At 68.4% G+C, this 50,475-nt stretch carries 40 protein-coding genes, 1 tRNA gene and 1 pseudogene; 17 read left to right on the top strand and 25 right to left on the bottom strand.

All coding sequences use genetic code 11. The features are described from left to right. The 5 genes and pseudogenes from LRP66_RS15445 to pelF all read left to right on the top strand — a co-directional run. Window positions 1–189: pseudogene (locus LRP66_RS15445) on the top strand (hypothetical protein); the annotation flags it as partial. Beyond that, a complete protein-coding gene (locus tag LRP66_RS15450; protein ID WP_230483497.1) occupies window positions 189–1,679 on the top strand; it encodes a hypothetical protein in 1,491 nt (496 codons plus the stop codon). The pseudogene LRP66_RS15445 and the gene LRP66_RS15450, both read left to right, overlap by 1 nt. Continuing rightward, window positions 1,679–2,680 carry a hypothetical protein gene (locus LRP66_RS15455; RefSeq protein WP_230483498.1) on the top strand — a complete coding sequence of 334 codons (1,002 nt, stop codon included), beginning with the start codon at window positions 1,679–1,681 and terminating at the stop codon, window positions 2,678–2,680. The genes LRP66_RS15450 and LRP66_RS15455 overlap by 1 nt, the downstream gene beginning before the upstream one ends. Continuing rightward, window positions 2,677–3,534 carry a hypothetical protein gene (locus LRP66_RS15460; RefSeq protein ID WP_230483499.1) on the top strand — a complete coding sequence of 286 codons (858 nt, stop codon included), beginning with the start codon at window positions 2,677–2,679 and terminating at the stop codon, window positions 3,532–3,534. The genes LRP66_RS15455 and LRP66_RS15460 overlap by 4 nt, the downstream gene beginning before the upstream one ends. Then, complete coding sequence (gene pelF, locus LRP66_RS15465) at window positions 3,531–5,015, top strand: GT4 family glycosyltransferase PelF (RefSeq protein ID WP_230483500.1); 1,485 nt, start codon at window positions 3,531–3,533, stop codon at window positions 5,013–5,015. The genes LRP66_RS15460 and pelF overlap by 4 nt, the downstream gene beginning before the upstream one ends. Window positions 5,016–5,062: 47 nt before the next feature. Here pelF and LRP66_RS15470 read toward each other — a convergent pair whose 3' ends face one another. From LRP66_RS15470 to LRP66_RS15485, 4 genes are all read right to left on the bottom strand, one after another. Beyond that, window positions 5,063–6,661 (bottom strand): TolC family outer membrane protein, encoded by a 1,599-nt coding sequence (locus LRP66_RS15470; protein ID WP_230483501.1) that lies wholly within the window; start codon window positions 6,659–6,661, stop codon window positions 5,063–5,065. Further along, window positions 6,651–7,997 (bottom strand): HlyD family type I secretion periplasmic adaptor subunit, encoded by a 1,347-nt coding sequence (locus LRP66_RS15475; protein WP_230483502.1) that lies wholly within the window; start codon window positions 7,995–7,997, stop codon window positions 6,651–6,653. Before LRP66_RS15475 ends, LRP66_RS15470 begins: the two co-directional genes overlap by 11 nt. Further along, on the bottom strand, window positions 7,994–9,748 hold the full coding sequence (locus LRP66_RS15480; protein ID WP_230483503.1) for a type I secretion system permease/ATPase: 1,755 nt from the start codon (window positions 9,746–9,748) through the stop codon (window positions 7,994–7,996). The genes LRP66_RS15475 and LRP66_RS15480 overlap by 4 nt, the downstream gene beginning before the upstream one ends. A gap of 309 nt (window positions 9,749–10,057) precedes the next feature. Further along, on the bottom strand, window positions 10,058–11,290 hold the full coding sequence (locus LRP66_RS15485) for a histidine-type phosphatase (protein ID WP_230483504.1): 1,233 nt from the start codon (window positions 11,288–11,290) through the stop codon (window positions 10,058–10,060). Window positions 11,291–11,492: 202 nt separating this feature from the next. Between LRP66_RS15485 and LRP66_RS15490 the strand changes: the two genes are divergently transcribed. Together LRP66_RS15490 and LRP66_RS15495 are read left to right on the top strand one after the other, a co-directional pair. Next, window positions 11,493–14,291, top strand: a complete 2,799-nt coding sequence (locus tag LRP66_RS15490; RefSeq protein ID WP_230483505.1) for a TonB-dependent receptor — start codon at window positions 11,493–11,495, stop codon at window positions 14,289–14,291. A 152-nt stretch (window positions 14,292–14,443) separates the two neighbouring features. Next, a complete protein-coding gene (locus LRP66_RS15495; RefSeq protein ID WP_230483506.1) occupies window positions 14,444–15,199 on the top strand; it encodes a DeoR/GlpR family DNA-binding transcription regulator in 756 nt (251 codons plus the stop codon). Here the strand turns inward: LRP66_RS15495 and LRP66_RS15500 are convergent. Continuing rightward, a complete protein-coding gene (locus LRP66_RS15500; protein ID WP_230483507.1) occupies window positions 15,157–16,461 on the bottom strand; it encodes a POT-type proton-dependent oligopeptide transporter in 1,305 nt (434 codons plus the stop codon). The two genes, LRP66_RS15495 and LRP66_RS15500, sit on opposite strands and share 43 nt — an antisense overlap. Before the next feature lie 116 nt (window positions 16,462–16,577). On the opposite strand from LRP66_RS15500, the gene LRP66_RS15505 reads away from it, so the two are divergent. After that, window positions 16,578–17,513: a glutaminase gene (locus tag LRP66_RS15505; RefSeq protein ID WP_230483508.1), complete on the top strand. Its 936-nt coding sequence runs from the start codon at window positions 16,578–16,580 to the stop codon at window positions 17,511–17,513. Here the strand turns inward: LRP66_RS15505 and LRP66_RS15510 are convergent. From LRP66_RS15510 to LRP66_RS15520, 3 genes are read right to left on the bottom strand one after another with little or no spacing between them, the layout of a single operon-like run. After that, window positions 17,419–17,793, bottom strand: coding sequence for a DUF3325 family protein (locus LRP66_RS15510; RefSeq protein WP_230483509.1), 375 nt, complete (start codon window positions 17,791–17,793; stop codon window positions 17,419–17,421). The genes LRP66_RS15505 and LRP66_RS15510 overlap by 95 nt on opposite strands. Next, window positions 17,786–19,348, bottom strand: a complete 1,563-nt coding sequence (locus tag LRP66_RS15515; RefSeq protein WP_230483510.1) for a PepSY-associated TM helix domain-containing protein — start codon at window positions 19,346–19,348, stop codon at window positions 17,786–17,788. Before LRP66_RS15515 ends, LRP66_RS15510 begins: the two co-directional genes overlap by 8 nt. Beyond that, complete coding sequence (locus LRP66_RS15520; RefSeq protein WP_230483511.1) at window positions 19,345–19,677, bottom strand: hypothetical protein; 333 nt, start codon at window positions 19,675–19,677, stop codon at window positions 19,345–19,347. The genes LRP66_RS15515 and LRP66_RS15520 overlap by 4 nt, the downstream gene beginning before the upstream one ends. Window positions 19,678–19,750: 73 nt before the next feature. Between LRP66_RS15520 and LRP66_RS15525 the strand changes: the two genes are divergently transcribed. The 5 genes from LRP66_RS15525 (at window position 19,751) to LRP66_RS15545 (ending at window position 26,770) form a co-directional block, all read left to right on the top strand. Next, window positions 19,751–20,176: a TonB-dependent receptor plug domain-containing protein gene (locus LRP66_RS15525; RefSeq protein ID WP_230483512.1), complete on the top strand. Its 426-nt coding sequence runs from the start codon at window positions 19,751–19,753 to the stop codon at window positions 20,174–20,176. 540 nt (window positions 20,177–20,716) lie between these two features. Then, window positions 20,717–22,033: a TonB-dependent siderophore receptor gene (locus LRP66_RS15530; RefSeq protein WP_230483513.1), complete on the top strand. Its 1,317-nt coding sequence runs from the start codon at window positions 20,717–20,719 to the stop codon at window positions 22,031–22,033. A gap of 85 nt (window positions 22,034–22,118) precedes the next feature. Next, window positions 22,119–22,931, top strand: a complete 813-nt coding sequence (locus LRP66_RS15535) for a ferredoxin--NADP reductase (protein ID WP_230483514.1) — start codon at window positions 22,119–22,121, stop codon at window positions 22,929–22,931. 196 nt (window positions 22,932–23,127) lie between these two features. Next, window positions 23,128–26,055, top strand: a complete 2,928-nt coding sequence (locus LRP66_RS15540) for a TonB-dependent receptor (protein WP_230483515.1) — start codon at window positions 23,128–23,130, stop codon at window positions 26,053–26,055. Between the two features lie 196 nt (window positions 26,056–26,251). Next, entirely contained in the window at window positions 26,252–26,770 is a 519-nt protein-coding gene (locus LRP66_RS15545) for a hypothetical protein (RefSeq protein WP_230483516.1), read from the top strand. 6 nt (window positions 26,771–26,776) lie between these two features. On the opposite strand, the gene LRP66_RS15550 is transcribed toward LRP66_RS15545, so the two are convergent. The 15 genes from LRP66_RS15550 to LRP66_RS15620 all read right to left on the bottom strand — a co-directional run bounded on the left by LRP66_RS15550 (window position 26,777) and on the right by LRP66_RS15620 (window position 40,929). Further along, the gene (locus tag LRP66_RS15550; protein WP_230483517.1) at window positions 26,777–27,082 is read right to left on the bottom strand and encodes a hypothetical protein; all 306 of its coding nucleotides are present in this window, start codon (window positions 27,080–27,082) and stop codon (window positions 26,777–26,779) included. Further along, the gene (locus LRP66_RS15555; protein ID WP_230483518.1) at window positions 27,079–28,092 is read right to left on the bottom strand and encodes a chemotaxis protein CheB; all 1,014 of its coding nucleotides are present in this window, start codon (window positions 28,090–28,092) and stop codon (window positions 27,079–27,081) included. Before LRP66_RS15555 ends, LRP66_RS15550 begins: the two co-directional genes overlap by 4 nt. Before the next feature lie 50 nt (window positions 28,093–28,142). Beyond that, complete coding sequence (locus LRP66_RS15560) at window positions 28,143–28,586, bottom strand: chemotaxis protein CheW (protein WP_230483519.1); 444 nt, start codon at window positions 28,584–28,586, stop codon at window positions 28,143–28,145. A 23-nt stretch (window positions 28,587–28,609) separates the two neighbouring features. After that, entirely contained in the window at window positions 28,610–28,987 is a 378-nt protein-coding gene (locus LRP66_RS15565) for a response regulator (RefSeq protein ID WP_230483520.1), read from the bottom strand. A 44-nt stretch (window positions 28,988–29,031) separates the two neighbouring features. Continuing rightward, window positions 29,032–29,616, bottom strand: a complete 585-nt coding sequence (locus LRP66_RS15570) for a chemotaxis protein CheD (protein ID WP_230483521.1) — start codon at window positions 29,614–29,616, stop codon at window positions 29,032–29,034. Next, window positions 29,613–30,626, bottom strand: a complete 1,014-nt coding sequence (locus LRP66_RS15575) for a protein-glutamate methylesterase/protein-glutamine glutaminase (protein WP_230483522.1) — start codon at window positions 30,624–30,626, stop codon at window positions 29,613–29,615. Before LRP66_RS15575 ends, LRP66_RS15570 begins: the two co-directional genes overlap by 4 nt. Beyond that, entirely contained in the window at window positions 30,626–31,495 is an 870-nt protein-coding gene (locus LRP66_RS15580; RefSeq protein WP_230483523.1) for a CheR family methyltransferase, read from the bottom strand. The genes LRP66_RS15575 and LRP66_RS15580 overlap by 1 nt, the downstream gene beginning before the upstream one ends. Next, window positions 31,492–33,558, bottom strand: coding sequence for a chemotaxis protein CheA (locus LRP66_RS15585; RefSeq protein WP_230483524.1), 2,067 nt, complete (start codon window positions 33,556–33,558; stop codon window positions 31,492–31,494). Before LRP66_RS15585 ends, LRP66_RS15580 begins: the two co-directional genes overlap by 4 nt. Before the next feature lie 13 nt (window positions 33,559–33,571). Further along, window positions 33,572–33,838, bottom strand: coding sequence for an STAS domain-containing protein (locus LRP66_RS15590; protein WP_230483525.1), 267 nt, complete (start codon window positions 33,836–33,838; stop codon window positions 33,572–33,574). 143 nt (window positions 33,839–33,981) lie between these two features. Continuing rightward, the gene (locus tag LRP66_RS15595; protein WP_230483526.1) at window positions 33,982–35,412 is read right to left on the bottom strand and encodes a methyl-accepting chemotaxis protein; all 1,431 of its coding nucleotides are present in this window, start codon (window positions 35,410–35,412) and stop codon (window positions 33,982–33,984) included. 161 nt (window positions 35,413–35,573) lie between these two features. Further along, on the bottom strand, window positions 35,574–36,086 hold the full coding sequence (gloA, locus tag LRP66_RS15600; protein WP_230483527.1) for a lactoylglutathione lyase: 513 nt from the start codon (window positions 36,084–36,086) through the stop codon (window positions 35,574–35,576). Between the two features lie 77 nt (window positions 36,087–36,163). After that, window positions 36,164–36,589 (bottom strand): organic hydroperoxide resistance protein, encoded by a 426-nt coding sequence (locus LRP66_RS15605; protein ID WP_230483528.1) that lies wholly within the window; start codon window positions 36,587–36,589, stop codon window positions 36,164–36,166. Between the two features lie 117 nt (window positions 36,590–36,706). Continuing rightward, entirely contained in the window at window positions 36,707–38,101 is a 1,395-nt protein-coding gene (locus tag LRP66_RS15610; protein ID WP_230483529.1) for an efflux transporter outer membrane subunit, read from the bottom strand. Then, window positions 38,101–39,279 carry an HlyD family secretion protein gene (locus LRP66_RS15615; protein WP_230483530.1) on the bottom strand — a complete coding sequence of 393 codons (1,179 nt, stop codon included), beginning with the start codon at window positions 39,277–39,279 and terminating at the stop codon, window positions 38,101–38,103. Before LRP66_RS15615 ends, LRP66_RS15610 begins: the two co-directional genes overlap by 1 nt. A 3-nt stretch (window positions 39,280–39,282) precedes the next feature. Next, window positions 39,283–40,929, bottom strand: coding sequence for an MFS transporter (locus LRP66_RS15620; RefSeq protein WP_230483531.1), 1,647 nt, complete (start codon window positions 40,927–40,929; stop codon window positions 39,283–39,285). A 202-nt stretch (window positions 40,930–41,131) separates the two neighbouring features. On the opposite strand from LRP66_RS15620, the gene LRP66_RS15625 reads away from it, so the two are divergent. Continuing rightward, window positions 41,132–42,577 (top strand): sensor histidine kinase, encoded by a 1,446-nt coding sequence (locus LRP66_RS15625; protein WP_230483532.1) that lies wholly within the window; start codon window positions 41,132–41,134, stop codon window positions 42,575–42,577. A gap of 12 nt (window positions 42,578–42,589) precedes the next feature. Here the strand turns inward: LRP66_RS15625 and LRP66_RS15630 are convergent, their stop codons facing one another. Next, entirely contained in the window at window positions 42,590–45,115 is a 2,526-nt protein-coding gene (locus tag LRP66_RS15630; RefSeq protein WP_230483533.1) for a PAS domain S-box protein, read from the bottom strand. A 273-nt stretch (window positions 45,116–45,388) separates the two neighbouring features. Between LRP66_RS15630 and acs the strand changes: the two genes are divergently transcribed. Then, window positions 45,389–47,341, top strand: coding sequence for an acetate--CoA ligase (gene acs / locus LRP66_RS15635; protein WP_230483534.1), 1,953 nt, complete (start codon window positions 45,389–45,391; stop codon window positions 47,339–47,341). 72 nt (window positions 47,342–47,413) lie between these two features. On the opposite strand, the gene LRP66_RS15640 is transcribed toward acs, so the two are convergent. Beyond that, a complete protein-coding gene (locus LRP66_RS15640; RefSeq protein WP_230483535.1) occupies window positions 47,414–48,283 on the bottom strand; it encodes a peptidylprolyl isomerase in 870 nt (289 codons plus the stop codon). A 95-nt stretch (window positions 48,284–48,378) separates the two neighbouring features. Between LRP66_RS15640 and LRP66_RS15645 the strand changes: the two genes are divergently transcribed. Together LRP66_RS15645 and LRP66_RS15650 are read left to right on the top strand one after the other, a co-directional pair. Continuing rightward, window positions 48,379–48,469, top strand: a tRNA-Ser gene (locus tag LRP66_RS15645). Between the two features lie 154 nt (window positions 48,470–48,623). Next, on the top strand, window positions 48,624–49,814 hold the full coding sequence (locus LRP66_RS15650; protein WP_230483536.1) for a tyrosine-type recombinase/integrase: 1,191 nt from the start codon (window positions 48,624–48,626) through the stop codon (window positions 49,812–49,814). The last annotated feature ends 661 nt before the right edge of the window (window positions 49,815–50,475 follow it).

Here is a 50,475-nt window from a genome sequence, read left to right on the forward strand (position 1 = left end):
CAGGCGCCGCCGGGCGGCCGGACGCGCGCCGAGCTGCTCGATCGGCTGGGCCGCCGTGCCGAGGCGCTGCAATTGGTTGAGACGCTTCGTCGGAGTGCGCCGCGCGATGCCGAACTGGCGGCACTCCAGGCGCGGCTGCTGATCGCCTCGGGCCAGCCGGGACGCGCACGCGCGGTGCTGATCCCGTGATGCTGGCCGATCTTGCGATGGACGGCGGCGCGGGGGGCGTCGGGTCGGGGGCGCCGCAACTGGTGGTGCCCGACACGGTCTTCATCGACCGGCGCATCGTCGCGCCCGGCGAACCGCGCCTCGTCTGGCCGAACGGCGCGCGCCTTTCGCTCGAACGGGAAGGCGGCGAGGTGATCGTCGGCTTCGACCGCCCGCCGAGCGAGGAGGCGATCGATCTGTTCCGTGACGCGGCTGGCGAGGCGATCGGCGACCTGCGGTGGAACGATGTCAGCCTGATGCTGCGCCCGGCCAGCGGGTGGAGCATGGATGCGCGGATCATCGGCACCACGCTCCAGATCGCCTTCCGCCCGATCGCGACCCGGCCACCGGTCGACGGGGGGGAGGATAAGCGCGAGCTGGCGCACGCCCGGATCGAGGCCGATCTCGCCGCCGGTTATCCCGGACGCGGTGGGCGCGAGGCACAGGCGATGCTGGCCGGGGATCCCGACGACCGACGCGCCCGACGCCTGCTCGCGGAGGCGCGGATGATCGACGGCGATGTGGTCGGCGCGGGACGCGACTATCGCGCGATCGATGCGAGCGATACGGCGGCGCGCCGGGCGATGGCGGCGGCGGGGGGAACTGCCAGCGCCGGGCTCGTCGCGCGCGAGGGCGGCGATCTCCGACAGGTTGAGGGCAGCATCCGACTCGACGCGCCGGTCGGCGATGGGATCAGCGTTCAGGCGGCGGCCCGCCATCTGGCCAGCCGGGTCGATACACCGTTCGGACGGCGCGACGCGGCGGCGTCGGTCATCGATGCCGGGCTCGGCGTGGCGCTGCGCGATGCGGTGCGCCTGTCGCTGATCGCCGCCGCGGCGCTGGACGACGGCGTGACCGGCGGCGGCGCGCGCATAACCTATGGCCCCGCCGAGTCGCAGTTGCGCGTCAGCCTGACCCGGCACATGCCCGATTATGCCACCCCGGCGCAGGTGCTTGCTGGCGGCTATCTGTCGCGCGCCGCGCTGGGCGGGGTGTACCGGTTCGACTCGGGGCTGGTCGGCCAGGCCGATCTGGGCGTCAATCGCTATGGGCTGGCGGGCGAGCGGGGGGCGACCGATACGGTGACGCTGGCCGCTGGCCTCGAATATCTCATCCGCCGCCGTTACCCGCTGCTCGGCCTCAGCTACCGGATCGAGGCGGAATATGTCCGTCGCGCCGCGCGCGATGCCAATGGCCAGCCGGTCGTTGCGCTGGCCGACCGCGAGAACCATAGCGTGCAGGCGATGCTGGGCGAGGCGGTGGGCGAGGTGCAACTGACCGGACTTGCCGGATGGACGGTCGATCGCTTCGGCGGCGATGGCCCCAATGCCAGCCTCGCGGTCGCCGCGCCGATCGGCCTTTTCTGGCGGATCGAGGCGTCGGGCGGCCTGACCTCGATCAGCCGACCGGGCTTTTCCGGTCAGCAAGTGTTCGGCCGCGCCGTCCTGACCCGCAGCCTGGGGAGCCCGTGATGCGCGACGCCGTGCCCATCGATACCAAAGCGCCCTTCTCCGTCCGGCGGGGGATTCGCGTCCTTGTGGAAATCGCGATCGTCTTCGCGCTGCTGGCGGTCATCGACCATGCGCTGACCGGGGGCACGGGCTTCGCGGATATCCGCCCAAGTCCCTATTGGATGCCGGTGCTGGTCATGGCGCTGGTCTATGGCACCGGCGCGGGGGTGATCGCGGCCGCGGTCGCGTCGATACTCTGGCTGGTCGCGGCGCATGGCGATGGGCAGGCGCGCGACTATCTCGACACGCTGCTCCATCTCTCGCTGCCGCCGCTCCTCTGGGGCGTCGCGGCGGTCTCGATCGGCGAGGTGACGCTGCTCCGCAAGCGTCGTCAGGCGCGGGCCGAGCGGCGCGCGACGCAGGCGATCCGCGACATGGCGCGGATGACCGACGCGCACGACCGGCTGACCCGCACCAACCGTATCCTCCAGCGCAAGGTGGCGGGCGATCCCCGCACGCTGGGCCATGTCGTGGCCACCGCGACGCGGCTGTCGGCGGTGGACCCCGCCGCGCGGCATGAGGCGATGGCCGAACTGATCGAGCTGGCGGCGGCGAGCGACGATTTCACCTGCTACCGTCTGGGCCCCGACGGGGCGCATGGCTGGCTGCGCGGACGCGGCGTGCAGGGCCATAGCCTGGGGCGTCCCGACACGCTGCCGCCCGCGATGGTCGCGGCGCTGGCCGACAATCCGCGGATCCGCCATGTCGCCCGGCGGTCGGACCGCGAATGGCTGGCGGGGCTGGGCGTCGCGGCCGTCCCGCTGACCGACGCGCCGGGGGCGGTACGCGGGCTGCTGCTGTTCCACACGATCCCGATCGAGTCGTTCAACGCGCATCGCATGGCCGAACTCGCCGAGATCGCCGGGTGGCTCGGTCCGCTGCTGTTCGATCAGGGGCAGGGCGGTTTGCGTGCCGTGCGCGCGACGCGGGACAAGGACCGCCCCACGGGACAGGTGGCATGACCGCCCGCTACAGCGCGCTGGCGATCCTCGATATCGGCTGGATCGGGCTGTCGCTCCAGGGCGGGTTGGGCGTCGCGGCGGCATTGCTGGGGCATGTCGCGCTGGCGCTGCTGACCTGCGCGATCTGGCTGCGGTCGGATCCGCATGGCGGGTTCGCGGCGGCGGTGCTCGGGCTCGCTGGCCCGATCGGCCTGATGGCGGGGCAGGTCGTCGGCCGCCTCGCCGAGCGCCGCGCGGAACGCCAGCCGATCGACCCGACCACCGGATGGGAACGCCGTTCGATCCGGCGAGAGGGTGCCGCGCGCGAGATGGCGCGACTGCTCGACGGGCGCATCCATCACCCCGCGCCCGAGGGCCTCGACTCGCTGGTCGCGATCCTGCGTCATGGACCGGTTTCGGCCCGTCGCCGCGCGCTGGAAACCGTGGTGCGCGCCTTCGAGCCGGGGCTGTCGCCGCTGGTCGCGCGGATGCTCGACGACCCGGACCAGACGATCCGTGCGCTCGCCGCCGCCGCCTCCGCCCGGATCACCCAGAATCTGGGCGAACAGCGCGCCGCGCTCGAAACGAGGATCGCCGCCGGGGACGACGGCGCGGCGGAGACGCTGGGCCGACTGCTCGCCGAGCACGGCCGCGCCAACCGGCTCCTGTCGGATAGCCAGCGCCAGCATCTGCGCGACGACGCGGCCTGTTTGCTCAAGGCGCGCGGGCTGGCGGTGGAGACGGCGGAACTGGCGGTCGAAGCGGCGTGGGCGGCGCGCGACTATGCCACGATCGACCGAATTCATGCCGCGTCTCCGGCCGTCGAGGCGGATGACGGCATGGCCGGATGGTGGCGCGCGGAGGCGGCACGATGACCGTCACCGACCGGGACGGCGCGGAGGCGGATGTCTGCCTGATCGTCGAGGGCGCCTATCCCTACGTCATCGGCGGCGTCTCGGGCTGGTTGCAGGACCTGATAACCAACCTGCCCGAGATTCGCTTCGCGATCGTGGCGATCAAGCCCAGCCCGGCGCCGCTGCCCTTCCGGATCACGCCGCCCGCCAATGTCGTCGCGGTGACCGAGATCGGGCTCGCCCCCGCCGCCGAAGCGCCGCGACGGGTCCCCGAGGCGGTGGCGGTGCGCATCGCCGAGGCGCTCATGGTCTTCGTCGCGACCGGGCGGCAGGAGGCGATCACGACCCTGCTCGACCTGTTCGCGGAACTGAACCCGATGCCCGCACCGGGCGACATTCTGGCGCATCCGGCGACCTTCCAGAGGTTGCAGCGCCATTATCGCGCGATCCTGCCGCGCGCGTCCTTCCACCATTATTTCTGGGCGATGCGCACGCTGCTCGGCGGACTGCTCGCGGTACTGACCGCGCCCTTGCCGCGTGCGCGGGTCTATCACACCATTTCGACCGGGTTCGCCGGGCTGCTCGCGGCACGCGCGCGACATCAGACCCGGCGACCCGCCTTCATCACCGAACACGGCATCTACCTGCTGGAGCGGCAGATCGAGGTCATGATGGCCGAGTGGATCGGCGACCAGATCGACACCGGGCTGCAGATGGAGCGCAGCGTTCGCGACCTGCGCGACCTGTGGGTGCGGGCGTTCACCAGCTATGCCGAGGCCTGTTACGACGCCTGCGACCCGATCGTCGCACTCTATGGCGAAAACAATGCCGTGCAGCGGCGGCTGGGCGCGGCGCCGGACCGGGTGCGCGCGATCCCCAATGGCGTCGACGTGCACCGTTTCGCGCACCTCGCCGATGCGCGCGACCCCACGCGTCCGATCGTCGCGCTGCTGGGGCGCGTCGTGCCGATCAAGGACGTGAAGACCTATATCCGCGCCGCCGCGATCGTCCATGACGCGCGCCCCGACATCCGCTTCGTCGTGCTTGGGCCGGAGGACGAGGATCCCGAATATGCGGCCGAATGCACCGCGCTGGTTGCCGAACTGGGGCTGGGCGATGCGCTGTCCTTCGAGGGGCGGGTGCGGATCGAGGACTGGATGGCGCAAATCGACCTGCTGGTGCTGACCAGCCTGTCGGAGGCGCAGCCGCTGGTCATTCTGGAGGGCGGGGCATGTGGCATCCCCGTCGTCGCGCCCGATGTCGGCAGTTGCCGTGAGATGATCGAGGGGCGCGGCGGTGCCGATCAGGGCGCGGGTGGCATCGTCACCCCGCTGGTCAACCCCGCCGCCACCGCCGCCGCGATCCGGCGCATCCTCGACGAACCCGGTTTGCGCGACCGGATGGGCGAGACGATGCGCGAGCGGGTAAAGCGCGACTACGACCATCCGACGATCATCGGGGCGTACCGGGAATTGTACGGCGAACTCGCGGCGCGCGCGTAGCGTTCATTCCTCCACGTACAGGAGAGGAACGGGATCCGCCCTAACGCTCAGCGCCGTTGAAGGGACCCGCCCGTCACCACGGCATCGCTCAGCGCGGCGAAGGACGGCATCGCCAGCTTCGGGATTGGCGCGACGGGCAGCGTCGTCCCCAGTGTCGCGGGGGCGGCGGGCGTCGAGGGGGCGATCAGCGCCGGGGCTTCGGCGGCCGCCAGCACCGGTGCGGGCGGGGCGCTCGCGTCGGGACGCGAGGCGCGGTCGATAGGGGCGAGCAGCGGGTCGAACGGTCCGAACACCGTCTTCTTCACCTGCCGGATATTGGCGGAGGCGTCATAGACCGGCACCCCCGCCTCGATGATCCCCGCCTGCAACCGGCCGAGCGTGGCGAGCAGCCTTGCCTGTGCGACATAGCCCGAATAGCGCGCATTGGTCGCGACGATCTGCGCGTTGAGGAGCCGCTGTTCCGAATCGAGCACTTCGAAATTGGAGCGGAACCCTTCCTGGAAACCACGCCGGACGCCGGTCAGCGCGGCCTCTGCCGCCTCCGTGGCGCGCTGGCCCGCATCCTGCTGCGCGGTGGCGGCGACCGACTGGTTCCAGCTTTCCTGCACGTCGGCCAGCGCCTGGCGCCTTATGCCCTCCGCCTCGAAGCCGAGTTGCTGGCGCTCGGCGACGGCGGCGCGGATGCGCGATCCGATCAGCCCGCCCGCCAGCAGGGGCATGGTGACGCTCAGGCCGCCGCTCGCCTGCCCACCCATGTCGCGCAACTGATAGGAATAGGGGCTGGCATAGCCATAGCCGCCGGTCAGCGCGACGATCGGCGCGCGCTCGGCGCGCTGCGCCGCGATACGGGCGTCCCCGGCGCGGGCGGCCATGGTCGCCTGCCAGATGGCGGGGCTTTCCCTCTCGGCGGTCTGGAAGGCGAACTCCAGCGAACTGGGCAGTCCCGGCAGGCGCGGCGGCGGGGCGAGGCGGCCGGGATTACGCCCGACCAGTGCGGCGAAGCGCGCGCGGCTCGCCTGGAGATTGGCCTTGGCCTGCGCGAGCTGTGCGGCGATGATCTCGGCCTGCGCCTGCGCCTGCGCGATGTCGGTCCGGGTCAGGTCGCCGCCCCGCTCACGCGCGACCGCCTGGTCGACCTGTCGGCCGTAGCTGTCGAGCGACCGGGTCTGGATCGCGACCAGCGCCTGATCGCGCAGCACCGAGGAAAAGGCGTCGACGACCGCGAGCAGGATCGCATTCTCGGTCTCGCGCAACCGCTCGCGCCCCGCCAGCACGGTCGCCTCGGCGGCGGAGACCTGCGCGGCGGTGCGGCCGCCGTTGAGCAGGATCTGCGAGGCGGAGATCGTCGCGCCCATCGTCCGCGCGCGCGCCGTGCCGAACTGGTCGAGCAGGTTGCGCTGATCCTGCTGGCGATACTGGAGATTGACGTTGACCCCGATGGTCAGCCGATAGGGTGAACCGGCCTGCACGATCTGTTCGTCGAGCGCGCGAAGCTGCGCGCGGCCCGCCTCCAGCGTCGGATTGCTGCGATAGGCATCGGCGATCGCGCGGTCGAGCGTGTCGGGGTCGTACAGCTCCTGCGCAACCGCCGGAGGTGCCGCGAGCGCGAGCAGCGACAGCAGGGCGAACCGGGGCCTAGCGTTCATGGAAGGACCGCGAAAAGGCTTCGGTCAGCGGATCGAACAGATATTGCAGCGCGGTCCGCTTGCGCAATGGCACGGTGACCGCGACGGGGACGCCCGCGCGGATGCCGGTATCGCCACCGCGCACCGCCGCGATCCGCGCGATCTGGTCGTGCGGCACCGCGATCTCCGCGCTGAAATAGCTACGGCCGGAGGCTTCGTCGCGCAGCGCGTCGGCGGAGACGGCGTGCACCGTTCCGGTCAGGATCGGCAGGCCCCGGTCGTGGAGGGACAGGAACTTCACCTCGGCCGGGCGCCCGGCGACGACGCCATCGATATCGCCTGGCGCGAAATTGGCGCGGACGATCAGCGGGGTTGCGTCGGGCACGATGTCGAGGATCGGCTGTCCCGCCTGAATGACGCCGCCGACGGTGAAGACGCGCAGGCCGACCACCCGGCCGGAAACCGGCGCGCGGATCTCGGTCCGCGCGAGTTGTTCGCGTGCGGCGGCCCATTTGGGCAGTATCTCGTTCAACTGGAACTGCGTGTCGCGCAGGCTGGTGGCGGCATCCTCGACCTGGCGACGACGCGTCTGGACGATCTGCGCCCGACTCTGCCCGATCTGCTCGCGCGCGGCGGCGGAGCGGGAGCTATAGTCGGCGTCCGCGCCCTCCAGCTGCTGCATCGAGCGCTCGATCGCGCGCACCGTGTTGCGCGAGACATAGCCCTCGTCCGCGAGCTTCCGCGTACTTTCGAGCTGCTGGGCAAGGCTGGCGCGCTGGCGGGCGCTGGCCTGCGCCTGCGCGTCGAGGCCCGACGTCTGGCGGCCCGCCTCGGCGGCCTGCTGGCGAAGCACCTGATCCCCGGCGGCGAGCGCGGCGGCGCGGCTGCGCATCTGCGCCAGTTGCAGGCTCTGCGCGCGCGCGATCAACAGCCGGTCGTCGCCGGTCGCCTGCGTGAATTCGGCGGGCCAGACGATCGCGCGGCCCGCCACCTCGGCCTCCAGCCGCGCGCGCTGCGCCTTCAGGTCGATGACGCTGGCGGCCAGCGCTCGCTCGCTGGCGGCGACTTCGGCACCCTCGAGGCGGAACAGGATCTGCCCGGCGCGGACATGGTCGCCGTCGCGGACCATCATCGCCTTCACGATACCGCCGTCACGATGCTGCACGGTGCGGCGATTGCCCGACACGGTGACCTGCCCTTCTCCGGCGGCGGCGGCGTCGAGCCGGGCGAAGGCGGCCCAGCCGAGTCCGACGACGAAGAACAGGAACGCGACGGCGAGGCCGACCCGGATCGCGGTGCGCGGCGAATCGTCGAGCGCCAGCCGATCGGCCAGCTGCGAGCGGGCGAGCGCGGTCATCGCGCACCCCCGGCTGTCACGATGCCCTCGGGCGGCGGGGGAGTCTGCTGGCGGATCACCCTGGCGCGGTCGTCGAAGAGCTGGATCTTGCCGCCGCGCAGCAGCAACACCTTGTCGACCGTCTGGAGCAGCCCGGTGCGATGCGTCGAGACGATCACCGTCGCCTGGCGATCGCGCAACGACTGCAGCGTCCGCGCGAGCCGCGCCTCGCCCTCGCTGTCGAGATGCGCGTTGGGCTCGTCGAGGAATACCAGGCCGGGCCGTCCGAACAGCGCGCGCGCCAGCGCGACCGCCTGACCCTGCCCGGCGGACAGGTCGGCCTCGCCCCGCTCCAGCATCGTCGCATAGCCGTGGGGCAGGCCGAGGATCACGTCATGCGATCCGGCATCCTGCGCCGCGGCGACGACCTCGGCATCGAGTGCCTCGCTCTCGCCGTCGAGAACGCTGCGGAAGCGCGCGATATTGGTGTGGACCGTGGCGGGGAAGAGCGTGGGCGCCTGCGGCATGAAGCCCAGATGGCGGCCCAGTTGCTCGCGGTTCCAGTCGGCAAGCGATGCGCCGTCGATCCGCACCTCGCCCGCATCGGGCGTCATCGCGCCGGCGAGCACGCGCAGGAGCGTCGACTTGCCCGCACCGCTGGGGCCGACCAGCGCGACGATCTCGCCCGGATTCACCGTGAAGCTGATGTCGGACAGGATTGCGCGATCGGTGCCGGGGGCCTTCACCTCGACTCCGCGCACCTCGATCCGTCCGGTCGGCGCGGGGAGGGTGGTCGCGCCACGGCCGGGGGCGGGGCGGCGGCAAAAGGCATCGAGCGATCGCCACGCCTGCCGCGCGGTGGTCAGCGGCTTGATCGCGCCCAATATCTGCTCGACCGGCTGTAGGGCACGGCCGAGCAGCAGCGAGGCGGCGAAGATCGCGCCGCCGGAAATCTCCTGCTTCACCGCCAGCCACGCGCCGAGCGCCAGGGCCAAGGACTGGAGCAACTGGCGCAGGAATTTGGTGACCGCCAGGAACTGGCCCGACCGGCCGGACAGGGCCGCCTGCCGCCGCGCCAGATCGGCGCGTTCGAGCAAGTGACGGGTGACGAGCGCGTCGCGCATCCCCAAGGCCTGCGCCACGTCGGAGGCCAGGATCGAGGCATCCTGCTCCCGCTGCGCCAGCGCGGTGCGCCCGCGCAGCGACAGCACGTCGGGCTCGGTCAGCCGCTCGCTGGCGATGGCGATGCCGCCGAGCAGCAGCGCGCTGACCAGTGCCAGCACGCCGATCCACGGGTGGAGGAGGAAGGCGATCAGGATGTAGATCGGTGCCCAGGGCGCGTCGAACAGCGCGATCACCGGCGCACCGGTCAGGGTCGCGCGGACCGTGTCGAAATCGCGCATCGCCTGCGCGCGTTCGGTGGGCGTGCCGCTGGGCGAGCCGAGGATGCGCAGCAGGATCGCCGGGGCCAGCCGCCGCTCGAGCCGGATGCTGGCGCGCAGCAACAGCCGCATCCGCACCGCGTCGAGGATGGCATAGACCGCCAGCGCCGCGACCAGGATCAGCGTCAACAGCGCCAGCGTCGGCAGCCCGCGTGTCGGCACCACCCGGTCATAGACCTGGAGCATGAAGATCGACGGTGCGAGGTTGAGAAGGTTGACCAGCCCCGAAAACGCCGCCGCCGCCAGCAGATGCGGACGACATCCGCGCACCATCGGCATCAGGCCCGGTGCGGGCGCGCCATAGCGGGGCATGGTATCGGGAACGGACATGGCGTCCGCTCTACCGTCGAAAGAGTAAGCGAAGCGTTCACATGGGGAGCGAGCGGGATATCTCTGCGAACGTCCTGTTCGTATCCGCAAAATCTCTGTTCCCCCGCATAGGCGGGGGGCCGGGGCCAGGCAGGACAACGGCTTGCGCTAGGGCCGATCGATATTCGACATGCCTGTCCTTCCCTCGCCCCTCGTGGAGGGGAGAGGGTTGCGCAGACTAGGTCTTTGCGTAGCAAAGGCTTAGGCTCAGGTCCTTATTGGCGGAAGATCTCGGTCGTTGCCTCAAGAGTGACCCGGACCGGGCGGAGATCAGTCCGCCAGTGGCGCCAGCCGCCCCGCGAACAGCGAGGCGAACCGATCGAGTGGACAGGGTGCGCTGGCCGGGCAACCGCGCACCTGCACCGGCCGCACGCTGACGGTGGTGGCGTGCGCGCGGATCTGGTCGGGAGACTGGGTGCGGTAATCCACCGTGACGAAGGGCTTGCCCGCGCGGTCGTGCCAGCGGTTGATCAGGATCGCGCCGCCGGGCGCGGCGTCATTGGTGGCATAGCCCGGCGCGACCAGATCGAAGCCGAGCAGCGCCGCCAGCGCGGTGACGTTGGTATCGTGGCCGACCAGCAGGTCGATCTTCGGCCCCTCCGCCTCGGTCAGCGCGGCGATCATGTGGCGGCCGAACGCGGCCGACTGGTGCGCGGCCATATAGGGCGAGCGCGAATAGACGTCGAACAGCGCGGCATGGACCGCACCCAGCCGCGCCAGCACCGCCCCGTCGACCAGTATGCCGCCGACCGAGGATGGCAGCCCCTCCGCATATTGGAGCAGCAAGACCTGCGCGGTCCCCGACGTGGTGCGGATCGGCCCGGTCAGATCGATGCCTTTGCCATCGGCGGAGGGCGTCAGGCGTGGCGGTCCGGCGGGATCGCAGACGGTCGGCACGCCGCATCCGAGCACCTTGTCGAGCAGCGCGAGCGATTCGCGATGCCGCGCGACCAGTGCGTCCATGCCGCCGGTGAAACCATTTATGTCCGCGACCGCCGCCGTCGCATCGAATCGCGTCGCATGGGCGCGGAGCGGTTCGAACAGCGCATCGGCCTGTCCGAGCGGCTTGTGATCGATCGCGATGCCGCAACCGGAAGCGAGCCCCTTGGCATAGGCGTCGCCGCTGGCGATGGTCCGCGACGAGCTGTTGGTCCGGATGCGCACCGTGCCCTTGGCGGGGCAGGCGTCCGCGGCCATCAGTCCGCGCGCGACCCACATGGCGCGATCGGCGCGTGCCTCGACCGCCAGCGCGGCGGCGCCGTTCGGGGTCAGTTCGCTTTCCGGCGTGGACCAGATCGGCCAGGGTGTCGCGGTGCGGGTGCCGTGCGGCACTTCTCCGTCGAGCGGCGCGCGGACGCCGTGGCGCATCAGCATCACCACCCGGTCGAGCGTCATGCCCTTCGGCGCCGCGGATTGCGCCGCGACCGGCGCGGCAAGGCTCGAGGCGAGGAGCGGTGCCAGCATCGGGGCGAGGCGGCGGGCGGATTGACGGATGATGGGCATCGGGCGTCTCTGCCGAATTTCGGGGTCAGAACTGTGACAGTCGCTTGGTTAACGGTCAGGTGATTGCCGTCACAATGACAGAATTTCCGAATGTCATCAAAAACCGGTCAATAAGTCATCGGACTGTCACAGCCCACCTCTAGCGGAGCCGTCGAAGGCGCCCGGGGGGCGTCGCCATCACGATTGATCCAGGGGGAATTCCATGACCGCTTCGTTCAAGCGGGCGCATGTCGTGCGCCTGCTGTGCGGCACCGCCGCCACGCTTCTGATCGCCGCACCGGCGCTGGCCGCCGATCCCGCTACACCCGTCTCGGCCGAGCCGGTGGCGGCCGAGCCCGATCCGCAGGTGGGCGAGGACGTGGTGGTGAAGGGGCATCGCCAGGCGCTGGTCGACGCGCAGGACGAACAGTTGCGCAGCCAGTCGCTCGCCACCGTCGTCTCGGGCGAGGAATTGCGGGTCCAGCCGCAGCAGAATCTCGCCGACCTGCTGACCCGCCTGCCCGGCATCAGCTCGTCGGTCGATCAGTCGCGCAACGCGGCCGCGACCGGCGAGGCGCAATATGTCTCGATCCGCGGGCTCGACACCTCGTACAACGCCTATTCGTTCGACGGCGTGCGGCTGGCGCAGACCGATGCGCGCACCCGCGCCATCTCGATGAACCTGCTTTCGCCCTTCTCGCTCCAGACGGTGCGCGTCGACAAGGCGCCGACCGCCAAATATGATGGCGACGCGATCGCGGGCATCATCGACATGGTGCCGATCACCGCCTTCGACCTGCCCAACCATCGCAGCCAGATCCGCCTGCAGGGCCAGGTCGCGGGTCGCGCGGCGGCGCGCGGCGAGGATCCGTGGGGCGGCACCGCGCAGGTGGAGACGGCGCAGCGCTTCGGCGATTTCGGCATCTATGCCTCGGCCTATTACGGCCTGAAGCATGTGCTGGGCGAGTCGACCGCCGTGCAGCACGACTGGGAGAAGTATAACAATAACATCCCCGGCATGATCCGCGACAATCTGGACAATCTGTTCGCGCGCGGCGTCCAGTGGCAGTCGTTCCGCAACCGCATCCAGCGGCTGGGCGGCACGCTGAACCTCGACTGGCGGGGCGAGACGACCGACCTCTACTGGCACTCGACCTATGGCCAGTACAACCTCAAGAGCTGGATGGACCAGACCGCGCTGCGCCAGACCAGCCTTGCGCCCTATCAGACGAACCCGAACCCCAATGGCGGCTCCTATGATGCCGCCGGCTACCGCGCCGACTACGGCCTGACCGCGACCGACTATTTCCGCACCGAGCACAGCAACCAGGCGCTGGTGACGACCAAGATCGGCGGCCAGACGCGATCGGGCGACTTCACCTTCGACTATCACGGCGCCTATTCGCGCGGGTCGCAGGACTATCCGTTGCGTATCCAGTCGGGTTTCGCGGGTGCGCCCTATATCGGCACCGCCGACAATACGGGCACGGCCAATTACCGGATGGTCACCTCGATCGGCAACCGCACCTTTCCGCAGGTCGTGCTGACCGACGCGGCGCGCGCCTATCTGACCGACCTGACCAAGCTTAAGCAGTGGTACGTCACCCAGCAGTTCGAAAATACCTGGGAGCGCCGCCTGGAGGGGCAGTTCGACACGACCTGGCATCACGCCGACCAGGGTCTCGTCTCGGTGTCGGCGGGCGCGAAGGTCGAGGATGCCAAGCGTTACGCCAACGCGCTGGGCGATGACGGCGCGCTGCAATATACCTTCCCCAATGCCGATGGCAGCGCCTCGCCGCGCTATGCCGCGACCGGCCCGGCGCTGACGTCGCTGCCCGGGCGGATGCTGGGCGGGTTCATGAACGGCGCGGCGCAGGTGCCGATCTTCCTGATCGACACCAGCTATATCGAAAATCAGGTCGCGCAGCTCTCGACGCCGAAGATCGCCGGGCTCGATCCGGTCAAGCTGAAGGAAAACCGTCTCGACGGGCGCGAGAACCGGCTTTCGGGCTATGTCATGGCGACGATGCAGTTCGGCGATCTTCAGGTCGTGCCGGGCGTCCGCTACGAATATAACCGGTTCAAGGGCACCTATTGGCAGGATCAGGGCAACAGCGCGGGCTTTGCCACCTCGGCGCGCCACTATGACCAGTGGCTGCCCAGCGTGATCGCCAACTACCGTCCCAATGACGACATGGTCGTCCGGGCCTCGATCCGGAAGAGCTATTCGCGTCCCGCCTTCGATCTGCTTCTCGGGCCGACGAGCGTGTCGCGCAACGATCTGGGCGAAGTGACGGGGGTGTTCATCCCCAACCCGAACCTGGATGCGCAGACGTCGTGGAATTACGACGCCTCGGTCGAGTATAAGGGGCAGGGCACCGACTTCTTCTCGATCAGCCCCTTCTACAAGAGCCTGAACCACGTCCTGTTCGCGACCGGTACGACGAACGCGACCGGCGACTATAACATCTGGGGCAACCCCCAGTCGGAACAGCAGGGCGGGGTCGAGGTATCGAGCCTGACCACCAACGCCACCGGCAAGATCTACGGCGTCGAACTGTTCGGTCGCTATTCGCTGAAGGGCCTGCCGGGGCTGCTCGACGGGCTCGGGCTCCAGGCCAATGTGACGGTGCAGCGCGCCACTGCACGGGTGTTCGTCAACGGGCAGATGCGCGACCAGCGCATGACCCAGGCGCCCAAGATCATGTACAATGCCGCGCTGTTCTATGCCCGTGGCGGCCTTTCGGCGGAGTGGAACTATAACTACACCGGCGACCGGCTGTACGACCTGCGCTCCAGCCGTCCGGACACCTATATCCAGCCGACGACGATCTCCAACCTGATCGTCAATTATACGCTGCCCTCCGGGCTGACGGTGGGCGGGTCGGTGCAGAACCTGTTCGACGAGCACAGCTACTGGGCGACGACCAGCGAGCGAAAGGCCTATCTCTCGAACGACCGCAAGGGCGGTTATGTCGAGACGGGCCGCATCTACATGCTCAACCTCGCCTACGCCTTCTGATCCATACCCCTCCCCGATCCGGCATCTGCCCCCAGCGGTGCCGGAACGCCCCTCCGCCGACGGTCCCATCGGGCACCGTCGGCGGCTTTGTGTGGGCTTCCTGGCCACATGGTCGCACGCTAGCATGATCCCAACGATAGGATTCGCCCGATATGATGAAACGCCAGCGCCGCCAGCATGAGATCGTGGCGCTTCTGGGAGAAGGCGGCTTTCAGGGCATCGGCGACCTGGCCGAGGCGCTGTCGGTGTCCGAGGAGACGGTGCGGCGCGAACTGCGCGTGCTTGAAGCCTCGGGCGCGGTCGTGCGGGCGCATGGCGCGGTGCGCATCGCCAAGGTCGAGACCGAGGGCTCCTTCGCCAGCCGCCTGCAACGCCATGCCGAGGCCAAGCAGCGTATCGCCGCCGCCGTCGCGCAGCTCGTGGCCGATGGGCAGACCATCTATCTCGATGCCAGCACCACCGGTCATTACGTCGCCAAGGCGCTGCGCGAGCATCAGGGGCTGACCGTCGTCACGAACGCGGTCGGGGTCGCCGCCGAGCTGGGCGGGCGCAACGACAACCGAATCATGCTGGCGGGTGGCGAGATGGATTACGAATATCGCGCCTGCTTCGATTCCACCGCGCGCGACTATCTGGCGATGTTCACGCCGACGCTGGCGATCCTGTCGGTGGAGTCGGTCCATCTGGACCATGGCTTCGCCGACTATCACGCGGGGGAGGCCGCCTTGTGCCGGATGATGGTCGCGCGGTCGCGGCGGACGCTGATCGCCGCCGACCAGAGCAAGTTCGATCGCCCCGGCACGATCCAGGTCGCGCCGCTGGACGCCGTCGCGATGCTGGTGACCGATGCCCCGCTGTCGCCCGCCTATGCCGAGGCGCTGGCAGGGGTGGAGGTCGTCGTCGCCTGACCGCGCCGGATGGTCAGCGCAACGCCTGCGCCCGCCAGCGCGAGCGCGGCGTGGACCAGCCAGAAATGCGGTTGTCGCCACACCGCGTAGAAGGTCCCGAGCTGCCCGACGACCAGATGCGCGACGAAGCCGTGGAGGTAGAACAGCCCCGTCATCATCCCGCGCCGGGCGGACGGCGCGCCCGCGGTGACGATCGAAAGCGCGGCGGGCCAGGCCAGCACGACGCCGATATCGAGGAGCAGGATCGCGATCATCGGTCCGCCCAGCCCGACCCGGCCGCCGCCCAGGGACAGGAGCGCGAACAGGCTATAGGCGAGCGTCATCGCCACGCCCCCCAGCGCCAGCTTGCGCGCCGCGCCGGGTTCGAGCCCCCGCCGTGCCAGCCAGGGCCAGAAGCGATAGGCGCCGAGTGCCAGTATGATGGTGAACAGCCCGTCCGTCGCCGCCAGCCAGCTTGGTGGAACGGAAAGGGTGGCGACGGTCAGGTCGACCCGCTCGCGCGCCCAGACCAGCACCATGTTGGTCAATTGCTCATAGGCGCAGAAGCAGAGAGTGACCGCGACGATCGTCGGGAACACGCGCGACCAGTCGATCCGCCCCGAGGCGGTGGCGGGATCGCGCGCCACGGTCACGCGCGGCGCGGCGCGCAGCAGCATCATCGCGACCGCCATGCTCGCCGCCATCGCGCCGAACGCCGCGCCGAACCCCAGGCGCTGCGCCAGCCACCCGCCGATTAGCGGACCCAGCATCGCCCCGCCATTGAGGCAGGCGAGATAGGCGGCGAACAGCCGCTCGCCGCCGCCGTCACGCCGCAGCGCGCCGACCTCGGCGGCGAGGTTGCCCTTGAGCAGCCCGATCCCCGCGATCATCGCCGCCATCCCGACCAGCGCCCAGGCATGGGTCGCCAAGGCGATCAGCCCCGTCGCCATCAACGCGGCGCCCAGATACATGGCGGGCCGTCGCCGCGCGCCACGGTCGGCGATCCACCCGCCCAGCGGCAGCACCAGATAGGTCAGTGCGCCGTAAAGCCCGTAAAGCTGCGAGGCGAAGGCGATGTCGGGCTGTGGCCCGGTCATCCGCTCGATCCCCGCGCGCAGGGTCCCCATCCCCCAGCACGCCTGCCCGCCATGCGCCAGAAGGTCGGTCAGCAGATACAGGGTCAGCAGCGATTTCGCGCCCTGTATCGCACATCGCTCCCACCCCTCGACGCTGGCGAGCGTCCAGAATCCGGGGGCGGGCGGGGGCGTGTCCCTGTCGCGCATGATGCTGATTTCGGTCCGTTCCGGTGCTTTGGGAGGAAGCGACGGCTCCCTAGCCGTGGTTTGTGACGGGTTCGCGGCGGCTCGACAAAGCGTCGCATCGGCGGCACGACGGCGGCATGGACCTGTCCACGATCGTCGCCGATATCGCCGCCGAAATGGCCGAGGCCCCCGACCGGGGCAAACCGGCGGATTACATCCCAGCGCTGGCGGGTATCGATCCGCATCGGTTCGGCATGGCGATCGTCGAGGCGGACGGCCAGTGCCATCTGGCGGGCGATGCCGAGGAGAGTTTCTCGATCCAGAGCATTTCCAAGGTCTTCGCGCTCACGCTGGCACTCGGCGCGGTCGGCGACCAGCTCTGGCGGCGAGTCGGACGCGAGCCGTCGGGGACCGCGTTCAACTCGATCGTCCAGCTCGAGACGGAGGGCGGCATCCCGCGCAATCCGTTCATCAACGCGGGCGCGATCGTCGTCGCCGACATGCTGCTCGGCGGATACGAGCCGCGCGAGGCGATCGGCGAGATGCTGCGCTTCGTCCGTGCGCTGGCGGGGGAGGAGGATATCGTCATCGACGCGGGCGTCGCGCAGGCGGAGATGGAAACCGGCCACCGCAACCAGGCGCTGGCGCATTACATGTACGCCTTCGGCAATCTCCATCATGCCGTGGAGCGCGTGCTGGGCGTCTATTTCCATTTCTGCGCGCTGGCGATGAGCTGTCGGCAACTGGCGCTGGCGGGGCGCTATCTTATGGCGCGGGGGATCAATCCGGGGACGGGACGCTCGGTCGTGTCACCGCAGCGGGCGCGGCGCATCAACGCGCTGATGATGAGTTGCGGCCATTATGACGGCTCGGGCGAATTCGCCTTCCGCGTCGGCCTGCCCGGCAAGTCGGGCGTCGGCGGCGGGATCCTGGCGATCGTGCCCGGCCGCGCCTCGATCGCCGTCTGGTCGCCCGGCCTCAACGCCCGCGGGAATTCGCAGCTTGGTACGCTGGCGCTCGAACGGCTGGTGCAGCGGACCGGCTGGTCCGTGTTCGACCCGCAAGCCGGTTGATCGCGCGCAGCGGTGCGAAGGCCGCGCGCGCGCGAACGGACAGCAGCAGGTTGAGCGCGACCCCGGCGATCGAGGCGGCGCCGAACATGCGCACGATCCGCTCGCCGGTCACCGCCGTGCCGCAGCCCGACAGCGCAAGCAGCAGCAGTGCCGCGCCGAGCAGCTTCAACCCGCCGCGCAGCCGCGCGTCGTGCAGCGTCCCCGCCTCGCGCGCATGACGGTGGGATCCCGCGGCGATCAGCCAGAAGCCGATGAAGCACAGTGCGATGGTTTCAGGCATGGACGGGCTCCAGGGACCGGCGCGACCGGTCGGGGGCTTTGGGGACGGGCCGCGCACTGACCCGCGCGGCGACGGCGAAACCGATGCCGATGGCGAGGCAGGCGAGGTCGAAGGCGGCGAACAGGTGATCGCCATCGAGCAGCGAGGGGACCAGCCAGCGCGAGGTGGTCAGCGCGTTGACGATCGGGATCGCGGTCCAGAGCGCGGCGGCCAGCCCGAACAGGAACGTCCAGGCGGGCCGGGCGGCAAGGGCCAACTGGGCCAGCGCGAGCAGGCCCCAGGTCCAGAACATCGCCGAGACTTCCATGTCGGCGCGCCCCTCCAGCGTGGCGGGGATCAGGCGGTTGGCGAGCAGATAGGCGGCCATGCCGCACGGGAAGGCCGCGATGACCGCGATGTTGAGCCGCTCGGCGAGCGTCAGCCCGAGAAAGCGCGCCGCCCCCGGCTTGCGGCGCTTGGCGGTCCAGAGCAGCAGCCCGGTGCCGACCATTGCCGCGCCGGTCAGCCCCAGCACGAAATAGGTCCAGCGTAGCGCGGGACCGGCAAAGGCGGCGATGTGGAGACCGAGCAGCACGCCCGCCGTCCCGATCGCCGAGGCGACCTCGCCGGTCTGCGCCACGAAGCGCCCGGTCGCGCCGTCATAGGACACGGTCGGCGTCCGCGCGCTGATCGAGCCGCGCACCGCCTGCGCGATCGACACGCGCGCGGCGGCGTCGCCCGGATTCTGGACGATGAGGCGGGTCGCCGCGCCCCCCAACCGGCGCTCGGCATCCTGGACCAGCGGCGCGATCGCGACCAGCGGCGCCCGCGTCCCGCTCGCGGGGACATCCTTCGGCGTGCCATAGGCGACCTGCAGGAATTGCGCGGGCTGGGCATAGTTCATCATCGTCGGCCACGGCATGTACATGGTCACCAGCGTGATCAGCCCGGTATAGGTGATCATCGCGTGATAGGGCAGGCCGAGCACCGCCGAGACGTTGTGCGCGTCGAGCCAGCTTCGCTGCCCCTTGTTCCAGCGCAGCGTGAAGAAATCGGCGAAGATGCGCTTGTGCGTGATCACGCCCGAAATGATCGCGCCCAGCATCGCCATCGCGCACAGCCCGGCGAGCCAGCGTCCCCAGGGATGCGGAAGCTGAAGCTGGAAATGGAAGCGATAGAAATGCTCGCCGCCCTTCGTCTCGCGCGCGGTCAGGGGTGCGCCGCTGACGGGATCAAGGTCGAGCTCGTCGCCGCGTGCCTTGGGATCGGGCTTGGCGGGGACGCGGAAGACGCGGGTCGCGGTCGTCCGGCCGTCGGGCAGATAGATATACCATTGCAGATCGTCGCCGCCGATCCGCGAGAGATAGCGTACCGCCGATTGCGCCGCCTGGTCGGGCGTCGCCGCCGCGGCGCGGATCTCGGGCTGCATCCACCGGGTGATCTCGGGCCGGAAATAGGCGGCGGTCCCGGTCAGGAACATGGTGAACAGGATCCACCCGGCGATCAGCCCCAGCCAGCCATGCGCCCAGGCCATGGTCTGCCGCCAGCCGCGCTGAACCGCCGCCGACGCGCTCACGGACGCAGGCCCAGCAGCTTGAGCAGCATCGCCATGACCAGCGCGCCGCCCCACACCACCGCGCTGACCCGGCCGAGCCGCTGCTCGTGCAGCGACCAGAGCCCGATCCCGGCATAGGCCAGGAAGGACAGGATCATCGGCCATCCCGTCGCCTCGACCCGCCCGAGCGGATCGGCGACGGGGAGGGACCGGGCGACCAGCATCGCCGCCGCCACGGCGAACCCGTAGCCGCCGACGATCGCAGTCAGCCAGCGCCACGCCATGGCGAATCCGGTCCGCCAGCGGCGTCCGGTCCGATCGTCAATGGCTTGGCCCGATGGCACTGGCATTTGCCCCTTGTCACTTCGATGCCATGTCCTTAGCAGCAGTTGAGAGTCACTATCAATAGCAGGGAGTAAATTTATGCGCGATCTTCGCGGAGCGCTGCTGGGCGCGTGCGCCACCGGAGCGATGCTGGCGGCTGCGCTTCCTGCCCGCGCGCTGGCGCTGGCCGACACGATGGCGGCGGCCCCCTCCGACGAGGATCAGCAGCGGCCGCGCAACGAGGAGATCGTGGTCGAGGGCGAGCGCGAGAAGCGCAGTGCGGCCTCGGGGACGAAGACCGACATCCCGCTGATCGCGACGCCGCAGGCGATCACCGTCATCGATCAGGGGGAACTGACCCGGCGCAACGCGCTGTCGATCAACCAGGCGCTCGGCTATGTCGCGGGCGTCGCGCCCAATCAGCGCGGCAATGTCGCGACCCGCTATGACCAGCTTACCTCTGCTCATGCCGCCTATAAATTTACAATTCCGACAGTACCCATTTCAGGACAACAAATGTCATAACCATTACACCAAAAATTCCAGCACAAGAAAAAACGAAAACTGCTGACCAAAAAACATTAGGTCTGTAGTCCCTTGTAATTGGACTCAATCTTGATGGAATTTCACCGTTTAACCACGCTGGAATTAGGTGAAAGGCGCTAACGAAAATTAAGCCTATGCCAAGAATTATGCTTTGTCGCAATTCATATTATCCTTTGCTGGTAAACCATATAGTAATGCGCATTAGGTGGGGAATACTAGCTTCTGATCTCTTGATTATTGATTGCCTTTGCGTACAATCGTCGACCGTCTGCTGGCCAGTGCCGCATGCCGTTGACCGGAATATGCCAGTCCCGATCGATTGCGATACTGCTGCGCGAACATGTCCGGCTCGACAACACCATCCGTGGGCTCTGAGCGACCTTCAGGATCAGGCCGGAAGCTGGCCAGGGCGAGCGGTTCCTCGCGCGGGCGCAAGCCGCAATCGCTGCCCCGGGTCTCGGCGAGGCGGTGGCCGCGCTGCTCCGAGCACGGGTCGGCCTGGTTGATACGATCCGCCAAATGGATCACGAACTCAAGGCGATCGGTCTGCGTTACCGGCAAATCTATGGCTCGGGCTTCGTGACGCGCGGCGGCAATAGCGACTTCTCGACGCTGCAGCGTGGGGGCGGGGGCTCGGACGAGGCGTTCCAGACCTTCACCGTCGACAATCATCTGGTCGGCAAGCTGGATACCGGGCCGGTCCGCCACACGCTGCTGGGCGGTGTCGACTGGCAGCATAATCGCGGCGAGAATTACCAGGCCTTCTACACCGGCACCAATGCGAACCCGGTGTTCAACATACCCGATCTCAACCTGTTTGCGCCGGTTTACGGCGTGCCGTTGCCCAGCTTCCCGATCAACCAGACGCACAATTTCACCAAGCGCGATCAGGTCGGCCTTTATGTGCAGGATCAGATCGCGATCGGTCGCCTGCAACTGATCGCCAGCGGCCGGTGGGACAGCTACAACCAGACGACGCAGAATCTGAACGCGCGCGCGGTCACCCGCCTCGACCAGAATGCGTTCACGACCCGGCTGGGCGCGCTGTACGAGACGAAGGTCGGCCTGTCCCCGTTCGTCAGCTATTCGGAGAGCTTCGAGCCACAGGCGGGCGCGACCGCCGACGGGACCAGCTTCACGCCGGTGACCGGCCGCCAATATGAGGCGGGGCTGAAATACCAGCCGCGCGGGACGACGGCGCTGTTCACCCTGTCCGCCTTCGACCTGCGGCGCCGCAACGTCCCCGTCGCCGATCCGCGCGCGGGCACCGGCAGCGTGCCCACCAATGCGCAGGTGCAGATCGGCGAGGTCGCGATCCGGGGCATCGAGCTCGACGGGCGTGGCACCGTCGCGCCGGGCTTCGACGTGGTGGTCGCCGCGACCTATAACGATCCACGCGTGACCCAGGGCTCTCCGGTCGTCGGCACCGGCGACCAGTTGAGCGGCGTCACCGGCACGCGACCGCTGGGCGTGCCGCAATGGAGCGGGTCGAGCTTTGTGTCCTACGATCTGGGCAAGGCGGGGGCGGCGGGGGCGCTGGGTGGCGTCAGCCTGGGCGCGGGCGTTCGCTATGTCGGCGAATCGGACGGCACCGCGACGACGTCGGCGGCGGGTCGGACGGTGGTCCGGCGTTTCCAGTCGCCCGATTACTGGCTGGCCGATCTGATGCTCGGCTATGATCTCGGCCGGGTCGGCCCGGCGCTGGAGGGGCTGACCCTCACCGCCAATGTCGCCAATCTGTTCGACAAGCGCCATATCACCAGCTGTTTCTTCAACAATGGCTGCTATTACGGGGCATCACGGACCTTTGTAGGCAGCCTGCGCTATTCTTGGTAAGGGCGCATCCGATTCATTCGCACATGACATGTCCGCCCGCCCCGCCGAACGATCGACGGGCGCGGGGCGCAAAGGAGTTTTGAGGTTGTCGACCGATACTGCCCTGCCCGAGCTGACCCCGACCACCGCGCTGAGCGTCGAGACGGTCCAGAGCGTCCATCACTGGAACGAGCATCTCTTCTCCTTCTCGGTCACGCGCCCCGACAGCTTCCGCTTCCGCTCGGGCGAATTCGTGATGATCGGCCTGCAGGGCGACAATGGCAAGCCGCTGCTCCGCGCCTATTCGGTGGCGAGCCCGGCCTATGACGAGAAGCTCGATTTCCTGTCGATCAAGGTCGAGGACGGTCCGCTGACCAGCAAGCTGCAGAAGGTGCAGCCGGGCGACCAGATCTATCTGGGTCGCAAGCCGACCGGCACGCTGGTCGCCGACGCGCTGCTGCCCGGCAAGCGGTTGTTCATGCTGTCGACCGGTACGGGGCTGGCGCCGTTCCTGTCGGTCGCGCGCGATCCGGACATCTATGACATGTTCGACGAAGTGGTGATCGTCCATTCGGTCCGCCGGGTCAGCGACCTGGCCTTTCATGACGAGCTGGCGGGCAAGCTGGCCGAGGATCCGCTGGTCGGAGAGGTCGCGGCGGAGAAATTCCACTATGTGCCCACCGTCACCCGCGAGCCGTTCCACACTTCGGGCCGCATCGACGCGCTGATCGACGATGGCCGGTTGTTCGCGGGGCTGCCCAGCGCGCACGGCTTCAACCCGGAAACCGACCGGATCATGATGTGCGGCAGCATGGAGATGATCAAGTCGCTGGGCGCCAAGTTCGAGGCGATGGGCTTTCCCGAAGGCTCGAACGCGCAGCCGGGTGCCTATGTGATCGAAAAGGCCTTTGCGGGCTGATCGTCCTGACCGTCGCCCCGGCGAAAGCCGGGGCGCTTTTCCATTGATTCCGCTCGCACGCCAAGGATCCCGGTCTTCGCCGGGATGACCGTCGCGTGTGTAATCGATTGGCGAAATTTGTCGTCGCGGACGGCACATTTGTGCGACAATTGCGTCCTAACGCCCGAAACCTGAATACAGGGAAGAGGGACGGTCGATGCGATTTTGGGCGGGTTTGATGCTGGCGAGCGCGATGCCCGCGATCGCGCAGGCGCAGGTGGCGACCACGCCGCCCGCCACGCCGCAGACCCCCGCCAGCCCCGAGGCGGCCCAGCCGATTTCGACTCCGACTCCGACGCCGCCAGCGTCGACCACGGCGCAGGCACCCGCGCGAGCGCCCGCCGCGCAGGCCGAACCCGAAGCGGACGAGGAGGGCGCCGATGAGGGCGACGTCGTCGTCACCGCCCGGCGCGAGCCGGGGCGCGTGCCCGGCGACATTCCCCCCGACCAGCAACTGAACCCCGCCGATATCCGCAGCTACGGCGTGTCGAGCGTGGCCGACCTGCTCACCGAACTCGCGCCGCAGACGACCAGCGGGCGTGGCGGATCGCCGGTGATCCTGCTCAACGGCCGCCGGATCGCGGGCTTCCAGGAAATCCGCGACCTGCCGACCGAGGCGATCCTGCGTGTCGATATCCTGCCCGAGGAAGTCGCGCTCAAATACGGCTATAGCGCCGATCAGAAGGTCGTGAACTTCGTCCTTCGCCCGCGCTTCCGCTCGCTGGCGGTCGAGGCGATCGGCAAGGTGCCGACCCAGGGCGGCTCGGCGATGGGACAGCTTCGGCTCGACCAGTTGCGGATCCAGCGCGACAAGCGGCTGAGCATCCACACCGACTATTCGGAGACATCGCGGCTGACCGAGGCGGAGCGCGGGATCATCCCGCCTGCGTCCAGCGCGTCGCTGGGCGGCAATATCGTCACCGCCGATCCCGGCCTCGCCGCGCTGACCGGTACGAACCCCAGTGTCGTCGGCGTGCCGTCGGGGCTGACCGGCGCACCCAGCCTTGCGCAACTGGCGGGAAGTCCGGCGACCAGCACCGACGTCACCCCCTATCGCACGCTGCAATCCGCGCAGCGGCAATGGGACGCCAATATCGTCTATGCGCGCAACATCTTCGACAAGGTGACCGCCTCGTTCAACGCCGAGGTGCAGACGACGCAGAGCAACAGCTGGAACGGCCTGCCCACGGCCAATCTGACCGTTCCGGCGGGCAATCCCTATTCGCCCTTCTCCACCAGCGCGACGGTGGCGCGGTTGAGCGATGCCTATGGCCCGCTGGTCCAGAACAATACCGGGCTGACCGCACATCTGGGCACCGCGTTCAATGGCGATATCGGCAAGTGGCGCTGGTCGCTGACCGGCTCCTATGACCGCGCGGAAAGTCGGGTGGCGACCGATACCGGACTGGACGTCAGCGGGTTTCAGGCGCGGCTGAACGCGAACGATCCGACTGCGAACCCCTATGGCCCGCTCGACGGACTGACGATGGCGGCGCGCAATTTCGCCCGCTCGACCTCTTCGGCGGGGGAGGTCGACGCACTGCTCAACGGCCGCGTCTTCGCGCTGCCTGCGGGCGACGTGCAGGCCAGCGTCAAGCTCGGCGGAACGACGAGCGATTTTTCCAGCAGTTCGACCCGGTTCGGGCTGGTCCAGACCGGCGACGTGTCGCGCGACATCGTCAACGGCCAGGTCAATCTGGATCTGCCCATCACCAATCGCGATCGCCAGGTGCTGGGCGCGATCGGCAATCTGTCGCTCAACGTGAATGCCGGGGCCAATCATCTGTCGGACTTCGGCACGCTGACCACCATCGGATATGGCGCGAACTGGAACCCGCTGGAGGGTGTTCGGATCATCGCGTCCTGGACCGATCAGGAGGATGCGCCGACCGCGCAGCAACTGGGCAATCCGACGATCACCACGCCCAACGTCCGGCTGTTCGACTATGTGCGGGGCACCACCGCGACGATCACCGCGGTGACCGGGGGCAATCCGGCGTTGGTCGCGGACAATCACCACGTCATGAAGATCGGACTGACGCTCAAGCCCTGGCGTGCGCGCGACATCAACCTGACCGCCAACTATTACCGCATCAACACCGACGATCCGATCGCTTCCTTCCCGACGCCCACCGCGGCGATCGAGGCGGCTTTCCCCGACCGTTTCTCGCGCGATGCGTCAGGCGATCTGTTGCGCGTCGATTCGCGGCCGATCAACTTCGCGCAGACCGAGCGGTCGCAGCTTCGCTGGGGCATCAACTTCTCGCGTCCGCTCAAGTCGAAGATCCAGAAGGAGTTGGAGGCGTTCCGCGCCGGGACCGGGCCCAATCCCTTCGCGGGGATGAGCTTCCCCGGTCGACGCGGTGGCGAGCGCGGCGAGGGGCAGGGTGGCCCCGGCCAGCGTGGCGAAGGGCGGGGCGGCGACGGACAAGGGACGCAGGGTGGCGCGCCCGACACCGCCAATGCGGGGCCGGGCGGCCCCGGCGGACCCGGCGGCCCGGGTGGTCCCGGCGGTCCGGGCGGGCCCGGTGGCCCGGGCGGTCCTGGCGGCGGCGGTTTCCGGGGTGGTGGTTTCGGCGGCGGTCGCGGCGGTGGCGGCGGGCGGCTGCAATTCGCGCTTTACCACACTTGGACCTTTGCCGACCGGGTGACGGTCGCGGAGGGCGGTCCGGTGCTCGACCTGCTGCGCGGCGACGCGATCGGATCGAGCGGCGGTACGTCGCGGCATCAGGTGCAGGCGCAGGCTGGCTATTCCAACAACGGCATCGGCCTCCGCTTCTCGGGCAACTGGCAGAGCGCGACGCGGGTCAATGGCGGCACCCCGGCCAATCCGCAGGCGTTGAACTTCAGCAGCCTGGCGACGATCGATGCCCGGCTGTTCGCCGATCTGGGCCAGCGGCTGGACCTGGTTCGCAAACACCCCTGGGCGCGTGGCACGCGGATCAGCCTGTCGGTCGACAACCTCTTCAACCAGCGGCAGCGGGTCACCGACGGGACCGGCACGGTGCCGATCGGCTATCAGCCCGGCTATCTCGATCCGCTCGGTCGAACCATTCGCCTGTCTATCCGCAAACTCTTCTTCTGATCCGCCATCACGACTTCGAATGCGAAAGATTACACCGTTTCGGGAGTGAATTCGGGATCGGTAGGTAAAGTTTTTGGTTAACCTAACCTAATTTTAACGCCATCAAGTCGGTTGATGAATTGCGGATCGGCGGCAGAATCGGGATATCGCCCGAAGAAACCGCGCGAGCGCAAAGTCTCTGCGGTGGGGTATGGGAATGGGTCAGGCAGTGGATGTCATCGAGGATCGCTACGCTTTGGGGGCGGATGTCGAGCCTGCGGGGATCGACGATCGTCTCCGGCGCATCCGCGACGAACTGGCCGTGGTCGAGGCGATGGTCCGCCACGAGAACGAGATCCGCATCGCACCCGTCGATATCGGACAGGTCGTGCGCGCCGCGCGGCAGGGGATCGGCCAGCATTTCGATGCCAGCCTGTTCGCCGACCCGGCCTTCGACATGCTGCTCTTCGTCTTCCTCGAGGAAGAGGCGGGGCGGCAGGTCGAGACCAGCGCCTGCTACCGTGCGTCGGGGGTGCCGCGCACCACGGCGGTCCGCTGGATCAACATGCTGGTATCGCTGGGCATGTTCGAAAGCGCGCCGCATCCGACCGACCGCCGCCTCGCGCTGCTCAGCCTGAGCGAGCCGACGCGCGAGGGGATGCGGCAATGGCTGACCGCGCTTCGCCCGCTGGTCGAGCGTATGACGTTGCGCGACCGACCGACCGGCGTCGGCTGATCCGGGTCAGGCGGCGTCCGCCACCCGCGCCCGCAGCCGATCCGCCAGGGTTTCGAGCGTGACGCCGTCGATCCGCGCCGCCGCTGGCGCGTCGGATCGCAAAATGTCGGCGACCGCAAGTTGCACCTGGGTGATCCGGTCGACCGACTGGATACCGACCATATGGCGGCGCAACGTCTCCGGCTCGCTGCCCAGCTCATAGGCGAGATCGGCGAGCGCGCCGGTCAGCGCGACCAGTTCGTCGGCAAGCGCATGGGCGAGCGCGCGGTCGACACCGGCCGTCGCCGCCGGACCCGACAGGGCCTGGGTCATCGACCGCACAGCTTCAGGACGTTGGCGGCGATCGCGTCGCCCGCCACCGACTGCGACACCGAGCCTTTCGACAGGGTGAAGTCGGTGCCGTTGCGCCCGATCGCATAGGCGCCGCCCGACAGCATCGCCCGCAGCCCCGCCGCGCCGTCCTCGTCATCGAGCGCGACCAGCACGCCGAGCCCGTTGCTGCCCGCCGCCTTGGCGACCGAGGCGAACAGCAGCGAGATGGACGGGCGCTCGCCCGCCACCGGCTCGCGCGCGAGCAGGCGGATCTTTCCGTTCGGCCAGCTATCGACGACCATATGGCTGTCGCCCTGCGGCGCGAAATAGATGGTGCCCTGCTCCACCGGCATACCGTCGGTCGCCTCGACGACCTTGGGCGTGATCCGTTCGCGAAGCTGTTCGACCATCGGGGTCAACAGTCCCTCGGTCATCTGCTGCACGACCAGCGTCGGCGGACCGTTGGCGGGAAAATCCTGGAACAGGTCGAACAGCGCCTGGGTGTTGGCGGCGTCGGCACCGATGGCCAGCAGGCGACCGTTCCAGTTCATCGGCGCGGGCGGTGCCTTGCGCGCATGGCCCAGAGTCCCCGCCGTCGTGCGCTTCAGATCGGCGTTGCGCGCCGACTTGATCCGCTTGCCCAGCTTGCCGATGATCGCATCGAGTTCGGCCTGCACCGCGACCTTGGGCTTGGGGAAACAGTCGATCGCTCCCAGGCGCAGCGCTTCGATCGATTCCGCCGCGCCCGCCGCGGTGCGGGTGGAGAACATGATGACCGGCATCGGGCGAGAGGCCATCATCTCGGCCAGATATTCCAGCCCGCTCATGCCCGGCATCTCGACGTCGAGGGTCATCACCTCGGGGCGATATTGCTCGACCATCTCACGCGCCTCCGCCGCGCCGTCGGCGGCGCCGACCACGGTCACGCCCTTGATCCGCTCCAGCGCGCCCGAGATCAGGACCCGCATCGTCAGCGAATCGTCGACCACCAGAACCTTCACGTCGGCCATTGCCCAAAACCTTCCTAAAATGATTCGTCGTCAGCGCGACGGGATGCGTGTCAGGCCGCCTCGGCGCTGGCGTGCGTGCCGTCCGACAGGCGGTCGAGCGCCAGGATCAGGATGAGGCGCTGTTCGATCGTCGCCAGCCCGTCCAGGAACTGCGCGGCCGCCGCATCGCCCATGTCGGGCAGGGGCTGCATCGCCTCCGGTGGTACGGTGACGATGTCGTTGACCGCATCGACGATCAGGCCCTGAAGCTGCTCGCCGATCCGGACCACGATGATGACGTGGCGCGCGCTGGGATCGGTGACACCCCAACCCAGCCGCTGGCTGAGGTCGAGGACGGGCAGCACCACGCCGCGCAGGTTGACGACGCCGCGCACATGCGCGGGCACATTGGGCAGCGGGGTTGCGGGCGACCAGGCGCGGATCTCGCGAATGGCCATGATGTCGACGCCCAGTATCTGGTCGCCGAGCTGGAAGGTGATGAGCTGACGCGACATGGTCGGTTCCTCTCCGGAGGCTATCAGTGCAGCACGCGGCGGATGGCCGCGGCGAGCTTTTCGGGATTGAAGGGCTTGACGATCCAGCCGGTCGCGCCCGCTTCGCGCGCACGTGCCTTCTTTTCGTCGGAGCTTTCGGTGGTCAGCACCAGGATGGGCAGGTTGCGGTGCCCCGGCTGTCTGCGCAGCGCCTCGATCAGGCCGAAGCCGTCCATGCGCGGCATGTTGATGTCGGTGATGACCAGATCGGGCGTAGCCGCCGGGGCGACGCCGTCCAGCGTATCGAGCGCATGGACGCCGTCCTCGGCCTCCAGCACCCGATATCCCATATCGGTCAGGGCGGCGCGCAGCAGCATCCTCATGCTGGGCGAATCGTCCACGGTCATGATGGTCTGGGACACGAAGGGGCCTTTCGTCGTCGGATGGGGGGAGGGATCGGGGATCATCAGAAGAACTCCACATCGCCGGTCGCGGCGGGCGGCGGCGGCGGGGCGGTACGCGCGACGCGGGGCGGGGGCAGCGGCGCGTCGGTGACGTGGCGGCACCGGGCAAGGCCCAGCGCGGGGCGGAATTCGACGCGGCGCGCGCTCATCCCGCCGACATCCTCGCCGACGAGAGCGATCCGCTCGTCCGCCAGGAAGCGGCGGGCGAATTGCGCGTTGGTCTGGCCGATGTCGCGGAACCCGTCGCGCATCATCGCGCCACCGAACAACCGCGCCTTCAGGCTGTGCCGCTGTGCGCCGAGCGCCATCATCGCGTTGATCAGCACCTCCATCGCATAGACGCCGTAACGCTGCATCGACCTGGGGTCGGTCTCGCCCGCGCCCGGCTCGGCGAGCAGGAAATGGTTGAGCCCGCCGACACCCGCGATGGGATCGTAGAGGCAGGCGGAGATGCAACTGCCCAGCACGGTGGTCAGGACGATGTCGCGTTCCTGGCTGACCCGCGTCTCGCCCTGGATGACGTTGACGCGGCGCAGGCCGTCGCGCTGCGCCAGGCGCGGCGGGGTGGCGTGAAGCGCGGGGGTCATGCGCGGCACCGTTCGATCAGCGCGGGCGCGATCCGGGCAAGTGGCAATTGGCGCTCGACCGCGCCGATCTCCTGCGCGACGCCGGGCATGCCATAGACGACGCAGCTGTCGCGATCCTGGCCGACCGTGAAGCTGCCCCGCCCACGCATCGCGCGCAGCCCTTCGGCCCCGTCGCGGCCCATGCCGGTCAGGATCGCGCCGACCGCATGGCCTCCGGCGACCTTGGCGACGCTGTGGAACAGCCGGTCGACCGAGGGGCGGTGACCGCTCATCGGATCGTCGGGGACCAGGCGGGCGCGATACTGGCCGGGCGTGCCGCCGACCTCCAGATGATGGGTGCCGCCGGGCGCCAGATAGACATGGCCGGGCAGCAGCGACTGGCCATGCCGCGCCTCGGCGACCCGGGGCTTCGACAATCGGTCGAGCCTGGCGGCGAAGCTGGTGGTGAAGGTCGCGGGCATGTGCTGGACGATCACGGTCGGCGGGCAATTGGCCGGGAAGCCGCCGAGAAGCTGGATCAGCGCCTCGACACCGCCCGTCGATGCGCCGATCGCGATCAGGGACTGCGCGCGCGGTTCGAAATTGGCGATCGAGACGGGGGTGGCGGGCGTGCCCGGCACGCGCGGACGGCGGCTGTTCGCGGCGGCCTTGACGCTGTCGATCAGACTGCGATCGACGCAGCCTGCGGCGGGCTTGGCGCAGCATTCGACCGCGCCCAGCTCCATCGCGCGGATCGTGACATCGGCCCCCGCCTGGGTCAGCGTCGACAGCATGACCACCGGCATCGGCCGCAACCGCATGACCCGCTCGAGGAAGTCGAGGCCGTTCATGTCGGGCATCTCGACGTCGAGCGTCAGCACGTCGGGATCGAGCGCCTTGATCATCTCGCGCGCCTGATGCGGGCCATCCGCGGCGCCGATCACGTCGATATCGGGATCGCGAGCGAGCATCCCCGCGATCAGCGCGCGCATGGTGGGGGAGTCGTCGACGATCAGCGTGCGTACCGGCATCAGCGGACCTTCTCGAAAACGGTGCGGCCGGTGCAGCGAAACCGGTCGGCGACCTCGGGCGGAATGCGTTCGGCATGGCCGATATACAGCGTGCCACCCTCGACGAGCTGGTCGGCGAAGCGTGACAGCAGCCGGGCTTTGGTCGGCTCGTCGAAATAGATCATGACGTTGCGGCAGAAGATTGCGTCGAACGGGCGCTTCATCGGCCAGCCACGCAGCAGGTTCAGCTCGCGAAAGGCGATCGGCGCGCGCAGGGAAGGGTGGAGTTCGTCCTGCTCGCCTACCCGGCGGCACCATGTCCGGCGCATCGCGGCGGGCATCGCGCGCGTGGTGTCGGGCGAATAGCGGCCGCTCCGCGCCGTCGCGATCACGCTGGGCGACAGGTCGGTGGCGAGCAGCCGGAAATCCTGGGTGGCGAGCGTCTGCGCGGCGCGAACATCCTGTCCGGCGAGCGTCATCATCAGCGAATAGGGTTCCTCGCCGCTGGAGCAGGCGGCCGACCAGATCCGCACCCGCCCGCCGCCCGCCAGCCGCCGGGCAAAGCCGGGCCAGAGCGTGTCGCGGACATGCTCGAAATGATGGTTCTCGCGAAAGAAGGATGTGTGGTTGGTGGTCAGCGCATCGACCGCGTGGGCGCGTTCGGCCGCATCGTGTTCGATCCGCGCGAGATAGGCGGGAAAGCTCGACAACCCGCAGGCGCGCAACCGCCTGGCGAGGCGACCATAGATCAGCTTGGCCTTGCTCTCGGGCAGGAGGATGCCCGATTCGGCGTAGATCATGTCGGCGATCGCGCGGTGATCGGAGGCGGAGAAGGCGAACTCCATCGCGCGCTCCGGTCGACGCGACGACAGGGCGGAGGCCGCGCTCATGCCGCCAGCGCCTCGACCAGCGCGCCGACGCCGCGTCCGTCGCGCCGCCAGCGGCCGATCAGCGCATCGACATCGAGGATCAGCGCGACGCGGCCGTCGCCCAGGATCGTCGCCCCGGCAAGTCCGTGGATCGCGCGGTAATGCGCCTCCAGGCTCTTCACCACCACCTGGCGCTGGTCCTGGATCGAATCGACCATCAGCACCGCCTGGCCCTGATCGCTTTCGACGACGATCAGCACCGCTTCCTCGGGCTGGACCTTGGCACCGGTGACCCCGAGCTGCTCACCGACGCGGTGGACCGGGACATAGGTGCCGCGCACGTCGAGCAGCGGCGACTGGCCGCCGACGAACTGCACCTCGTCGATACCGGGACGCAGGCTTTCGACGATATGGGTCAGCGGGATGACGAAGGTCTGGTCGCCGACGGTGACGATCATCCCGTCGAGCACCGCGAGCGTCAGCGGCAGGCTGAGCGAGAAGCTGGAGCCCTTGCCGAGTTCGGACTGGATGCCGATGCGACCGCCCAGCGCCTGGATGTTCTTGCGCACCACGTCCATGCCGACCCCGCGCCCGGAGATGTTGGAGACGGTCGCTGCGGTCGAAAAGCCGGGCGCGAAGATCAGATTGTCGATCTCCTCCTCCGACAGGGGCGCGTCGGGGGCGATGATGCCGCGCTCGACCGCCTTGGCCTTGACGCGCGCGCGGTCGATGCCGCGCCCGTCGTCGGCGACGGTGATGACGATGCGACCCGACTGGTGCGCGGCGGACAGGGTGACGACGCCCTCCGCTTCCTTGCCCGCCGCCTTGCGATCGGCGGGGGTTTCCAGGCCATGGTCGACGGCGTTGCGGATCAGGTGGGTCAGCGGCTCGCCGATACGCTCGACCACCGTCTTGTCGACCTCGGTCATCTCGCCCACCACGTCGAGCCGGACACGCTTGCCGGTTTCGACCTCAAGCTCGCGGATGATGCGGGGCACGCGGCTGAACACCGTCTTCATCGGCTGCGCGCGGATCGCCATGGTCGAATCCTGCAACTCGCGGGTCAGGTGATCGAGGTCGGACAGCTCGGGGATCGAGCCCATCTCGTTCTCGGACAGGCGCTGCGCCAGCATCGCCTGGGTGATGACCAGCTCGCCGACCAGGTTGACCAGCCGGTCCAGCTTGTCGAGGTCGACGCGGATCGTCTGCGCTGGCGTGGCGGCGACGCGCGGCGTTTCCACGGCGACCGGCTCCGGACCCGATGCGACGGGGGCGGTGACCGGGATGGGCGCGGGGGCCGGCTCCGGCGTGTCGGACACCGTCGCGCGAGCGTCGCCGTCCCGCGCGACGTCGACGCGGCATTGCGGATCGGCGAAGTCGAAGACCGCGCGGATATCCTCCTCGTCGATCCTGCCCGGCAAGGCCATGGCGACGCCGATATAGGCGCGCTCGGCGTCCAGCGTGTCGAGCGGCGGCAGCGCGGTGAGATCGGCGGCCACCGTCCGCCCGCCCATTCGCGCCAGTTCGCGCAATGCCAGCAGGGGCTCGGCGCCGTGATCGAAGGCGCGTGGGCCCGGCTGGATCGTGACGATCCAGTCGGCAATGTCCGCGCCAGCCTCGACCGGCGGCTCCTCCAGCATCGCGAACAGCGCGTCGAAATCGTCGAGCGCGGCGTCGGCGGCGGGGGGCGCCCCGGCATCGGGCATCCGCCCTTCGGCGGCGGCGGCCAGCCGGTCGAGCATGGCCTGATCGGCGGGCAGAGCCGCCTCGCCACGCGCGGCGACAACGTGATCGCTCAGCGTATCGAAGGCCGCGACGATCAGGTCGATCAGCCCTTCGCCCAGCGGCAGCGTGCCGTTGCGGATCAGGTCGAGCAGCGTTTCATAGTGATGCGAGAAATGCTGGAGCGGCTGGTGCCCGAACGCACCCGCGCCACCCTTTATCGAGTGGACCGCGCGGAAGACGGTGTTGATCGTCTCGCCGTCCTGCCGCCCGCGCTTGAGGTCGGCAAAGGCGGTTTCCAGCGTGCCCAGCCCTTCCTCGCATTCCTGAAAGAAGATTTGCTGGATCTCGTCGAGGTTCATCGGATCGGCCCCTTCAGGCGGTGACGAGGGCGTCGAGGCCCGCCAGCGCGATCATCGACGCCAGCGGTTCGGACGGGTGGCGAAGCTCGAAATCGACCCTGACGGCAGCGGCCATCGCCTGGGCGCTGGCCAGCACCTGAAGACAGGCCAGCCCGGCCTGGGTCACGTGCGATCCGTCGAGCGCGATCGCGTCCCCCGCGCCGATCAGGTCGAGCAGCGACTGGCGCAACGGCGCGGCGGCACCGGTATCGAGCACGTGGGCAAGGGACAAAGCGGACATGGGCGAACTCCGGGCGTGGCGGCGGGCGGCGCCGGGGTCGGCGCATCGGACGGATCGATGGGGAAGCGGTCTGGCGACCCGCTGGTCAGGCCCCCCGCGGCGTATGTCTTCGGCGCGGGAGCCCTGGCGTCAGCGTGGAGCGATCAGAATTCGCTCCAGTCGTCCTCGTTGACCGCCAGTGCGGCGTTGCCGACCGATTGCGGCACGCTGCGCTGTCCCTGCGCGATGCGGCGACCGGCGGCGGCGGCGCGCTGCTGCATCTGATGGACCGGCTGGGCGGCGGGGGCGGTGTCGCCCGACTGGTGGGTGATCCGGAAGCGGGCGATCTCACGGGCCAGGCCATCGGCCTCGACCGCGAGCGAGCGGGCGGCGGCGGTGGCTTCCTCGACCATCGCGGCGTTCTGCTGGGTCACGCCGTCCATCGCGGACACCGCGGTGTTGACCTCCTGTAACCCGATCGCCTGCTTCTCGGCCGAATTGGCGATATGCTCGACCAGCGTGCTGATCTCGGCGATCTGGACGATGATCCGCTCCAGCGCCTTGCCGGTCTCGCTGACCAGGCTGACGCCCGCATCGACCTGTTCGGAACTGGCGAGGATGCGCGACTTCACGTCCTTGGCGGCATCGGCCGAGCGTTGCGCCAGCGCGCGCACCTCGGAGGCGACGACCGCGAAGCCCTTGCCCGCGTCACCGGCGCGCGCCGCCTCGACCCCGGCGTTGAGCGCCAGCAGGTTCGTCTGGAAGGCGATGCCGTCGATGACGCTGATGATCTCCGAAATCTCGCTCGACGCACGTTCGATCCCGGCCATGGCGTCGACCGCGCGGCGAACCACGCCGCCCGACTGCTCGGCCTCGACACGCGCATCGGCGACGGCGCGATTGGCGCGGTTGGCGCCCTCGGCGGTCTGGCGGACGGTCGAGGTGATCTCGTCCATCGCGGCGGCGGTTTCCTCCAGGCTGGCGGCCTGCTGCTCGGTACGCTGCGACAGGTCGTCGGAGGCCTGGCGAATGTCATTGGCGCCCGCATTGATGCCGTGCGTCGCAACCGTCACCGTGCCCATGACGCGCGCGAGCGAGTCCATCGCGCGATTGAAATCGGCGCGCAGCTTTTCGTAATCGGGGGGGAAGGGCGTCTGGATCGACGAGGTCAGATTGCCCTCCGCCAGTTCGCCAAGCCCCTTGCCCAGCGCGCTGACGACGATCTGCTGCGCCTGCGCCGCATGTTGGACGTCGACGGCGTTCTGGCGGAACACCTGCACCGCCTTGGCCATGCGACCGATACAGTCGCGATAGTCGGTATAGCGGATCTCACGCTCGATATTGCCCGAGGCGAGGTCTTCCATGGTCACGACGCTGTCGACATAGGGATCGCAGATCAGCTTGCGGCTGACCCGCGAGACGATCAGCGAGGCGAGCAGCGCGACCCCGGCGGCGATGATCGGCGGCGTGGGCGCGAAACCGCCGCTGGCGACGACCACCGCCGCTAGGCCGACGGCGGCGATCGCGCCATAGACGAAGGTCAGGACGTCGAACTTCAGACGGATCGGGGCGGTCTTGGCAAACCAGGACAACATAGCGGCTAACCCTCCAGCGACCGGCCTGACGAGCGATCGGCGCTCGTCTTCCGACAATGGAGGGACCATGTGGGGCCCCCCTCTCTCCGGTCTATATGTCCATTATGGACAGAAGACGTAAACAACCGGTTTCGAGTGGGAGAATCTTTTTACCAGTGCATTCAATCCCTCTTCGCGATGCTTTCGGTCATCCCGCGCGCGGAGAGGATTTCGATCCAGTATCCGTCGGGATCGGTGATGAACGCGATGTCCTTCATCTTGCCGTCCTGCGGACGCTTCTTGAATGGAATGCCAAGCGATTCGAAACGGGCACAGGCCCTGGCGACATCGTCGACGCTGATCCCGATATGCCCGAAGCCGCGTGGATCGCGATTGCCGTCATGATAGCCCGCAAAGCCGGGATCGGATTCGGTGCCCCAGTTGTGGGTAAGTTCCAGCGTGGTTTCGCGGTTGAAGATAAACCGCGCGCGTTCCGCCGGATCGGACGGAATCTCCTTGTCCTCGGCCAGATAGGCCAGGAAATAGAGCGAGAATTGCATGTCCACGAAGTCGAGTTGCTGGAGGAGCGTCATGCCCAGCACGTCGCGATAAAAGGCGAGCGAGGGCTTGGGATCGCGGATGCGCAGCATCGTCTGGTTGAGCACGAAGCTTTCGGTGCCGGTGGGGCGGGTCATCGTCGAAGGTCCTTTCGAACGACGAAGCCCCCCGCCGGTGTCGGGCGGAGGGCTCCATTCTGGTCAGTGGCGGGCGGTCAGGCGACCGTCAGGCCGACATCGACATTGTTGCGGGTCGCGTTGGAATAGGGGCAGACCTGATGCGCGGCATGCATCAGCCGCTCGGCATCGGCGCGGTCGACGCCGGGCATGTCGACCACAAGGTCGACCGTGATGCCATAGCCGCCCTCTTCGCGTGGGCCGAAGCCGACCTCGGCGGTGACGGTCGCATCCTGCGGTACGCGCACGCCTTCCTTGCCCGAGACCGCCTTCATCGCGCCCAGGAAGCACGCCGAATAGCCCGCGGCGAACAGCTTTTCCGGATTGGCGCCCTCGCCGCCCGGACCGCCCATTTCCTTGGGCACGACCAGCTTGACGTCGACCGAGCCGTCCTCCGATCGCGCAGCGCCGTCACGACCGCCGGTCGCCGTCGCCTTGGTCTTGTAGATCACGTTCACGGCCATCTCTGTGCTCCCTCTACTGTATCGGTTCGCGGCACTCAGCGCGCCAGTGGCGCTGGCGTTCCATGAGTCCTATCGCTCTCTGAAAGCGATTGCGACCATCGTCCCTTCGCTTGCGACCTATCGTGCCGTCGCGCGGATCGCGTCGGGGGACCAGCCGCCGCCCATCGCCTGATACAGGGTGATATAGGCGGTCAGCTGATTGGCCTGCGCCTCCGCCAGCGCCAGTTCGGCGGTCAGCAAGCCGCGTTGCGCATCGAGCTGGTCGATATAGCCCGAATAGCCCGCACGATAGCGGTTGGAGGCGATGCGAAGGCCATCGGCCTGGGCGTCGCGCTGTCCGGCAAGCGCCACCGCCTGCTCGCCCGACCGCCGGACCAAGGCGAGGCTGTCGTCCACCTCGCGGAACGCGGTCAGCGCGGTGCGGCGATAGGCATAGGCGGCCTGGTCGCGGCGCGCGACGCTGGCATCCGCCTGCGCGCGGAGCCGACCGGCGTCGAAGATCGGCGCAAGGACGCTGCCACCGATCGAGAAGACGGTGATCGGATTGGCGAGCGCGCTCGACAACACGATGCCCGCCGAGCCGGTCAGCCCCAGGCTGGGCAGCATCGCGGCCCGCGCGCTGTCGAGCGACCGGTCGGCCGCGACCAGCGCCTGCTCGGCCTGGAACAGGTCGGGACGACGACGCAGCAGATCGGCTGGCAACCCGTCGGGGATGGCGGGGCGGACGAGCTTGTCGATCGCCAGTCCGCGCGGGATCGGGCCGGGATTGCCACCGATCAGGACGCTCAAGGCGTTCTCCTGCCGCGTCACGGCGAGCTTGGCGGCGGCGACGAGCTGTTCGGTGGCGCGATATTCGCCCTGCGCCTGCCGCAGCTCCAGATTGGAGGTATAGCCCGTTTCCGCGCGCCGCCGCGCGATGCGCAGCGCGTCCGCGCGCGCCGACAGCGTCTCCTCGGCGATGTGGAGCCGGTGGTCGAGCGCGCGCAGCGTGACATAGCCGCTCGCCACGCCGGCGGCGAGCGCGAGGCGGACGGTGTCGCGTGCCGCCTCGGTCGCGAGCAATTGCGCGCGCGCGGCGGCGCGGGCGCTGCGCAGGCGGCCGAACAGGTCGAAGTCGTAGCTCGCCTGGACCAGCGGCTGCGCCCCGAGCTGGTCGAGCCCGGTGCCGAAGGCGGTGACCGAACGCCCTTCGCTGAGCGGAACCCCGGCGGTGATGCTGGGCGAAAGCTGCGCGCGGGCGAGCCGCTCCTGCGCGCGCGCCTCCTCGACGCGGGCGGCGGCGCTGCCCAGATCGGGGCTGTCGGCGAGCGCGCGGGCGACCAGCGCGGTCAGTTGCGGATCGCCGAACGCCTGCCACCAGTCGGCGGCGATCGGGCTGCCCGGCCCCAGCGTCGTTCGCCAGGCGGGGGGCGGCACGACGGTCGTGGCGGCGGGCGGGGCGGGACGCGGACCGATGCACCCGGCAAGCGACAGCAGCGCGGCCAGCGGGAGCGCGGGATGAAGGCGCGGCATCATCGCACCGTCGGCCCGCCCGACGTGTCGACGCTCGCCTGTACCGACATGCCGGGGCGCAGCCGGCTGGCGAGCGGCTGGCCCGGATCGACGCGAATGCGCACCGCGATACGCTGCGGCACCTTGGTGAAGTTGCCGGTCGCATTGTCGGATTTCAGCACCGCGAATTCGGACCCGGCGGCGGGCGAGATCCGCTCGACATGCCCCTTCAGCCGCGCATTGTTCAGCCCGTCGACGGTGAAGCTGGCGGGCTGGCCCACCGCCATGCGGGCGGTCTGCGCCTCCTTGAAATTGGCGATGACCCAGGTTTCGGGCGGCACGAGGAACATCAACTGCGATCCCGCCGTGACATATTGCCCCAGCCGGACGCCGACCTCGGACAGGCGACCGTCCTCGGGGGCGCGGATGACGGTGTTCGCCAGGTCGATCTGCGCCAGCCGTCGGGCAGCCTCGGCGCCGGACACGCCCGCCTGTTGCCCTCCGCGCCCGACCTCGACGGTGCGGACGTCCTGCCTTGCGATCTCACGCGCGGCCTGCGCCTGGCGGAGCGCGGCCTGCGCCTGACGCAGCGAGGCGAGCGTCTGGTCGCGTTCGCGCAGCGATACCGAACCGTCGGTCACCAGGTCGTTGACCCGCGCCATGTCGGCCTGCGCGCGCATCAGCTGTGCCTGCGCATTGGCCACGGCGGCGTCCTGTGCGGCGACGCTGGCCGCGCGCGAGGCGGCGGCCTGGCGGCTGTTCGCCAGCGTCGCGGTCTGCGCCTCGACCTGCGCGGTGGCCTGGTCGACCCGCTGGCGATAGATGCGGTCGTCGATCCGGACCAGTGGTTGGCCCGCGCGCACCGTGTCGAAATCCTTCACCAGCACGGCGGTGACATAGCCGCTGACCTGCGGTGCGATCACCGTGGTGCGACCACGGACATAGGCGTTATCGGTCGACTGGCGCGCGGTCGCGAACGGGGGCAGCCGCCACGCCGCCAGCACCGCCGCCACCCCGCCGATGACGAGCAGCGCGATCAGCGCGCGCGATCGCCAGCCGCCCGATGGCGGGCTCCAGCCCGATGCGGGGGCGCGGCGCGGAACCGGCGCGGGCGTGGCGGCGGGGGGCGGGACGCCCGCCTCGGCGGCGGCTTCCTCGGTCATCGGGGTGGGGGAGACGGGCGATCGGGTATCGGTCATGGCTCAGGCCTTGGCAGCGGCGCGCGTGCGCCGGGCACGTCGCCAGGTCAGCAGCGCGAGAAACAGGGTGACGGCGGCGGCCAGTGCCGCCACCAGTCGGAAGACGTCGTTATAGGCGCGGATATTCGCCTCGCGCGTGGCGGCCTGCGACAGCAGCGCGGCCCCTTCGGCGCGCGCCAGGGTGGGATCGCCGACCACGCCCGCGACGCGCCCGCCCCCCGCCGCGATCCGCTGGGTCACCTGCGGATCGGTGGGATCGATATTCTGGACGATGGCGGCGCTGTGCGCCTTTTCGCGGATCGTCTGATAGGTGCCCAGCAAGGCGGTCCCGCCCAGCCCGCCGACCGAGTTGAGGACGCCGAACAATGCGATGAAGCTGATGACATGCCCCGCCCCCTGTTGCAGCGCGCGGGTCATCCCGAACAACAGCGACGGGCCGAGGAAGAAGGTGGTCGAGAAGGCGATCAGCGCCTGGGTGGCATAAAGCTCGGGCGCGCGGGTGAGGTTGGTCGAAAAGCTGTCGGCATAGGCGGCGATCGCGACCAGTCCGATCGCGAACATCACCGGATGGGTCAGCCGGTTCACGTCGAGCGTGATCGCGCTCATCACGACCCCCGCGATCGAGGCGAGGAAGGCGATGGTGAACAGCGTGCCGAACTGGTCGTTGTTCTGGCCGAGCACGGTCAGCAGGCCGACCGCACCGAAATTCTGTTCCGACAATACGACACGCGCCATGATCGTGACGATGGCGAAGCGGACGATGTCCATCGAGCCCAGCCAGCGGGTATTCAGAAGCGGATTGGCGCGGTGATGCTCGATCCAGAGCGCGGCGGCGAGCAGCGGTATGGCGATGGCGAGCGACCAGCCGATCCATGGCGCCTGCGTCCACCAGACCAGCCGCCCCTGGCCCAGCACCGCACAGAATAGCCCGATCGCGGGCGCGTAGAGCGCGAAGGTCAGGAAATCGAGCGGCTCGAACGCCTTGACCCGCTGGGTGGGGGGAAGGCGAAGCGCCACGATCGCGGCCAGGCTGACCGCCGCGAGCCCGAATTCGAACAGATACAGCGTGCGCCACTGCGACATGGCGAGCAGTTCGGGCGAGAAGAGGCGGGCGAGCGGCGTCGCGCATTGCGGTACGCCAATCCCCAGGACGATCGCCTTCAACCGCCATTTGGCGGGCAGCGCCTGCATCATATAATAGAGGCCGAGCGAGGACAGCGCGGCGGCCGCCATGCCGCTCGCCGCGCGCACCGCGATCGCGGTCGAGAAATCGCGGACGAACAGATGCGCGAAGGTCAGGATCGTATAGAGCCCCGCGAACAGCAGCGCGAAGGGCCGCAGGCCGAACTGCTGGCGGAACTTGATGAGCAGCAGGTTGATCGATGCGTTGGTCATCACATAGACGATGGGCAGCCAGGCGATCTCGGTCGGATCCAGCCCCAGCGCGCCCTGCAACTGCACCGTGTTGACCTGGACCAGCGCATTGCCCAGCCCGCCGGTCAACCCGATCAGGACGGCGATGACGCCATAGGCGATGCGGGGGCGATAGGGATGATCGAAATTGCCGGGCGATCCGGGAATGGTCGGCCGTTCATGCGGGGCGAAGGCCCAATCCTCCTCGCTCCAGAATTGCCGAAACCGCGATCCCATCCCCGTCCTTTCGTGCCCGCGCCTCAAACGCGCGGAAAACCGTTTCGGGTGCGTGACGCAGGACGGGCGTGGCGCGCTGGCGGATCGGCCTGGCACGGTGCCCCGGACATATACTCGTTACGGAGTCGATCGTTCTTGCTATTTGGCGCCATTCGCGCGGGATGGCCGCCTTCGACGCGCGACAGGGATGAAAAAGGTTCGGATGGGTAAGCGCAACCCCGTAAAGCCGGTCAGCCACGATCTGCTCCAGGCGACGATGGACGCCTCGACGGACATGATCCAGGTGTTCGAGGCGATCCGCGACGATGATGGCGAGATCGTCGATTTTCGCTGGGTGCTCAACAACCACCGCTCCGAACGTCTATATGGCGAGGTGCGCGGCGAAAGCCTGCTCGAGCGTAATCCGGGCGTGGTCGTCGAGGGCATCTTCGACGCCTTTTGCCGCGTGACCGAAACCGGCATCGCCGAGCAGAAGGAGCATCATTACGTCCATGAGCAGTTCGACGGCTGGTTCTACCAGACCGTGGTCAAGCTGGGCGACGGCGTCGCGACCACGACGCGCGACATCAGCGAATGGAAGGCGTCGCAGGCCGAACTGATCCGGCTTCGCGAGGAAATGGTGCAGATCAAGCTGGCCGACAGCGAAAGCCAGCTCGCGGCGATCTTCGCCACCGCGCCGGTCGGCCTGTCGGTCGTCGCGCCCGATGGCCGCTTCCTGCGGGTGAACGACGAACTCTGCCGGATCGTCGGGCGCTCGCGTGGGGAGGTGCTCGCGGGCGGGGTCGCCGACCTGACCCATCCCGACGATCTCGCCCCCAGCGTCGAGGCGCTGCGGCAGGCCGCCGCCACGGGGCAACCCGCCACGCTCGACAAGCGCTATTGCCGTCCCGACGGGACGCTGGTCTGGGCGAACAGCACCATCTCGCTGCTCCCCGACGGGCATGGCCAGGCGAACCGGTTCCTGGTCGTCACCTCCGACCTGACCGAGCGACGCAAGGCCGATGCGCTGCAGCGCGTGCTGATCGCCGAGTTGCAGCACCGGACCAGCAACCTGATGGGCGTGGTCCGCTCGATCGCGAACGACAGCGTGCGCGCCGCCGACGACCTGACGGACTTCCATGCCCAGTTCAACGACCGGCTGGAGGCGCTGTCGCGGGTGCAGAGCCTGTTGTCGCGACTCAGCGAGCATGACCGCGTCTCGTTCGACGATCTGCTGCGCGCCGAGCTGGCCGCGATGGGGGGCACCGCGGACCGGGTGACGCTCGACGGACCTGCCGGGGTGCGGCTCCGTTCCTCGACCGTGCACACCCTGGCCATCGCGCTGCACGAACTGGCGACCAACGCGGTAAAATACGGCGCGCTGGGCCAGCCGGGCGGTCGGCTGGCGGTCCGTTGGACGCTCGAGCCCGAGGGCGAGGGGGGCAAGCCGTGGCTGCATATCGACTGGCAGGAGAGCGGAGTCGACATGCGCGCCTCGGGTCCGGCGCGCGACGGCGGCGGCCAGGGGCGCGAGTTGATCGAGCAGGCGCTTCCCTATCAGCTCGGCGCGCGTACCAGCTACGCCCTGGGCCCCGAAGGCGTGCACTGCACGATCGCGATGCCGGTCTCGACCAGCATGGCATCTCTTCCCCCGTTCGCCCCTTTCTGAGGGGACGGGGCGTCATTCGTCCAGCATCGCCCGGATACGCGCCGCCAGGTCGGCGAAGTCGAACGGCTTGGTGATGAGGGCCACCCCGGCGTCGAGCCGCCCGCCATGGACGATCACGTCGCGCGCATAGCCGGTGGTGAACAGCACCTTGAGCGCCGGGTGAAGCGACCGCGCGGCCGAGGCGAGGTCCGCGCCCGTCATCCCGCCGGGCAGGACCACGTCGGAAAAGAGCAGCGCGATCCGGCCAGCGTCGGGCGCTTCGAGCAGCGCGAGCGCGGACGCGCCGTCCTCCGCCTCCAGCACGTCATAGCCCAGTTCGCGCAGCGCCTCGGTCGAATAGGTGCGGACATCGGCATCGTCCTCGACCACCAGGATCGTCTCGGTTCCGCGGGTCGGGCGCTGGGTGGCGGGTGTCTCGGCTACTGGCTCGGCCGTACCGTGATGGCGCGGCAGGAACAGCGAGACGCAGGTCCCCTGGCCCGGATGGGACTCGATCTGCACCTGCCCGCCCGACTGTTTGGCAAAGCCATAGACCATCGACAGGCCGAGGCCGGTTCCCTTGCCGACCTCCTTCGTCGTGAAGAACGGCTCGAACACGCGGCCGAGCGTCGCGCGGTCCATGCCGGAGCCGGTGTCGCGAACGTCGATCGCGACATAGTCGCCCGGATCGGTCGGATAGGGGACCGGCCCCGCCACCATCGTCACCAGTCCGTCGAGCGTCGCGTTGCGCATCGTGATCGACAGGGTGCCGCCATGCGGCATCGCGTCGCGCGCGTTCACCGCCAGGTTCAGGATCGCGCTTTCCAACTGGTTCGGATCGGCCTCGACCGGCCAGAGATCCGGCGCCGCGTCGATCGCCAGCGACACCTGCTCGCCGAGCGTCCGGGTGAGCAGGTCGGACAGTCCGTCGACCAGCCGTACCGCATCGATCGCCTGCGGCGCGAGTGGCTGTCGCCGCGAGAAGGCGAGCAGCCGCTGGGTCAGCGTCGCCGCCCGCTTGGCACCCGTCATCGCGTTGGTCGCGGCGCGCCTGGCGCGCGGATGCTCGTCGATCGGCAGGAAGCGGTCGAGCATCTCCAGATTGCCGACCACGACCTGGAGCAGGTTGTTGAAGTCGTGCGCGATGCCGCCGGTGAGCTGGCCCACCGCCTCCATCTTCTGGCTCTGCCGAAGCTGTGCCTCCATGTCGGCCAGCCGCTCCTGCTGGGCCAGCCGTTCCGAGACGTCGGTCGCGAACTGATAGGCGCCGAGCGGCGTGCCGTCGGTCGAGAAGAGCGGGCTGAAGCGCAGCTCGTAATGCCGCCTGTTCCCCTCCAGATCGTCGATCGCCTGGATGACCGCGAAATCCTCGCCCGCCAGCGCCCGCGTCCAAAGGTCGCGCATCACCGACAGGATCTCGGGCCGCCTCCCCATCGCGTCGCTCTTGTCCTGGCCGATCTGCGGGCGGACCCCGAAGATGCGTTCCAGATCGTCGGCGGCGGCGCGGTTGATCGCCAGATAGCGGTGATCGAACCCCAGCACCTGGACCATGGTCCCGGTCGAGTCGATGATGTCCGCGAACAGCTTGCGCTCGGCCAGCGCCTCGACCACCCGGCGTTCGAGCACCGCATTCACGTCGCGCAGCGTTTCCTCGGCCCGCCGCCGCTCGTCGATGTCGAACACCGATCCGACCATGCCCAGATAGGTGCCGTCGTCGTCGATGCGCGGGATCGCGGTCACCATCGACCAGCGATGGACGCCGTCATGCCGCAGCAACCGGAATTCGTGCGTGAACGCCACCCGGTTGCCGGTCGCCTGCCGGAACGCGGCCTCGACGGCGGGGCGATCCTCCGGGAAGATCGCCTTCAGCCAGTTGAAGTCGAGGCCCTGTTCGACCGGGAGGCCGGTCAGCACGGTCCAGGCACGGTTGATATAGACGCAGTGGCCATCGGCGCGCGTGAGCCACATGATGATCGGCGCGTGATCGGCGACGTTGCGGAACCGCGCCTCGCTCTCGCGTGCGGCGGTGATGGCCAGCTCGCGGTCCTGCCGGTCGCGCATCCGCGCGCTGCTGTCGATCACCGTCGCCAATATGCCCGAGGGCTGTCCGCTTTCGTCGGCGATCGGCGTATAGTCCAGATCCAGCCAGTGCTGCTGCGGAACGCCGCGATGCGCCAGCAGCATCGCCTGGTCGCGATAGGCCAGCGGCTCGCCGCCCAGCACGGTCGCGATCACCTGGGCATTGAACACCGCCGCTTCCGGCCAGCTATCGACCAGCCTCTGACCCAGGATCGCCGGATGCCGGTCGCCCGAGAAGGCGGCATAGGCGGCATTGTAGATCAGGATGCCCTCGGACCCCCAGATCGTCGCCATCGGAATGGAGGAGGACAGCGCGATACCGATCGCGGTCAACCGGCTCTGCGGCCATTCGGCGATCGGTCCCAGCGGCGTCGCCCGCCAGTCGAAGCCCGCGATCAGCCGCCCCATCTCGCCATTGCGCGCCAAGATGGCGGCAAACCCGGCTGGGATGTCGGCCGGACCCTGGGCAGTCGCGATCATGCTCGGTCCGTCCCCCCTCGAAACCCGCCGCAAATGACGCTGTAGCGTTGCTTGCGTGCGAGGAACAGAGGCTGCGGCCGGTATCTTGCCCTGAATGAAGCAAAATATCGCGCGACGCCGCCATCTCTTTGTCGGAGCGGTCGTTACGCTTTGGTTTCTTCTCGAACCCCGGGTCCGTCCTGCCCGTCGCTGCGGCGCATCACTTTGTCACGGACCCGATAGGCATTTGCCATGTTCGCCTGCTAAACGTCGGCGGAATTAGGAGAGACAGCCATGAGCGCAACCCTTCACCCCGTACCGGACTGGGCCGACAGCGCGTCCATGACGGCCGATGGCTATGCCCGTGCCTATGACGCCGCGCGTACCGATCCGGACGGCTATTGGCGCGAGCAGGCGGCGCGGCTGGACTGGATCGCGCCCTTCACCAGCGTCAAGGACACCAGCTTCGCCGAGGCGGATTTCCGGATCAACTGGTTCGCGGACGGACAGCTCAACGTCGCGGCCAACTGCATCGACCGGCATCTCGAGACCCGCGCCGACCAGGTCGCGATCCTGTGGGAGGGCGACGCCCCCGGCACCGAGCGGCGGATCACCTATCGCGAACTGCACGAACAGGTCTCGCGCCTCGGTAACGCGCTGAAGTCGCTGGGCGTCGCCCGGGGCGACCGCGTGACCATCTATCTGCCGATGATCCCCGAGGCGGCCTTCGCGATGCTGGCCTGCGCGCGGATCGGGGCGATCCATTCGATCGTGTTCGGCGGCTTTTCGCCCGAAAGCCTGGCCAACCGGATCGTCGATTGCGATTCGCGGATCGTCATCACCGCGGACGGCGGCTGTCGCGGGGGCAAGGCGGTGCCGCTCAAGGCCAATGTCGATGCCGCGCTCGAGCATGACGGCGTCGTCGTCGACCACGTCCTGGTCGTGAAGCATAGCGGCGTCGCGGTGACGATGAAGTCGGGGCGCGACGCCTGGTACGGCGATCTGGTCGATGCCGCGTCGGCCGACTGCCCGCCCGAGGCGATGGGGGCGGAGGATCCGTTGTTCATCCTCTATACCAGCGGTTCGACCGGCAAGCCCAAGGGCGTGCTGCACAGCAGCGGCGGCTATCTGCTCTGGGCGTCCTGGACCCACGGCCACGTCTTCGATTACCGCGAGGGCGAGGTCTTCTGGTGCGCCGCCGATGTCGGCTGGGTCACCGGGCACAGCTATGTCGTCTATGGCGCGCTGGCGAACGGCGCGACGACGCTGATGTATGAGGGCGTGCCCAACTACCCCGACTTCAGCCGTTTCTGGCAGATCGTCGACAAATACCAGGTCGCGACCTTCTACGCCGCGCCGACCGCGCTGCGCTCGCTGATGCGCGAGGGCGACGACTGGGTGAAGAGGACCGACCGCTCGTCGCTCCGCGTGCTGGGCTCGGTCGGCGAGCCGATCAATCCGGAGGCCTGGGAATGGTTCTACCGCGTGGTGGGCGAGGGGCGCTGTCCGATCGTCGATACCTGGTGGCAGACCGAAACCGGCGGCCACATGATCGCGCCGATCCCCGGTGCGGTGCCGCTCAAGCCGGGATCGGCGACGCTGCCGCTGCCCGGCGTCCTGCCGCAGATCGTCGATGCCGAGGGCAAGGTGCTCGACGGCGCGGTCGAGGGGAACCTCGTCGTCGCGGATAGCTGGCCGGGGCAGATGCGTACCGTCTGGGGCGATCACGACCGCTTCTTCCAGACCTATTTCACCACCTATCCGGGGAAATATTTCACCGGCGACGGGTGCCGTCGCGACGAGGACGGCTATTACTGGATCACCGGGCGGGTCGACGACGTCATCAACGTCTCGGGCCACCGCATGGGCACCGCCGAGGTCGAATCGGCGCTGGTCGCCCATGCCAAGGTCGCGGAGGCCGCGGTGGTCGGCATGCCGCACGACGTGAAGGGGCAGGGCATCTACGCCTTCGTCACGCTGAACGCCGGGGTCGAGGAGGACGAGGCGCTTCGTGCCGAGCTGATCCAGTGGGTGCGTCGCGAGATCGGGCCGATCGCGACCCCCGACGCGCTGCAATTCGCGCCGGCGCTGCCCAAGACCCGTTCGGGCAAGATCATGCGCCGCATCCTGCGCAAGATCGCCGAGAATCAGGTCGACGCGCTCGGCGACACTTCGACGCTCGCCGATCCGGCGGTGGTCGATCACCTGGTCGCCAACCGGATTGAGCCGGGCAAGAAGGCGGCGTGACGGGGAAGGGGCCGCTGCCTGTTCGGCGGTCCCGTTTGCCCGCCGCGCTTTCCCGGGGCCTTCGACCCCGCCTCAAGGCGCCTTGCGAACCGGCGGCAGGGCCGCGCAAATGTCCACACCCCCCGCGGGCACGGTGAAGAAGTCGTTCTTCCGATTCTCCCGCCCCTTGGTCCAGGCGGCGAAGCGCGGGGAGGCCGTCTCGCGATACTGGTAATGCGGTCGCTGGGCGGCGGGCAGTTCGCTTGCCAGTCGGGCCGATACGATCCGCAGACGCTGCCCCTCATCGGCATAGAAGCCCAGCTCGCCGGTGCCGCGCGGCAGGGTGGACAGCGCTTCCATCCCGTCGATCACGCGGCCCGCCACCGCGATATTGCGGTCCAGGCCGCGTGGCGAGTGACCGATGATCGTATAGAGCTCCGCACCCGTACCCGTGCTGGGCGCCAGATCGCGTGCGACGCCGACCATGCCATAGCAATGCGGGATCCATTCGGACGCGGCGTCCCCCGCCAACGGCCAGCCATCGCGGCTATAGCCCGCCCAGGCGGCATAGGGATCGGGCTTGCTGAGCCGCGCGACCGCGCTGTTGCCCGCGCGGACATATTCGGCGGGGGGATTGGCGACGATGCCGGTGGGCAGCGGCTTCTTCTCGGTCGCATCGCCCCATTGCGCGACGTAATTCTCCTGAACGCGGTAGACGCTGGTGCCCCGGTCCCACCAGTGCGCACGGGCGAGCGCGCGGATATTGGCGACATGGACGGGCGCTTGCGCGGCGGCGAGGCGGACCGTCACCGTCTTGCCGTTCGCCAGCGTGAAGATCAGCACCTCGTCATCGGGCACCGCGATCCAGTCGGACGGCAGGGCGTCGCCCGGCTGCACGGCGGCGGGGGCGGGAGCGGGCGAGGCCTGCGCAAACAGCGCGGCGAGAAGAAGCGCGATGGTCATCGCAGGCCAGACTGCCCCAGCGCGATCCCCCACGCAATCGCTTGCGCGGGACGCCGAAGCACATTAGGGGCCCGTGCTCCAGGCATGAATTCAGCGGAGCGGTGGCCGAGTGGTCGAAGGCGCTCGCCTGGAAAGTGAGTATACGCCAAAAGCGTATCGAGGGTTCGAATCCCTCCCGCTCCGCCATTTCAGCCCTCTATGGGCCTCGCAAAACCCCCAAAAATATGCTATAAAACCGCAGAAACCAGCGGTTTTTTGGTGCCGCTGCGTTTCACTCGATCCGACACAATCTCACGCGAAGTGTGGGGGAAAGTGTGGGGAAAAATTGAGGTGAGGTGGCATGGGAAAGCTCACTGCGCTCAAGATTCGATCGCTGATCGAGCCCGGACGCTATTCGGACGGGGACGGCCTGTTTCTAGAAATCAACGGCAAAGGGGCAGCCAGCTGGGTTCTTCGAATCCAGAATAAGGGAAAACGCCAGGATATCGGGCTGGGCTCACTCAAAGCGGTTTCTCTCAAGGATGCCAGAGAGGCCGCGTTCCTCACACGCCAGAAGATCGCACAAGGCATCGACCCTGTCGCCGAGCGGAAGCAGGAGCGGCAGGTGATTCCGACGTTCCGCAAGGCCGCCGAGATGGTCCATGAGGAACACAAGGAGGCGTGGAAGAACGGCAAGCATCAGGATCAGTGGATCGCGACGCTGAAGACCTACGCCTTCCCCAAGATGGGCGACCGGCTAGTCAGCGAAATCGAAGGCCCTGTAATTCGGGACGTATTGGCTCCTATCTGGCTGACGAAGCCGGAAACGGCGCGCCGCGTTCGGCAACGCATCGGCACCGTTCTCGACTGGTCCTACGCACGCGGGTTCCGCGCGACCGAAGCGCCGATGCGGTCGCTTTCCAAGGGGCTGCCTCGTCAGCCCAAGAAGGAAAGCCATTTTGCGGCCCTGCCTTATGCATCCGTGCCAAAATTACTCGAGAAGCTGGGCGAGCGGGAGACCGTTGGCCGCGTTGCGCTGGAAGCGCTCATCCTGACGGCGGCGCGGTCGGGAGAAATCCGGGGGGCGACTTGGTCGGAGCTCGACCTTGAAGCAGCGTTGTGGATGATCCCCGCTGAACGGATGAAAATGGGGCGAGTACATGTCGTGCCCCTCGCGCCCGAAGCGGTGTCGGTGTTCGAGCACGCTAAGACTTTCAAGGTTGGCGCCAGCGAGTTGGTTTTTCCCGGCCAGAACGTGAAAAAGCCGCTCTCCGATATGACGCTCCTCAAGATCCTCCGAGACATGGACCTCGCGGTAACAGTACATGGGTTTCGGTCGGCATTCCGAGACTGGGTGGCGGAGCAGACGGACTATTCGGGAGAGGTCGCCGAGGCGGCGCTTGCCCATACAGTTTCAAATAAGGTCGAGGCCGCTTATCGCCGGACCGACTTTCTCGACAAACGCCGGCTGCTCATGCGTGACTGGGCGGCGTTTTGCAAAAAGACGCCCCCTTCGTCGGCGGATAGCGAGGACGATGAGTCCAACGCCTGAGCTTGGATTCGAACAGGGTAAGCAGATGTAGAGCGGGAGGTGCGCTCAGTACTTTTAGGGTAGTGCGGCCCGTATTGGCCCTCGACCTGCCCCCTCCTGACCGATTGCGCTAAGTCGGCTGCATGCGCGTCGACTGCCCCCAACGGCCAACTTATGCTGTGGGGCGCTGGCGGCCTCGATTAAAAATGGAGCGGCCGTTTGCGACCATTTTTTGCCGTTCCGGTCAGGTCACGGGTACGACCGCTATCGCCAAGAACGGCCAGTCATCGGTTCTCGACCGAGGGGCAGCATCGCCCGATCAGAAGTCATTCGTTGCACGCTCCCCCGCCGTGACACTGGCTGCTGCGGCACACCATTTGGCAGTCCCATTTTTTCGTCTCTCCGGGACATTTTCGGGAAAGAGCAAACGGGAACAGATTTCGGGAAAACTGCCCCCTATAGGCATAGGAAAGGCCGCTCCGCTCGTTTTGTCCCGTTCGACCTTCCCAATCGAGAAGCGCAGCAGGCCGCTATCGCGTTGGCGGATCAGCGGCGCTCGCCGTTCCGGATACGCGCATCCCGAAAACCCTTTTCCCAGGCTTTCACAGTCATGGGTTTGGATCGACCATCATATGGACAATCGATCATGGTCTTGTCGGGATCGCGGCCCGCGATCTGCCCT

The organism is Sphingomonas sp. Leaf21, from assembly GCF_916858675.1.
In the GTDB taxonomy this organism is placed as follows: domain Bacteria; phylum Pseudomonadota; class Alphaproteobacteria; order Sphingomonadales; family Sphingomonadaceae; genus Sphingomonas.

What these genes read in the sequence shown, in the direction of transcription:
- LRP66_RS15450 (WP_230483497.1), top strand. Translation starts at nt 189, where the DNA reads ATGCTGGCCGATCTTGCGATGGACGGCGGCGCGGGGGGCGTCGGGTCG.
- LRP66_RS15455 (WP_230483498.1), top strand. Translation starts at nt 1,679, where the DNA reads ATGCGCGACGCCGTGCCCATCGATACCAAAGCGCCCTTCTCCGTCCGG.
- LRP66_RS15460 (WP_230483499.1), top strand. Translation starts at nt 2,677, where the DNA reads ATGACCGCCCGCTACAGCGCGCTGGCGATCCTCGATATCGGCTGGATC.
- pelF (WP_230483500.1), top strand. Translation starts at nt 3,531, where the DNA reads ATGACCGTCACCGACCGGGACGGCGCGGAGGCGGATGTCTGCCTGATC.
- LRP66_RS15470 (WP_230483501.1), bottom strand. Translation starts at nt 6,661, where the DNA reads ATGAACGCTAGGCCCCGGTTCGCCCTGCTGTCGCTGCTCGCGCTCGCG.
- LRP66_RS15475 (WP_230483502.1), bottom strand. Translation starts at nt 7,997, where the DNA reads ATGACCGCGCTCGCCCGCTCGCAGCTGGCCGATCGGCTGGCGCTCGAC.
- LRP66_RS15480 (WP_230483503.1), bottom strand. Translation starts at nt 9,748, where the DNA reads ATGTCCGTTCCCGATACCATGCCCCGCTATGGCGCGCCCGCACCGGGC.
- LRP66_RS15485 (WP_230483504.1), bottom strand. Translation starts at nt 11,290, where the DNA reads ATGCCCATCATCCGTCAATCCGCCCGCCGCCTCGCCCCGATGCTGGCA.
- LRP66_RS15490 (WP_230483505.1), top strand. Translation starts at nt 11,493, where the DNA reads ATGACCGCTTCGTTCAAGCGGGCGCATGTCGTGCGCCTGCTGTGCGGC.
- LRP66_RS15495 (WP_230483506.1), top strand. Translation starts at nt 14,444, where the DNA reads ATGATGAAACGCCAGCGCCGCCAGCATGAGATCGTGGCGCTTCTGGGA.
- LRP66_RS15500 (WP_230483507.1), bottom strand. Translation starts at nt 16,461, where the DNA reads ATGCGCGACAGGGACACGCCCCCGCCCGCCCCCGGATTCTGGACGCTC.
- LRP66_RS15505 (WP_230483508.1), top strand. Translation starts at nt 16,578, where the DNA reads ATGGACCTGTCCACGATCGTCGCCGATATCGCCGCCGAAATGGCCGAG.
- LRP66_RS15510 (WP_230483509.1), bottom strand. Translation starts at nt 17,793, where the DNA reads ATGCCTGAAACCATCGCACTGTGCTTCATCGGCTTCTGGCTGATCGCC.
- LRP66_RS15520 (WP_230483511.1), bottom strand. Translation starts at nt 19,677, where the DNA reads ATGCCAGTGCCATCGGGCCAAGCCATTGACGATCGGACCGGACGCCGC.
- LRP66_RS15525 (WP_230483512.1), top strand. Translation starts at nt 19,751, where the DNA reads ATGCGCGATCTTCGCGGAGCGCTGCTGGGCGCGTGCGCCACCGGAGCG.
- LRP66_RS15530 (WP_230483513.1), top strand. Translation starts at nt 20,717, where the DNA reads ATGGATCACGAACTCAAGGCGATCGGTCTGCGTTACCGGCAAATCTAT.
- LRP66_RS15540 (WP_230483515.1), top strand. Translation starts at nt 23,128, where the DNA reads ATGCGATTTTGGGCGGGTTTGATGCTGGCGAGCGCGATGCCCGCGATC.
- LRP66_RS15545 (WP_230483516.1), top strand. Translation starts at nt 26,252, where the DNA reads ATGGGTCAGGCAGTGGATGTCATCGAGGATCGCTACGCTTTGGGGGCG.
- LRP66_RS15550 (WP_230483517.1), bottom strand. Translation starts at nt 27,082, where the DNA reads ATGACCCAGGCCCTGTCGGGTCCGGCGGCGACGGCCGGTGTCGACCGC.
- LRP66_RS15555 (WP_230483518.1), bottom strand. Translation starts at nt 28,092, where the DNA reads ATGGCCGACGTGAAGGTTCTGGTGGTCGACGATTCGCTGACGATGCGG.
- LRP66_RS15560 (WP_230483519.1), bottom strand. Translation starts at nt 28,586, where the DNA reads ATGTCGCGTCAGCTCATCACCTTCCAGCTCGGCGACCAGATACTGGGC.
- LRP66_RS15570 (WP_230483521.1), bottom strand. Translation starts at nt 29,616, where the DNA reads ATGACCCCCGCGCTTCACGCCACCCCGCCGCGCCTGGCGCAGCGCGAC.
- LRP66_RS15575 (WP_230483522.1), bottom strand. Translation starts at nt 30,626, where the DNA reads ATGCCGGTACGCACGCTGATCGTCGACGACTCCCCCACCATGCGCGCG.
- LRP66_RS15580 (WP_230483523.1), bottom strand. Translation starts at nt 31,495, where the DNA reads ATGAGCGCGGCCTCCGCCCTGTCGTCGCGTCGACCGGAGCGCGCGATG.
- LRP66_RS15585 (WP_230483524.1), bottom strand. Translation starts at nt 33,558, where the DNA reads ATGAACCTCGACGAGATCCAGCAAATCTTCTTTCAGGAATGCGAGGAA.
- LRP66_RS15590 (WP_230483525.1), bottom strand. Translation starts at nt 33,838, where the DNA reads ATGTCCGCTTTGTCCCTTGCCCACGTGCTCGATACCGGTGCCGCCGCG.
- LRP66_RS15595 (WP_230483526.1), bottom strand. Translation starts at nt 35,412, where the DNA reads ATGTTGTCCTGGTTTGCCAAGACCGCCCCGATCCGTCTGAAGTTCGAC.
- gloA (WP_230483527.1), bottom strand. Translation starts at nt 36,086, where the DNA reads ATGACCCGCCCCACCGGCACCGAAAGCTTCGTGCTCAACCAGACGATG.
- LRP66_RS15605 (WP_230483528.1), bottom strand. Translation starts at nt 36,589, where the DNA reads ATGGCCGTGAACGTGATCTACAAGACCAAGGCGACGGCGACCGGCGGT.
- LRP66_RS15610 (WP_230483529.1), bottom strand. Translation starts at nt 38,101, where the DNA reads ATGCCGCGCCTTCATCCCGCGCTCCCGCTGGCCGCGCTGCTGTCGCTT.
- LRP66_RS15615 (WP_230483530.1), bottom strand. Translation starts at nt 39,279, where the DNA reads ATGACCGATACCCGATCGCCCGTCTCCCCCACCCCGATGACCGAGGAA.
- LRP66_RS15620 (WP_230483531.1), bottom strand. Translation starts at nt 40,929, where the DNA reads ATGGGATCGCGGTTTCGGCAATTCTGGAGCGAGGAGGATTGGGCCTTC.
- LRP66_RS15625 (WP_230483532.1), top strand. Translation starts at nt 41,132, where the DNA reads ATGGGTAAGCGCAACCCCGTAAAGCCGGTCAGCCACGATCTGCTCCAG.
- LRP66_RS15630 (WP_230483533.1), bottom strand. Translation starts at nt 45,115, where the DNA reads ATGATCGCGACTGCCCAGGGTCCGGCCGACATCCCAGCCGGGTTTGCC.
- acs (WP_230483534.1), top strand. Translation starts at nt 45,389, where the DNA reads ATGAGCGCAACCCTTCACCCCGTACCGGACTGGGCCGACAGCGCGTCC.
- LRP66_RS15640 (WP_230483535.1), bottom strand. Translation starts at nt 48,283, where the DNA reads ATGACCATCGCGCTTCTTCTCGCCGCGCTGTTTGCGCAGGCCTCGCCC.
- LRP66_RS15650 (WP_230483536.1), top strand. Translation starts at nt 48,624, where the DNA reads ATGGGAAAGCTCACTGCGCTCAAGATTCGATCGCTGATCGAGCCCGGA.